Origin of the sequence: Lacisediminihabitans sp. (assembly GCF_043726815.1) — a bacterium.
Classification (GTDB): domain Bacteria; phylum Actinomycetota; class Actinomycetes; order Actinomycetales; family Microbacteriaceae; genus Lacisediminihabitans.
In genome coordinates this window covers 55,649-99,042 of record NZ_JAYSJZ010000060.1, presented here as the reverse complement: position 1 = coordinate 99,042, position 43,394 = coordinate 55,649, and the positions used below count along the sequence as shown (strand labels likewise).

The 43,394-nt window shown below is 69.0% G+C and carries 38 protein-coding genes, 1 pseudogene and 1 riboswitch (1 of these 40 cut by a window edge); of the genes and pseudogenes, 17 read left to right on the top strand and 22 right to left on the bottom strand.

What is annotated here, in order from left to right; genetic code table 11:
- Window positions 1–105 precede the first annotated feature (105 nt).
- Window positions 106–726 carry a PH domain-containing protein gene (locus ACHZD8_RS08760; protein WP_394769869.1) on the top strand — a complete coding sequence of 207 codons (621 nt, stop codon included), beginning with the start codon at window positions 106–108 and terminating at the stop codon, window positions 724–726.
- A gap of 11 nt (window positions 727–737) precedes the next feature.
- Here the strand turns inward: ACHZD8_RS08760 and ACHZD8_RS08755 are convergent, their stop codons facing one another.
- From ACHZD8_RS08755 to ACHZD8_RS08745, 3 genes are all read right to left on the bottom strand, one after another.
- Window positions 738–1,796: an ABC transporter permease gene (locus ACHZD8_RS08755; RefSeq protein WP_394769868.1), complete on the bottom strand. Its 1,059-nt coding sequence runs from the start codon at window positions 1,794–1,796 to the stop codon at window positions 738–740.
- A gap of 2 nt (window positions 1,797–1,798) precedes the next feature.
- Window positions 1,799–3,328: an ABC transporter permease gene (locus ACHZD8_RS08750; protein WP_394769867.1), complete on the bottom strand. Its 1,530-nt coding sequence runs from the start codon at window positions 3,326–3,328 to the stop codon at window positions 1,799–1,801.
- A gap of 158 nt (window positions 3,329–3,486) precedes the next feature.
- On the bottom strand, window positions 3,487–5,295 hold the full coding sequence (locus ACHZD8_RS08745) for an ABC transporter family substrate-binding protein (RefSeq protein ID WP_394769866.1): 1,809 nt from the start codon (window positions 5,293–5,295) through the stop codon (window positions 3,487–3,489).
- A 280-nt stretch (window positions 5,296–5,575) separates the two neighbouring features.
- On the opposite strand from ACHZD8_RS08745, the gene ACHZD8_RS08740 reads away from it, so the two are divergent.
- Together ACHZD8_RS08740 and ACHZD8_RS08735 are read left to right on the top strand one after the other, a co-directional pair.
- Entirely contained in the window at window positions 5,576–5,971 is a 396-nt protein-coding gene (locus ACHZD8_RS08740) for a thiol-disulfide oxidoreductase DCC family protein (protein ID WP_394769865.1), read from the top strand.
- A 1-nt stretch (window position 5,972) separates the two neighbouring features.
- Window positions 5,973–6,794 carry a CPBP family intramembrane glutamic endopeptidase gene (locus ACHZD8_RS08735; RefSeq protein ID WP_394769863.1) on the top strand — a complete coding sequence of 274 codons (822 nt, stop codon included), beginning with the start codon at window positions 5,973–5,975 and terminating at the stop codon, window positions 6,792–6,794.
- Window positions 6,795–7,125: 331 nt separating this feature from the next.
- Here the strand turns inward: ACHZD8_RS08735 and gcvP are convergent, their stop codons facing one another.
- From gcvP to gcvT, 3 genes are all read right to left on the bottom strand, one after another.
- Window positions 7,126–9,954, bottom strand: coding sequence for an aminomethyl-transferring glycine dehydrogenase (gene gcvP / locus ACHZD8_RS08730; RefSeq protein WP_394769875.1), 2,829 nt, complete (start codon window positions 9,952–9,954; stop codon window positions 7,126–7,128).
- An 86-nt stretch (window positions 9,955–10,040) separates the two neighbouring features.
- Entirely contained in the window at window positions 10,041–10,412 is a 372-nt protein-coding gene (gcvH, locus tag ACHZD8_RS08725; RefSeq protein ID WP_394769862.1) for a glycine cleavage system protein GcvH, read from the bottom strand.
- Window positions 10,413–10,414: 2 nt separating this feature from the next.
- A complete protein-coding gene (gcvT, locus tag ACHZD8_RS08720; RefSeq protein ID WP_394769860.1) occupies window positions 10,415–11,539 on the bottom strand; it encodes a glycine cleavage system aminomethyltransferase GcvT in 1,125 nt (374 codons plus the stop codon).
- A gap of 130 nt (window positions 11,540–11,669) precedes the next feature.
- A riboswitch (glycine riboswitch) is annotated at window positions 11,670–11,780 on the bottom strand.
- Between the two features lie 178 nt (window positions 11,781–11,958).
- Here gcvT and ctlX point away from each other — a divergent pair.
- On the top strand, window positions 11,959–12,870 hold the full coding sequence (gene ctlX / locus ACHZD8_RS08715) for a citrulline utilization hydrolase CtlX (RefSeq protein ID WP_394769859.1): 912 nt from the start codon (window positions 11,959–11,961) through the stop codon (window positions 12,868–12,870).
- A gap of 14 nt (window positions 12,871–12,884) precedes the next feature.
- Here ctlX and ACHZD8_RS08710 read toward each other — a convergent pair whose 3' ends face one another.
- Entirely contained in the window at window positions 12,885–13,541 is a 657-nt protein-coding gene (locus ACHZD8_RS08710; protein WP_394769858.1) for an LON peptidase substrate-binding domain-containing protein, read from the bottom strand.
- Between the two features lie 198 nt (window positions 13,542–13,739).
- On the opposite strand from ACHZD8_RS08710, the pseudogene ACHZD8_RS08705 reads away from it, so the two are divergent.
- Window positions 13,740–13,856 (top strand): annotated as a pseudogene (locus ACHZD8_RS08705) (LysR family transcriptional regulator); the annotation flags it as partial.
- Window positions 13,857–14,046: 190 nt separating this feature from the next.
- A complete protein-coding gene (locus ACHZD8_RS08700) occupies window positions 14,047–15,096 on the top strand; it encodes a hypothetical protein (protein ID WP_394769857.1) in 1,050 nt (349 codons plus the stop codon).
- 7 nt (window positions 15,097–15,103) lie between these two features.
- On the opposite strand, the gene ACHZD8_RS08695 is transcribed toward ACHZD8_RS08700, so the two are convergent.
- From ACHZD8_RS08695 to ACHZD8_RS08685, 3 genes are all read right to left on the bottom strand, one after another.
- A complete protein-coding gene (locus tag ACHZD8_RS08695; protein WP_394769856.1) occupies window positions 15,104–16,687 on the bottom strand; it encodes an ABC-F family ATP-binding cassette domain-containing protein in 1,584 nt (527 codons plus the stop codon).
- 199 nt (window positions 16,688–16,886) lie between these two features.
- Window positions 16,887–17,960 (bottom strand): redox-regulated ATPase YchF, encoded by a 1,074-nt coding sequence (ychF, locus tag ACHZD8_RS08690; RefSeq protein ID WP_394769854.1) that lies wholly within the window; start codon window positions 17,958–17,960, stop codon window positions 16,887–16,889.
- A 25-nt stretch (window positions 17,961–17,985) separates the two neighbouring features.
- A complete protein-coding gene (locus ACHZD8_RS08685) occupies window positions 17,986–18,390 on the bottom strand; it encodes an SseB family protein (protein WP_394769853.1) in 405 nt (134 codons plus the stop codon).
- Window positions 18,391–18,444: 54 nt separating this feature from the next.
- On the opposite strand from ACHZD8_RS08685, the gene ACHZD8_RS08680 reads away from it, so the two are divergent.
- The 3 genes from ACHZD8_RS08680 to ACHZD8_RS08670 all read left to right on the top strand — a co-directional run bounded on the left by ACHZD8_RS08680 (window position 18,445) and on the right by ACHZD8_RS08670 (window position 21,144).
- Window positions 18,445–19,605, top strand: coding sequence for a flavin-containing monooxygenase (locus ACHZD8_RS08680; RefSeq protein WP_394769850.1), 1,161 nt, complete (start codon window positions 18,445–18,447; stop codon window positions 19,603–19,605).
- A gap of 60 nt (window positions 19,606–19,665) precedes the next feature.
- Window positions 19,666–20,280 carry an exonuclease domain-containing protein gene (locus ACHZD8_RS08675; RefSeq protein ID WP_394769849.1) on the top strand — a complete coding sequence of 205 codons (615 nt, stop codon included), beginning with the start codon at window positions 19,666–19,668 and terminating at the stop codon, window positions 20,278–20,280.
- Window positions 20,281–20,382: 102 nt separating this feature from the next.
- The gene (locus tag ACHZD8_RS08670) at window positions 20,383–21,144 is read left to right on the top strand and encodes a GntR family transcriptional regulator (RefSeq protein ID WP_394769848.1); all 762 of its coding nucleotides are present in this window, start codon (window positions 20,383–20,385) and stop codon (window positions 21,142–21,144) included.
- Between the two features lie 4 nt (window positions 21,145–21,148).
- On the opposite strand, the gene ACHZD8_RS08665 is transcribed toward ACHZD8_RS08670, so the two are convergent.
- The 8 genes from ACHZD8_RS08665 to ACHZD8_RS08630 all read right to left on the bottom strand — a co-directional run bounded on the left by ACHZD8_RS08665 (window position 21,149) and on the right by ACHZD8_RS08630 (window position 29,606).
- The gene (locus ACHZD8_RS08665) at window positions 21,149–22,039 is read right to left on the bottom strand and encodes a TIM barrel protein (RefSeq protein ID WP_394769846.1); all 891 of its coding nucleotides are present in this window, start codon (window positions 22,037–22,039) and stop codon (window positions 21,149–21,151) included.
- Window position 22,040: 1 nt separating this feature from the next.
- Window positions 22,041–23,042 (bottom strand): Gfo/Idh/MocA family oxidoreductase, encoded by a 1,002-nt coding sequence (locus tag ACHZD8_RS08660; RefSeq protein ID WP_394769844.1) that lies wholly within the window; start codon window positions 23,040–23,042, stop codon window positions 22,041–22,043.
- Window positions 23,043–23,045: 3 nt separating this feature from the next.
- On the bottom strand, window positions 23,046–24,968 hold the full coding sequence (iolD, locus tag ACHZD8_RS08655) for a 3D-(3,5/4)-trihydroxycyclohexane-1,2-dione acylhydrolase (decyclizing) (RefSeq protein ID WP_394769842.1): 1,923 nt from the start codon (window positions 24,966–24,968) through the stop codon (window positions 23,046–23,048).
- Window positions 24,965–25,888 (bottom strand): 5-deoxy-glucuronate isomerase, encoded by a 924-nt coding sequence (iolB, locus tag ACHZD8_RS08650; protein WP_394769841.1) that lies wholly within the window; start codon window positions 25,886–25,888, stop codon window positions 24,965–24,967. The genes iolD and iolB overlap by 4 nt, the downstream gene beginning before the upstream one ends.
- 53 nt (window positions 25,889–25,941) lie before the next feature.
- Window positions 25,942–27,438: a CoA-acylating methylmalonate-semialdehyde dehydrogenase gene (locus ACHZD8_RS08645; protein WP_394769840.1), complete on the bottom strand. Its 1,497-nt coding sequence runs from the start codon at window positions 27,436–27,438 to the stop codon at window positions 25,942–25,944.
- A gap of 33 nt (window positions 27,439–27,471) precedes the next feature.
- Window positions 27,472–28,353, bottom strand: coding sequence for a deoxyribose-phosphate aldolase (locus ACHZD8_RS08640; protein WP_394769839.1), 882 nt, complete (start codon window positions 28,351–28,353; stop codon window positions 27,472–27,474).
- Window positions 28,350–29,309: a 5-dehydro-2-deoxygluconokinase gene (gene iolC / locus ACHZD8_RS08635; protein ID WP_394769838.1), complete on the bottom strand. Its 960-nt coding sequence runs from the start codon at window positions 29,307–29,309 to the stop codon at window positions 28,350–28,352. The genes ACHZD8_RS08640 and iolC overlap by 4 nt, the downstream gene beginning before the upstream one ends.
- A gap of 135 nt (window positions 29,310–29,444) precedes the next feature.
- Entirely contained in the window at window positions 29,445–29,606 is a 162-nt protein-coding gene (locus ACHZD8_RS08630) for a hypothetical protein (protein ID WP_394769837.1), read from the bottom strand.
- Window positions 29,607–29,844: 238 nt separating this feature from the next.
- Between ACHZD8_RS08630 and ACHZD8_RS08625 the strand changes: the two genes are divergently transcribed.
- Genes ACHZD8_RS08625 through ACHZD8_RS08600 form a run of 6 tightly spaced genes read left to right on the top strand, consistent with a single transcriptional unit; the run spans window position 29,845 to window position 36,733 of the window.
- Entirely contained in the window at window positions 29,845–31,590 is a 1,746-nt protein-coding gene (locus ACHZD8_RS08625) for an ABC transporter substrate-binding protein (RefSeq protein ID WP_394769836.1), read from the top strand.
- A gap of 11 nt (window positions 31,591–31,601) precedes the next feature.
- Window positions 31,602–32,612 (top strand): ABC transporter permease, encoded by a 1,011-nt coding sequence (locus ACHZD8_RS08620; protein ID WP_394769835.1) that lies wholly within the window; start codon window positions 31,602–31,604, stop codon window positions 32,610–32,612.
- Window positions 32,609–33,517, top strand: coding sequence for an ABC transporter permease (locus ACHZD8_RS08615; RefSeq protein WP_394769833.1), 909 nt, complete (start codon window positions 32,609–32,611; stop codon window positions 33,515–33,517). The genes ACHZD8_RS08620 and ACHZD8_RS08615 overlap by 4 nt, the downstream gene beginning before the upstream one ends.
- 59 nt (window positions 33,518–33,576) lie before the next feature.
- Entirely contained in the window at window positions 33,577–34,596 is a 1,020-nt protein-coding gene (locus tag ACHZD8_RS08610) for an ABC transporter ATP-binding protein (RefSeq protein WP_394769832.1), read from the top strand.
- Window positions 34,593–35,609, top strand: a complete 1,017-nt coding sequence (locus ACHZD8_RS08605) for an ABC transporter ATP-binding protein (protein ID WP_394769831.1) — start codon at window positions 34,593–34,595, stop codon at window positions 35,607–35,609. Before ACHZD8_RS08610 ends, ACHZD8_RS08605 begins: the two co-directional genes overlap by 4 nt.
- Entirely contained in the window at window positions 35,606–36,733 is a 1,128-nt protein-coding gene (locus ACHZD8_RS08600; RefSeq protein WP_394769830.1) for a serine hydrolase domain-containing protein, read from the top strand. The genes ACHZD8_RS08605 and ACHZD8_RS08600 overlap by 4 nt, the downstream gene beginning before the upstream one ends.
- On the opposite strand, the gene ACHZD8_RS08595 is transcribed toward ACHZD8_RS08600, so the two are convergent.
- The 3 genes from ACHZD8_RS08595 to ACHZD8_RS08585 form a co-directional block, all read right to left on the bottom strand.
- Window positions 36,721–37,659, bottom strand: a complete 939-nt coding sequence (locus tag ACHZD8_RS08595; protein ID WP_394769829.1) for an N-acetylmuramic acid 6-phosphate etherase — start codon at window positions 37,657–37,659, stop codon at window positions 36,721–36,723. The genes ACHZD8_RS08600 and ACHZD8_RS08595 overlap by 13 nt on opposite strands.
- Before the next feature lie 647 nt (window positions 37,660–38,306).
- Complete coding sequence (locus tag ACHZD8_RS08590) at window positions 38,307–39,212, bottom strand: MurR/RpiR family transcriptional regulator (protein ID WP_394769828.1); 906 nt, start codon at window positions 39,210–39,212, stop codon at window positions 38,307–38,309.
- Window positions 39,209–40,510: an exo-beta-N-acetylmuramidase NamZ domain-containing protein gene (locus tag ACHZD8_RS08585; protein WP_394769827.1), complete on the bottom strand. Its 1,302-nt coding sequence runs from the start codon at window positions 40,508–40,510 to the stop codon at window positions 39,209–39,211. The genes ACHZD8_RS08590 and ACHZD8_RS08585 overlap by 4 nt, the downstream gene beginning before the upstream one ends.
- Before the next feature lie 140 nt (window positions 40,511–40,650).
- Between ACHZD8_RS08585 and ACHZD8_RS08580 the strand changes: the two genes are divergently transcribed.
- Entirely contained in the window at window positions 40,651–41,259 is a 609-nt protein-coding gene (locus ACHZD8_RS08580) for a GNAT family N-acetyltransferase (RefSeq protein ID WP_394769826.1), read from the top strand.
- 20 nt (window positions 41,260–41,279) lie between these two features.
- On the opposite strand, the gene ACHZD8_RS08575 is transcribed toward ACHZD8_RS08580, so the two are convergent.
- The gene (locus ACHZD8_RS08575; protein WP_394769825.1) at window positions 41,280–42,770 is read right to left on the bottom strand and encodes a CoA-acylating methylmalonate-semialdehyde dehydrogenase; all 1,491 of its coding nucleotides are present in this window, start codon (window positions 42,768–42,770) and stop codon (window positions 41,280–41,282) included.
- A 346-nt stretch (window positions 42,771–43,116) separates the two neighbouring features.
- Between ACHZD8_RS08575 and rmuC the strand changes: the two genes are divergently transcribed.
- Window positions 43,117–43,394: the 5' end (the start) of a DNA recombination protein RmuC gene (gene rmuC / locus ACHZD8_RS08570; RefSeq protein WP_394769824.1), read on the top strand. The gene runs 1,057 nt beyond the window's last position; only the first 278 of its 1,335 coding nucleotides appear in the window; it begins with the start codon at window positions 43,117–43,119; its stop codon lies off the right edge, out of view.

Sequence of the window (43,394 nt, the reverse complement as noted above, 5' to 3'; positions counted from 1 at the left end):
CGTTCGAGTCACGGGTGTTCGTCTTGGGATTCATTTCTGCTTTCCACCTGCAATTCTGCCGAGTGCTCTTCGTGACGTCCGCGCTCCCCATGGGAGCATGGACGAATGGCTGAGACCGTTGTGCTTCGATCCACCTTTGGAAAATACCTGACGATCAGCGTGATCGTGGTCGTCGTGGCGTGCCTGGTCGCGCTCGGCGTGCAGGGCGAAGTCGCCGTCGCCGTTCGCTTCGTCGCCCCGCTCGTGACGCTCGGCTACCTCGTCTGGCTGGTCTACTGGGCGCCCGCGGTGGAGGTCAGCGACGGAGGAGTCAGGCTCGTCAACGTGTTCAGGACGATCGACCTGCCCTGGCCGGCCATCGAGCGCATCGACACCAAGTACGCGCTCACGCTCTTCACGACCTACGGGCGTTTCGTGGCCTGGGCCGCGCCGTCGGCCGGCCGGCACCGCTTCATCTCGACGCCCAGGGAGGATGCCCGCGGACTGCCCGAGAGCTTCTTCATCGCCGGCACCCTCGGCCAGGGCGATCTGCCGAACACGGAGTCCGGTGACGCCGCGGCCGTCGTACGCTCCCGCTGGGAGAGCCTGCGGGACGGCGGCCACCTGGACAGCGGCCTCCTGGACGACACGATTCGACCGGTCGCCTGGAACCCGGTCAAGATCGCGACGACCGCGGTGCTCGTTGCGGCGAGCCTCACATCGCTCCTGGCGTTCTCGGGTCGGTAGGGGCCGCGCCACTAGCGGTTTTCCGCGTTCGACGGCCGACGCCGGAACCAGCCGGCGATCACCTGGCCCATCTGGCGGTACGGCCCCGTGCCGCCCGGAATCCGCCGCTGGCGCGGGTCGAAGGCGTCGCGGAGCCCGTCGCCGATGAAGTTGATGGCGAGCGCGATGATGATGATGAACAGGCCCGGCCACCAGAACAGCCACGGCCTGGTCTGGAAGGCGCCCTGGTACTCGTTGATGAGCTGGCCGAGCGACACGTCGGGGGCGGCGATTCCGAAGCCGAGGAAGCTCAGGGCCGCCTCGGTGAGGATGGCGCCACTCATCAGCAGGGTGGAGCTCACAATGACGACGCCGACCGCGTTCGGGAGGATGTGCTTGAAGATGATCCTGCCGGTTCCGGCTCCCGCGACCCGGGCGGCGTCCACGAACTCCCGCTCGCGCAGGCTGAGGAACTCGCCGCGCACGAGTCTGGCCAGGGCGGTCCAGCCCAGGAAACCGAGTCCGATTCCCAGGGCGGCCGCACCGAGACCACCGACGGCGCGACCGAGGACCGCACCGATGATGAGGATCGGGAAGATGATGAAGAGGTCGGTGAGGCGCATAAGCCACTGGTCGACCCAGCCGCGGTAGAAGCCCGCCAAGGCCCCGATGACCACGCCGATCACGGCGGCGATGCTGCCGAACAACAGGGTGACCACGATCGACTGCTGCGCGCCGCGCATCACGCGGGCGAAGATGTCCCGCCCGATCTCGTCCTGCCCGAAGGGGTGCAGCCCGAAGTTGAACGGCAGGGTCCAGGTGGGGTTTCCGTTGTTGATGATGGTGTTCTGGGCCTCGTAGCCGAACCTCCACCAGCCGGGAATCTGCAGGCCGAACAGGTTGACGCCGATCGACGAGTAGACGAGCGCGGCCACCAGCACCAGGGCGATGATCGAGATCATCGCGCCGCGGTGGCGGAAGAACCGTCGGCGGACGATGGTGCCCTGGCTGAGTCCCTCGACCTCGCGCTGTTCGATGGTCATGCCGGCGTTGGCCGGATCTTCGGGGGTTTGGAGTAGCAGGTTTGTCATGGTCAGCTCACCCGAATTCTGGGGTCAAGTGCCGTGTAGGCGAGGTCGGCGAGAATGTTGAACACGATGGCGAAGGAGCCGACGATGAGGAAGACCGCCATCAGCACATTGAGGTCGAGCGGGTCCTTGAGCGCCCCGGTGAAGAGCGATCCCATGCCTCGCCAGGCGAAGATCGTCTCGGTGATCACCGCCCCTCCGATGAGTCCTCCCACGTCGAACGCGACGACGGTGATGATGGGGATCATCGCGTTGCGGAAGGCGTGGCGCATCACCACCGTGCGCTCGGTGAGCCCCTTGGCCCGGGCGGTGCGCACGTAGTCCTGGTTCATCACCTCGAGCAGGCTCGCGCGGGCGTAGCGGGTGTACCCGGCAAGCGAGATCAGGATGAGGGACATCGTGGGCAGCAGGAGGTGGGTGTAGCTGTCGATCATGTGCAGCCAGATCGAGCCCTCGAGGTCCGGGGTGTTCGCCCCGACGGTGGCAATCGGCCGACCGCCGACCGCCTCCACGTAGTCCGGCCAGGACCGCATCAGCCGGTCGGCCAGCACGAGCAGGCCGACCAGGAACGAGGTGATGGCCGCGGTGCGCGCCGCCGGCCAGCGGTCGTCCCTGCCCATGAAGTAGCCCACCGCCAGTCCGACGACAATCGACAGCACACCGAGCAGCCCGAGCAGCCAGAACGCCGGGAAGGCGGCGAAAACGAACTGGAGTGGATACCAGAGAGCCACGCCGATCGCGACGGTGATGAGCGCGGCGTACAGCGCGCGCCGGTTGGAGAGCCCGGTCGTGAGCGAGGTGACCATGAGCGCGGTCAGCGCCCCGAGCACGGCGATGAGCACGGGCCCGAGCTGGGGAGTCGTGAACCAGCCGGTCACGATCAGAAAGCTGAGCGTCGCCGCGGTGATGACGGTCGCCGAGCCGAAGATGATGAGGCGCGGCTTGCCCTCTCCGCCGATGATGCTCATCCAGATGAACCCGGAGACGAGGGATATCACCACTATCGACAGCGGCGATATCACCGGCGATCCGAGGAAGTTGTTGAACCCGATGGCCACGTAGAGCTTGAGCAGCACGGCCACCCAGAACGCGGGGAGCGAGAAGAACAGGAATGAGAGGAAGGTCACCGTGTAGTCGTAGCCGCTGTACTGGCGGATCGCGGTGCTCATGCCGATGGCGACACCGAAGATGACCGCAAGCAACGTTGCCGCGGTGACGAGCTGGAGGGTGTTCGCCGCTGAACTTCCGACCAGGCTGATGACGGAGTGACCGTTGACGCTGTCACCGAGGGTGAACTGACCGATGAAGACCTTGAGGATGCCACTCAGCCAGATGAAGAATCGCAGGGGCGTGGGCACATTGAGCTGGAGCTGGTCGGTGCGCGCCGCGATCAGGGCGGCCTTGTTCGGGGCCGTCGATCCGCGCAGGTCACCGAGCGGATCTCCCGCGAGGGAGGCGAGGTTGTAGATGAGGAAACTGGCGACGAGGAGCACCAGGATCGAGGCGCCTAGGCGCCGAATAATGAACGAGAGCACAGTTGCTGGTCGTCGCTTTCTGTTGCACGAGGAAGCCGGGTACGCGACGACTGGCTGTCGACACGACTCAGCTATTTGACCACATGGAAATGGAAGTCGTCTTGACTCATTAGTGGCCAGGGTGGATCAATGATCCACCCTGGCCACTTAAAAGGCGACTACTTGGCGGCCGCCTTCGACGGCGCCCACTCCCAGAAGTTCCAGAAGTACTGCGGTGCGAGGAACGCCGGCTTGACGTTCGTCACCGTGTCGCTCCAGGCGGTCACTCCGGGGAACTGGAAGATCGGAACCGACCAGGCCTGCTGGCCGATGATCTTGTCCGCCTGCACGAGCAGGTCATCCTGCTTGGCCGTGTCCGTCTCCGTCGACAGCTTGTCGTAGATCGCGGTCAGCGGCTTGTTCGACCATCCGTAGTAGTTGTTCAGACCACCCGGCGTGTAGTTCGCCTGGTTCTGCGCGACTGCCAGGCTGGTGGCCTGCCATCCGAACAGCGCGGCGTCGTAGTCGTTGGGCTTCGACGAGAGGTCTGCGCCCCACGTCTCGCTTCCACCGTCGATGACCGTGATGCCGGCGAGTGCTGCCGACTGGCGAACCAGCTCGAACTCCTGCTGGCGACGAGTGTTCGTCTTGCCGTAGAGGAATCGAACCTTCGGGCTGGTGACTCCGGCCTTCGCGAGGTCAGCCTTGGCTCCCTCGATGTCGACCTTGTCGTACTGGGCGTACGCGCCCTCCTTCTTCACCGCGTCGTATCCGGGGGTGCCGGGAACGAACTGCAGCGAGGCGCGCAGAACGGCGTCGGGCTGGAGCGGCTTGATGAGCTTGTCGACGATGTCCTGGCGGGGAACCGTCTTGAGGAAGGCCTCGCGAACGAGCTGGGCCTTGGCCGCGTCGCCGCCGTAGGTCTTCGGGTCGAAGACTCCACCGTTGGTGACCTGAAGGTCGATGTGCTCGTAGGTGGACTCGGTCGCCGCCTTGTACTTGACACCGGACAGGCCCTTGATCTGCGTGAGCAGGTCGGCTGTGGGCTGGCCCTCGGCGATCTTGACCTCACCGTTCTGGAGCGCGGTGATCTGAGCCTGCGGGTCGCCGACGACTCGTACCGTGATCTTCTGGTACTTGGGCGACGGTCCCCAGGTGAAGTTCTTGTTCGCCGTGAGGGTCACGTACTGCTGGTCCTTGAGGTCCGTGACGATGTACGGTCCGTCGGAGAGCAGCTTCTGCTTCTCCTTCGGCATGTCGAGGAACTTGTAGTCGTTGCTCCACGACTTGGCGACCGGGCTCAGGAACGTGTAGTCCTTGTCCTGGACGGCCTTGATGAACGCCTTGTTGGCCGCGTCGCCGGAGTACTTCTTGTCCGGGTAGGCGAGCTGCACGGTGCCGTGGGCCGAGACACCGATCGGGAACGAGAGCTCCCAGTCGACGAACGGCTTGTCATAGACGATCGTGACGCTGCGGTTGTTGTCGCTGATGGTCGGGGTCTTGGACACGAGGTCGAGGCCCTGGCCCTTGACGGCGCCGGCGTTGAAGAAGACACCCTTGTCGAGCGCCGCCTGATTCGTGACGTTGCCGTCCGCGTCGTACTCGGCCTCGACGTTGTTGAGGTGAGTGGTCAACGCTGCCCACGTCATCATCATGTCTGCCGCGCCGACCTGCACGCCGTCAGACCACTTGACGCCCTCTTTCACGGTGTACTTGACCGTGAGCGGGTCCTTCTTCTCGACCGTGTACGTGCCGAACTCGGTGTTCTTGACGAGCTTGTTCTTGTCGTCGTAGTAGTTGAACGGCGAGTTTGCCATGTAGGAGATGTTGTTGTTCGCCGCCGAGTTACCGGTCGCCGACAGGGTGTTGTACTCCTGCAGCGGGTCGTTCCAGGCGACGCTGATGGAAGTCCCCTTGATCACTTCCGAGGTCTTCGGCACGCTGCAGCCGGACAAGGCCAGCGCGGCGACGGCAACGACTGACGCCACTACCGCAATCCGTTTGATTTTCAATTTTCCTACTGTGCAAGATGAGCGACGGCAGCACGATTTCCTAGCGATCTGCCGCGCTAGATAGAAGAACCATAAGTAGGGCGTGGTCTCCCCGCCAAACTGTATGGGTCAACGTTACACAGTGGTAACAGTCGCAAGAGAATTTTGCGCTGGATCGAGATTTGGTGCGTCGATACCGCCGAATTCACAATATTGTTGCGATTGTACGGCGGGTCCGGGGATAAAGCAGCGGAAACATCGGGGTAGCATCGAAGTCGTGTCCCGGGCCTCATTGTCGAACTCCACCAAGAGCGCCCTGCTCATCTTCGACGGCGACTGCGGCTTCTGCACGACATCCGTTCGCTATCTCGAGCGCACGCTCCCGGCGATGCCGCCGAGCGCTCCCTACCAATGGACGGATCTCGACGCGCTCGGGTTGAGCACCGACGAGGCGGCCGCCCGGGTGTGGCTCGTGACGCCCACCCACCAGTACGGCGGACACCTCGCGTTCTCCGCGCTGCTCAGGCACCAGCCAGACCCCGGGTTGCGTTTCGTCGGCTGGCTGCTGGCCACTCCCCCCTTCTCCTGGGCCGGGGCGCTCGGGTACTCCCTGGTGGCCCGCTACCGGCACCTGCTGCCGGGTGGAACCCCCGCCTGCGCCATCAAGCGGTGACGTGAGGCCGTCCGCGCTGTCCCCCGCGCCGTTCCCGCTCCCCGGGCCCCCGGACGAGCTGCCGCCGCGGAGAAGGGTCGTCGCCGAGGTCTGGCTCGTGCTCGGGCTCTCGCTCGGGGCATCCGCCGTCTACTCGATAGTGTCGATCGCCGACAGCCTCACCCGCAGCCAGCCGCTCTCCCGGCAGGTGCGGTCCCTGAACGCGGCCCTGAGCGACCGCGCGGTGTTCGACCTCATCTACCAATTCCTGGCCATCTTCTTCGACCTGGTGCCCGTGGTCCTGGTGGGATTCCTGCTCTGGCAGGCCACCCGGCCGCACCTCGGGCGTCTCGGGGTCGATCTGCGTCGGCCGGGCCGCGACGCCCTCGTCGGGCTCGGGCTTGCCCTCGCGATCGGCGTCCCGGGAATCTTCGTGTACCTGGGCAGCAAGGCGATCGGAATCAACCTCACGGTGAGCCCATCGCCGCTCGACACCTACTGGTGGACGGTGCCCATCCTCGTGCTCAGCGCCCTGCGTGCCGGCCTGCAGGAGGAGATCATCGTGATCGGCTACCTATTTGCGAGGCTGCGCGACCTCGGCTGGCGCACGTGGCCGATTATCCTCGTGGCCGCCGCCCTCCGCGGCAGCTACCACCTCTATCAGGGCTTCGGCGCATTCGTGGGCAACTTCGCGATGGGCGTGCTGTTCGGCTGGTTGTACACCCGCTTCGGTCGCGTGCTTCCGTTGGTGATCGCCCACTTCGTGATCGACACCGCGATCTTCGTCGGGTACCCGTGGGCGGCATCCGCCTTGCCCGGCCTCTTCGGCCTGCCGGGCAAGTAGGGCGCCCTCGCCGCCGTTGCCGAGCCGCACCGCGGGCGTGCGCGGACAATCCGGGCCGACGTGCCAGCCCGGACGGTCCGCATTCGCCCGGGTTACGGGTGAGGGGCGCCCGGGTTACGGGTGAGGGGCGCCCGGGTTACGGGAGAGGGGCGCCCGGCCTCCGCGGCGCCCCGGGGAACTTTTCGCCGTGAGGTGCCCAGTTTTGTCGCCGAGATCGTGGCCGAGGCGACTGAAGTGGGCACCTCGACGTTCGTCGGGGAGGGCGCGCGCGGTGGATGGGTGGGCGACGTGCGCGCGGCGCGCGGAGGGCCGCCGCAACGATCGGCGCGGTTCAGTCGGCGAACGCCTCCGGCGGCGGGCAGGCGCAGACGAGGTTGCGGTCGCCGAACGCGTTGTCGATGCGACGCACCGGCGGCCAGTACTTGTTGCGGATGAGGGTGCGCACCGGGTACACGGCCTGCTCGCGCGAGTAGGCGTGGGTCCACTCCCCCTCGATCACGGACTGCGCCGTGTGCGGGGCGTGGTGCAGCGGGTTGTCATCGGTCGGCCATTCGCCGGCCTTCACGGCATCCGCCTCCGCCTTGATCGCGATCATCGCGTCGATGAAGCGATCGATCTCGGCCAGGTCCTCGCTCTCGGTCGGCTCCACCATGAGGGTGCCGGCGACCGGGAACGACATCGTCGGCGCGTGGAACCCGTAGTCGATGAGGCGCTTGGCCACGTCGTCCACGGTCACGCCGGTCGACTCGGTGAGCGGTCGCAGGTCGAGGATGCACTCGTGCGCGACGAGTCCGTTGTCGCCCGAGTAGAGCACCGGGTAGTGGTCGCGAAGCCGGACTGCCACGTAGTTGGCGGCGAGCACCGCGGCCCCGGTGGCCCGCTTCAGCCCGTCGGCGCCCATCATGCGCACGTAGGCCCAGCTGATCGGCAGGATGCTCGGCGAGCCGAACGGGGCGGCGCTGACGATGTTGGCGTGCTCGGGCAGCTGCTCGGCGCTCCGGCCGACGATCGTGTCGCGCTGCGCCATCGGATGCCCGGGCAGGAACGGCGCGAGGTGCGCCTTCGCCGCGACGGGTCCGACTCCCGGGCCGCCGCCACCGTGCGGGATGCAGAAGGTCTTGTGCAGGTTGAGGTGCGAGACGTCGCCGCCGAAGTCGCCGAAGCGGGCGAAGCCGAGCAGGGCGTTGAGGTTGGCGCCGTCCACGTAGACCTGGCCGCCCGCGTCGTGCACCGCCTTGCAGATGGCTCCGACCTCGTGCTCGTAGACGCCGTGCGTCGACGGGTAGGTGATCATGAGCCCGGCGAGTTCCGCCGCGTGCGCCTCGGTCTTGGCGCGCAGGTCGTCGAGGTCGACGTTGCCGAGCTCGTCGCAGGCGACGACCACCACGCGCATCCCGGCGAGCACGGCCGAGGCCGCGTTGGTGCCGTGGGCGCTCTGCGGGATGAGGCAGACCGTGCGGCCGGCGTCGCCGCGGGAGAGGTGATAGCCGCGGATCGCGAGGAGACCCGCGAGTTCGCCCTGGCTGCCCGCGTTGGGCTGCAACGACACGGAGTCGTAGCCGGTGACGTCGGCGAGCCAGGACTGGAGCTGCTCGATCAGCTGGAGGTAGCCCTCCACGTCCGCCTCGGGGGCGAAGGGGTGGAGCCCGGCGAACTCCGGCCAGCTCACCGCCTCCATCTCGGTGGCGGCGTTGAGCTTCATGGTGCAGGAACCGAGCGGGATCATGCCGCGGTCGAGCGCGTAGTCGTAGTCGGCGAGATGCTTGAGGTAGCGCATCATCGACGTCTCCGACCGGTGCGTGTTGAACACCGGATGGGTGAGGAAGTCGCTCGTTCTCCGCAGCTCCGCCGGGATCCAGGTGTCGGTCTCGAGCGGAACCGAGTCGTCCGCGAGCTCCTCGCCGAGGATCTCGGCGATCGCGCGGATGTCGTCCATGGTGGTGGTCTCGTCCACCGAGAGCTGCACGTGATCGGCGTCCGCGAGGTGGATGAGGTAGCCGGCCTCGTGCGCGCGCTCGACGAGGGCCGCGGCATCCGTCTTGGTGTGCAGTCGCAGGGTGTCGAAGTAGTTGGCCGTGACGAGGGTGTGCCCCGCCTCCGTGGCGGCGCGGGCGAGCACCCTGGCGAGCCTCGTGACACGGGTCGCGATCTGGGTGAGGCCCTGCGGGCCGTGATAGACGGCGTACATCGACGCCATCACGGCGAGCAGCACCTGGGCGGTGCAGATGTTGGAGGTGGCCTTGTCGCGGCGGATGTGCTGTTCGCGCACCTGCAGCGACAGGCGGTAGGCCGGATGCCCCGCCGCGTCCTGCGAGACGCCGACGAGCCGGCCGGGCAACTGGCGTTCGAGACCGGCGCGCACGGCCATGTAGCCCGCGTGCGGCCCGCCGAAGCCCATCGGAACGCCGAAGCGCTGGCTGGACCCGACGGCGACATCCGCCCCGAGCTCCGCGGGCGAGGCGAGCAGGGTGAGGGCGAGCAGGTCGGCGGCGACGACGGCGAGGCCGCCGCGCTCCTTGACCGTCGCGAGAACCGTCGAGGGGTCCCAGACGCGGCCGGAGGCGCCCGGGTACTGCACGAAGACCCCGAAGGTGTCCGGCAGCTCGTCCGGTTCGATCGTGGTGAGGTCCAGGTCGACGAGGGTGATCCCGACCGCCCCGGCCCGGTTGGCCAACAGTGCCCGAGTCTGCGGCAGGGTGTCCGTGTCGACGATGAACACGCGAGGCTCCACCTTGCTGGCGCGACGGGCGAGCATCATCCCCTCGACGACGGCGGTGCCCTCGTCGAGCATCGACGCGTTGGCGGTGTGCAGCCCGGTGAGGTCGGTGATCATGGTCTGGAAGTTGATCAGCGCCTCGAGGCGTCCCTGCGAGATCTCCGGCTGGTACGGCGTGTACGCCGTGTACCAGCTCGGGTTCTCGAAGACGTTGCGCTTGATCACCGCCGGGGTGATCGTGTCGTAGTAGCCGAGCCCGATCATCGACCGGTTGACGGTATTGAGCCGGGCGAGTCCGCGCAGCTCGGCGAGGGCCTCGCGTTCGGTCGCGGCCGGGGGAAGCACGCTCTCGCTCGCCGCCCGGAACCCGTCGACGTGGATCGAGGCCGGTACGGCGGCGCCCACGAGGTCGTCGACGGTGTCGTAGCCGATCGCGGCGAGCATGGTCGCCTGGGCTGCCTCGTCGGTGCCGATGTGGCGCTCGGCGAAACCGCCGGTGGGAAGGGAAACGGCGTCGTCCAGCAAGTCCACTACTCTCCCACCAGCGCCGAGTACTCGGCCGCGGTCATCAGCGCGGGCAGCTCGGTGAAGGCCACCCTGATCAGCCAGCCCTCGCCGAACGGGTCGCTGTTGACGAGCTCGGGGCTCGCCACGACGGCGTCGTTCGTCTCGGTGACCGTGCCGTTCACCGGCGCGAAGAGCTCGCCGACCGACTTGGTGGACTCGATCTCGCCCACGACCGTGCCGCTCGCGACCGGCGATCCGACCGCCGGGAGCTCGACGAAGACGACGTCGCCCAACTTCTCGGCCGCGTAGGCGGTGATGCCGACGGTGGCGATGTCGCCATCCACCCGCACCCATTCGTGCTCGGCGGTGAAACCCAGTGATTCGTGGTCAGCCATGGTTATTTGGCCTCTCTCTTGTAGAAGGGGAGTGGGACGACGGTGGCCGGGATGCGCGTCCCCCGCACGTCGATGAAGAGTGGTGTTCCCGGCTCGGTGACGCCGGGGTCGACGTAGGCCATGGCGACGGGATGGCCGAGGGTGGGGCTGAGCGCCCCGCTCGTGATCACGCCGACCTCGGTGTCCCCCGAGTAGACGAGGTAGTCGGCCCGGCCCGCCCGCTTGCCCTCCGCGCGGAGGCCCACGAGCATCCGTGCGCCCTCCGGTGGCCCGGCCTCGACGGCGGCGCGGCCCACGAAGTTACCCTCCTTCTTGAGGTTGACGACGCGGCCGAGCCCCGCCTGCACCGGATAGGTGTGCAGGGAGAGTTCGTGACCGTAGAGGGGCATGCCGGCCTCGAGCCGCAGGGTGTCCCGGCTCGCGAGCCCGGCCGGCACGAGGCCACGGTCGGCGCCGGCCGCCATGAGGTCGTTCCACAGCCGCGCCGCCCGGTCGTTGCTCACGTAGATCTCGAAGCCGTCCTCGCCCGTGTAGCCGGTGCGGCCGACCATGGCCTCCTCGCCGAGGTAGCTGCCGAGCGTGCTCCAGTAGTACTTGAGGTCGCCGGGGGCGACGGGCAGCACGAGCCCGCCGACCGCCGAGATGATGGCGAGGGCCTCCGGCCCCTGCACGGCGATGAGCGCGATCTCGTCGCTCTCGTCGACGACGGTCGCGTCGAATCCGGATGCCCGAGCGGCGAGCGCCGCGGCGGCCGGGAAGCGGTTGGAGGCATTGGCGACGACGGCGAACCGCTCGGGGTGGGTGCGGTAGACGACGACGTCGTCGACGATCCCGCCGTCCGGGGTGAGGAGAAGCGAGTACTTGGCCTGGCCGACCCCGATCGCCGAGATCTTGCCGGCGAGCGCGTAGTCGAGAGCGGCGGCGGCCCCCGGACCGGTCACGATGATCTCCGCCATGTGGGAGAGGTCGAAGAGCCCGGCCGCCGTGCGCACCGCGTGGTGTTCGGCGAGGTCGCTGGAGTAGCGCACCGGCATCTGCCAGCCGGCGAAATCGGTGAAACTCGCGCCGGCATCCACGTGGATCTGGTGGAGCGGGCTGTACTTTTCTGTCGGGGTGCTATCGGTCACAGAGTTCTCCAGCGTGGTCGGATTGCCAAGAACTCCTCCTCTGTCATAGGCCTGAGAGCTTCACCGGCCCGATGGGCCGACTTTCACCGTGGGCGAGGAGTCGACGTTGAGTCCTGCTTTTCAGAGTGGCCTGTTCGATGCGGTACACGTACCTGAGAGATTGGTGGGGAGAATTGCTCCTTCGGTGCCGGGTTCCGCAGTCAGCGTTCGACTGGTGCCCCGGCTCTCCCGCATCGCGTTGAGCGGCCCGATGTTCGATTGTGGGGCCAGCCTACCGGCTCGGCAGCCGCACGGCACACGGCCGCCGCCCAGTCTGGGGTCTACGATGCGAGAGCACCGTCGAAGGGAACCTCATCACCGCTCTGCTGGGCTCGGATCGAGTCGCTCATCCATACTCGCCGCAGGCGCCTCGCTCCGTCGTGGCGATCCGGCCGTCGTCGTTCTCGGTCAACCAGCAGACCGCGGCCGACAACGCCTTCCAGTCGGCCCGCATCGACGCGGAACCGGGCGAGATGGCCAGGGCCGCGTACGCCGAGGTCACCCGCGTGCACGACGTGCTCACCGAGCACGGCGTGGAGGTGCACCTCTTCGATGACCTGAGCACGGGGCTCACCCCGGACTCGTTGTTCCCCAACAACTGGTTCTCCACGCACGCCGGCGGACACGTGGCCGTGTACCCGATGTGGTCGCCGAACCGGCGTCTGGAGCGTCGGTGGGACATCATCGAGATGCTCAAGCGCGAGTACCGGGTACAGGACGTGATCGACTACTCGGGGCTCGAACAGGACGGGCTGTTCCTCGAGGGCACCGGGGCGATGGTGCTCGACCACCTCGACCGCGTGGCGTACGTCTGCCGGTCGAACCGGGCGGATCCCGTGGCGCTCGAGCGGTTCTGCACCCACTTCAACTTCGAGCCGATCGCCTTCGATGCAATGGATGACGCCGGCCGGCCGATCTATCACACGAACGTGCTCATGTGCATCGGAACCCGGTTCGCGATGGCCGGTTTCGACCTCGTCCTGGACGAGGTGCGCCGCGCCGAGATCGAGGACCGGCTGAGCGACTCCGGCCGCGACCTCATCCGTCTGACCAGGGACCAGGTGGGCGAGTTCGCCGGGAACGCGCTCGAGCTCGAGGGCTCGCACGGGTTGATCCTCGCGCTGTCGACCCGGGCGCTCGCGAGCCTCACGAGCCAGCAGGTGGCGGTGATCGAGCGCTCGGCGTCCATCGTGCCGCTCGATGTGCCGACCATCGAGCTCGCCGGCGGGTCCGTGCGCTGCATGCTGGCGGGCATCCACCTCGGTCGCCGCACTGCCCGCCCGCGCGACTGACACCGGGCGGAGGCTCACCCCTCCGGGTCGAGCGGCTCCTCGAGGTCCAGGGGCTCCTCCGGCCACGACGCCCGAAGCGATTCGCCGGCGGCCACCGTCAGCTCGATTATCGAGCCGAGGAGCGCCTCCGTGGTCGAGGACCTCAGCAGGGTGACCTGGTCGAGGGTACCGAGCGGTGCGATGCCCGCGAGTTGCCAGGCCCTGGCGACCGGATCGTCCGAGAGCTCGACGTTGGCGGCCCAGGCCTGGTCGGTGAACTCGCTCGCGAGCGCGAGGGTGCTGCGCACCGTGCGCTCGGCGCGGCCGAGCAGGGGGAGCAGCGAGTCGTCCCAGGCCAGGGTGTCGAGTTCGCGCACGACCGCGCGGGGATGCGGGTCCTCCGGCATCCACTCCACCACCTCGATGCGGCGATCGCCCTGGGCGACCAGCCCGATGAAGCCCTCCTCCGTCGCCTCCAACTCGGTGACCTGGGCGACAGTGCCCAAGGGGAAACGCTGCTCTCCGCCGCCGACCTCCTGGCCGCGCTCGATCAGAACGACGCCGAATTCGGCCGGCTCGTTGACGAGGATGCGGGACAGCATCACGAGGTATCGCTCCTCGAACACCCGCAGCTGCAGGGGCATATACGGGAAGAGCACGGATCCGAGCGGGAACATCGGCAGGTCGGTCATCACCCCAGCGAACCACGCCGGAGGGCCCGCGCCAAGGCCCACGCTCGGAGTTCTCGTCGGAATTGTCTCTTGCACGGTTCGGGGGTCCGAAATCGCGGAGGCGACGGCGTAGCCTGTGAGTTCGACCACGATCCTCGTGGACCGGACGAAGGGCCGCACATGACCGACGAGCCGCCGATCGATCCGGCCGACTCCCGGCCACCGAAGCCCCCCACTCCGAAGGCCGGCGGCAAGGCCAAGGCCTCCAAGGGCAAGGGGCGGGCGCCCGCCGTCAAGGGCCAGCCCCGGCCGGGCAAGCGCCGCCAGTCCCGCTAGCGGCCCGCCGCATCCGCACGGATCGGGACGCCGCACGCCGCCGCTCGGGTTCTGTCACCCGGCTGCGCGGTGAGCAGGAGGCATGGCGGTGCCTCTGAGGACACAGGACACCGGGAATTCACCCGCACGACCCCGGTTGGTCAGATTCGCCTCGTAGCGTCGTTGCCGGATCACGACGGAGGAGGATCGAATGCGCTCGATAAAGAAGACGGTGGCAGTAGCCGCGACCGCGCTGCTGCTGGCAACCGCGCTGGCCACGCCGGCACTGGCCCAGGGAACGGATGGCGGCGGAAACCGCAGCGGCGGCAAGTTCAGCTTCGGTGTGATCGGCGACGTGCCGTACGGCGCCGCGGAGATCGCGGCATTCCCCTCCTTCATCCAGGACATCAACGCCCACCGGGAGCTCAGCTTCGTGGGGCATGTCGGCGACATCAAGAACGGCTCGTCGGTGTGCTCAGACGACTATTTCGCCGCCATCCGCAAGAACTTCGACACCTTCACCCTCCCCCTCGTCTACACCCCGGGCGACAACGAGTGGACCGACTGCCACCGAACCAACAATGGGGCATACAACCCGCTCGAGCGGCTTGCCGCCGTGCGCAAGCTCTTCTTCCCGGAGCCGGGAACCACCCTCGGCGCCCCCCTGGAGGTCGAGTCCCAGGCCCGCAGCGGCCTGCCGGAGAACGTCAGCTTCCGCAGTCATGGCTTCGCCATCACGGCGGTCAACATCCCGGGCAGCGACAACTCCATGCTGCCCTGGGCCGGGCTCGGCCAGACGGCGCCCACCGCGGAGCAGCTCGCCGAGGTGCAGCAGCGCACCCAGGGCGACATCCGCGAGCTCAAGGACACCTTCCGCGAGGCGCGCGAGCACCGCGACCGGGCCGTCGTGGTGATGACCCAGGCCGACATGTTCGACCCGACGGTGGCCAGCCCGTCGCAGGCGGACTTCGGGGCCTACGCGCCGCTCGTGCAGACCCTCATCGAGCAGTCGAACGCTTTCGACGGGCCGGTGTACCTGATCAACGGCGACAGTCACGTCTTCAACGAAGACCACCCGCTGGCGGCCGGCTCCTCGTGGCTGCCGTTCTACGGCCAGGCGACCGCGGCCAAGAACCTGACCCGCGTCACCGTCGACGGCTCGTCGAACGCGCAGGACTGGCTCAAGGTGAGCGCGACGACGAAGGGCGCACCGGCACCGCTCACCTTCGAGCGGATCCCGTTCACGCATCCGGCATCCTGAGTCGGAGTCAGGCGGCCCGCACGTCGATCTCCCCCGGGGTCGCGGCGTCGAAGACCAGGTGCCGGTTGGCGATCTTGTCGGTGAAGAATCGGTCGTGGCTGACCACCACGACGGCCCCGGGGAAGTGGATCAGGGCGCGCTCCATCACCTGGGTGCTCGCGAGGTCGAGGTGGTTGGTCGGCTCGTCGAGCAGCAGCACCGAGGCGCCGGAGAGCAGGCACTGGGCCATCGCGACCCTCGCGCGCTGGCCGCCGGACAGGTCGCCGATGCGTTGCTTGAGATCCGCCTCGGAGAACTGGAACATGGCCAGGAATCGGCCGACCGACTTGCGCGTGGCCCGCAGCGCCAGGCTGTCCGGCATGGCGTTGACGGCGTGGGTGACGGTGTCCTCGAGGTCGAGCTCCTCGAGCACCCGGTTGTAGGAGACCACCTTGGCGCCCCCGGCCCAGTCGGCCCTGCCGCGATCCGCCTTCTCCTCCCCCAGAAGCACGCGCAGCAGCGTGCTCTTTCCGGAGCCGTTGGAGCCGAGCACGACGATGCGGTTGCCACGCCGAATCTCGAGCGTGAGGTCGTCGAAGAGCACGCGGTCGCCGTAGGACTTGGCGAGGCCCTCGATGCGGCAGAGCACGTCCTTCACGTGCAGGCCGCCGTAGATCTCGGTGATGATCTCATCGACCGGGCGCGGGGCGCGGGACTTCTTGATGCCGGAGAGTTGTTTGCCGAGCGACTTGCTCGCGTTCTTCGCGGCCTCCCGGCGGTCGGCGATGCCCTCCGCCTCGAACGCGAGCAGCTCGTTCTCGTGAGTGAACTGGGCCTCGAGGGTCTTCAGCCGAAACTGCTTCTGGATCACGTACTCGCCGAAGTCGCCCGGGTACTCATGCAGGTGGAAGTTCTCCAGCTCGATAATGCGAGTCACCACCACGTCGAGGAATCGCCGATCGTGCGAGACGATGATGGCCGCGCCGCGGAACGACTTGAACCACGACTCGAGCCACTCGACACCGGCCACATCGAGGTAGTTGGTGGGCTCGTCGAGCAGCAGCACGTCCGGCTCCTCGAGCAGGATCTTCGCGAGCGCGGCCCGGTTGCGCCATCCGCCGGAGAGGTCGTCGATGGCGCAGGTGCGGTGCTCCTCGGTGAACCCGAGCGTGGTCAAAGCGGTGTCGATGCGGCGCTGGTAGTCCCAGCCATCGAGGCGCTCCATCTGCTCGAACAGCTCCGACTGGCGGTGGATCGGGCCGTCCAGGTCGGCGGTCGGGTCGGCGGCGATCGTCGCGTCGATCTCCGCCAGCTCGGCGTGCACGGCATGGATCTCGACGAACAAGCCGTCGAGCACCTCGGTGATGGTCTGGGTGCCGTCGAGCTCGGAGAACTGGGAGAAGTAGCCGAGCTTCAGGCCCGACTCGATGGTGACGGTTCCGGAATCCGGATGCAGCTGCTCGAGGGCGAGCTTCAGGAGCGACGACTTGCCGGATCCATTGCGGCCGATCAGCCCGACCCGGTCGTTCGACTCGAGGCGGAAGAAGGCCTCGCGCAGCACCGGCGTCTTCTCGAAGGACAGGTTTACGTCGTTCAGTCGGATAAGGCTCATGCCAACCGTTTCTGTGGGGAGATGTGCGTGGCCAGGGTCGGCGGAACCCCACCACGTTACAGGGCGGCGGATGATGTCGCGCCGGGCGCTCTCGGCGCCGACCTCTCCCACTCATCCGTCAGTAACTGCTGGCTGGGCGGCTGAACTCAGCACTTGGTGACGGCTGAGTGGGAGGTGGCGGGAGGAACCGGGTGGGGGCCTAGTTGTTGAAGCGGAATTCCACGACGTCGCCGTCCTGCATGACGTATTCCTTGCCCTCGATGCGGGCCTTGCCCTTGGCGCGCGCCTCGGCGATCGAGCCGGTGTCGACGAGGTCCTGGAAGCCGATCACCTCCGCCTTGATGAAGCCCTTCTCGAAGTCGGTGTGGATGACGCCGGCCGCCTGCGGGGCCTTCGCGCCCTTTGGGATGGTCCAGGCCCTGGTCTCCTTGGGTCCGGCGGTGAGGTAGGTCTGCAGGCCGAGGGTGTCGAAGCCGATGCGGGCGAGCTGGTCGAGGCCGCTCTCGGTCTGGCCGGTGGAGGCGAGGAGCTCCGCGGAATCCTCCGGAGACAGGTCGATGAGCTCGGACTCGAGCTTGGCATCGAGGAAGATCGCCTTCGCCGGGGCGACGAGCGCCGCGAGGGCGGCGAGCTTGTCGGCGTCGCCGAGGATGTCCTCGTCCACGTTGAACACGTAGATGAACGGCTTGGTGGTGAGCAGGCCGAGCTCCTGGATGAGCGACACGTCGATGCTGGACGACGAGAGCGGCTTGCCGGAGTCGAGGAACTTCTGCGCCTCGATGGCGGCGGCGAGCGCCGCGGGCTCGGTGCGCTTGGTCTTGACCTCCTTCTCGTAGCGAGGCACCGCCTTCTCCAGGGTCTGCAGGTCGGCGAGGATGAGCTCGGTATTGATGGTCTCCATGTCGGATGCCGCATCGACCTTGCCGTCCACGTGCACGACATCCGGGTCGGCGAATCCCCGGATCACCTGGGCGATCGCGTCGGCCTCACGGATGTTGGCGAGGAACTTGTTGCCCAGCCCCTCCCCCACGGACGCGCCCTTGACGATCCCGGCGATGTCGACGAACGAGACGGGGGCCGGCAGGATGCGTTCGCTGCCGAAGATCTGCGCGAGCTTGTCGAGCCGGGCATCCGGAAGGTTCACCACGCCGACGTTGGGCTCGATCGTGGCGAACGGGTAGTTCGCCGCGAGCACCTGGTTCTTGGTGAGAGCGTTGAAGAGGGTGGACTTGCCGACATTGGGCAGACCGACGATTGCAATAGTGAGAGCCACGGGGGTCAAGCGTACCGGCCAGACGCTACTCCTCGGCTGCGCTCGCCTGCTCCTGGATGTCTCGCACGAACAGCCGGATCGCCTCCGGCGGCAGCTCCAGGCCGATCGACCGGCTCGGATTGAGCACCAGGCCGGCCCCCGGCGGCATCGCCACAAGCAGCAGCCGGCCGGCGATGGTGAGCGAGAAGGCCGCGAGTTCGGCGAAGTCGCCGATCTGGTCGGCATGGGTGAAGGCGGCGAGCATCGATGCGCCGTTGTTGTCGAAGAGCAGGGGCTGCAGCTGGCTGAGATTGCTGGAGACCGGCGTTCCGCTCGGGATCACCACCCGGCTGTCGGCAAAGACCCTCAGCACGGCCTCGCCCGTGGCGCGGTCGGCCTGGGCGAGCACGACCATCCGCTCGAGCTCCGTCGCCTCCCGCACCTCGTCCATCCGCCAATCCTAGGTTTCTTCCCGGCGGCTCGGAACGGCCAATAGAGTCATCGCATGTCTACGGAAGACCCGCCCGCCCGCGCCGACGCCGTCGTGATCGGTGCCGGTCCCGGCGGCCTCGCGGTGGCGGCGCAACTGCGGCGCGCCGGCTTCACGCCGGTCGTGCTCGATCGGGCGCTCGAGGTCGGCTCCAGTTGGGCCGCCCACTACGACCGGCTCCACCTGCACACCGCCCGCACGCTGAGCTCCCTGCCGGGCCTGCCGATTCCCCGCGAGTACGGGCGCTGGGTGGCCCGCGACGACTTCCGCCGCTACCTCAGCGACTATGCGGCGCACCACCGACTCGACCTGCGCCTCGGCGTGACGGTCACCGGGGTGTCCCAGGGCGACGACGGCTGGAGAGTCGGATGGCGCTCCGCGGCCTCCGCGGGCACCGTCGAGACCCCGATCGTGGTCGTGGCCACCGGCTACAATCACGAGGCACGGATGCCGAGCTGGCCGGGACTCGCGGAGTACCGCGGCCGCGTCATCCACTCGAGCGAGTACCGCAACCCCGCCGAGCTCGCGGCCCACAGCGTGCTGGTAGTGGGCCCCGGAAACAGCGGGGGCGAGATCGCCGCCGACCTCGCCGAGGCCGGCGTGCGGGTACAGCTCGCGGTGCGAACGCCGCCGAACATCGTGCGGCGGCAGGTGGCCGGCATCCCCGGCCAGGTGCTCGTGCTGTCGATCTCTCCCCTGCCGACCCCGGCGGGCGACCGGGTGGCGCGGCTGGTGCAGCGGCTGAGCGTGGGCGACCTGACCCGGTTCGGGCTTCCGCCGGCGCCGCGCGGGATCGTCACCCAGATGGAGCGCGACGACGTGACGCCGACGATCGACGTCGGGCTGCTCGCCGCCCTGCGGCGCGGGGCCGTCACCGTGGTTCCCGCGGTCGCCTCGTTCACGACGGACGCCGTGGTTCTGGTGGACGGCACAGAGGTGCGACCCGATGTGGTGATCGCCGCGACCGGGTTCGCCCGCGGTCTCGAGCCGATCGTCGGCGAGCTGCGGGTGCTTGCACCGTCCGGCCGCCCGCTGATCAACGCCGCCGCGCAGCTTGCGGGTCTCGGCGGCCTCTACTTTCTCGGTTACTCGAACCCGCTCACGGGCAACATCCGCCAGTTGGCGATCGACGCGCGGGCGATCGCCCGGCACGCCGGGCGCCGATCCGCCCGCTGACTCCGGCGACGCGCGCGGGTCGTGCGGCCCACCGTCGGTCGCGCGTGAGACTATGCCGGGATGGCACTGAACTTCACCGCGATCGACTTCGAAACCGCCAACTCGTCGAGCGCGTCAGCGTGTTCGGTGGGTCTCGTCAAGGTTCGCGACGGCGTCGTCGTGGACAAGGCCGGCTGGCTGATCAAGCCGCCGCTCGGACACGACCAGTTCAACGAGTGGAACACCCGCATCCACGGCATCATGGCTCCGGATGTGGTGGACGCCCTGCTCTGGAGCGAGCAACTCCCCGACCTGGTCGCCTTCGCGGACGGTGACCACCTCGTGGCCCACAATGCCGGCTTCGACATGGGCGTGATCGCCGGGGCATGCCGGGCGAGCTTCATCGAGGTGCCGGAGTTCCGCTACCTGTGCAGCCTGCAGGTCGCCCGCAAGACCTACAACCTGGAGTCGTACCGCCTGCCGGTGGCCGCGATGGCCGCGGGCTTCGAGGACTTCGCCCACCACGACGCCCTGGCCGACTCCGAGGCCTGCGCCGCGATCATCGTGCACGCCGCCCGCCGCCACGACGCCTTCAGCATCGAGCAGCTCGCCACGGCGACCGACTCCCGCATCGGGGCGATCGGGCCCGACGCCGCCGGCGCGGTGGCCGCTCGTCGCCCAATGGCGATCGGCTGAACGCTCCGCCGCGTCGCTGACCGGGCGGTCGATGTCCGGCCTGATAATGTCATAACAAGTTATCAAAGTTGGAGATAGGTAACCCCACCGAACGGACGACGCGTGAACCAGAAGGAACACTCCCTGCCCGCGGACCTCTTCATGGACCTCGAGCGTTCGGGCCCGATGCCGCTCTACTTCCAGATCGCGCAGCGCATCGAGAAGGCGATCATGGGCGGCGACCTCCCCGCCGGTTCCCGGCTCGAGAACGAGGTCGCCCTCGGCGAGCGCCTCGGACTGAGCCGCCCCACCATCCGCCGCGCCATCCAGGAACTCGTCGACAAGGGACTTCTCGTGCGCCGTCGCGGCATCGGCACCCAGGTGGTGCACGGCCAGGTGACGAGGCGGGTTGAACTCACGAGCCTGTACGAGGACCTCGCCGGCAGCGGCCAGAAGCCATCGACCCGGCTGCTCACGCTCGACGAGGTGCCGGCCGATGCGAACGTGGCCGAGAGACTCGCGGTCGCCGAGGGAGACCCGACCCTGCACGTGCGCCGCGTGCGCCTGGCCGACGACGTGCCGGTCGCGGTGCTCGAGAACTGGCTTCCCGCCGACTTTCTCGACGTGTCGAGCGACGAACTGACCACTCACGGACTGTACCAGGTGCTGCGCGCGCGGGGGGTCACCATGCGCGTGGCCAAGCAGCGCATCGGTGCCAGAAAGGCGACGGCCGAGGAGGCCTCGCTGCTCGAGATCGACCGCAGCTCGGCCCTGCTCACCATGGACCGCACGGCCTACGACAACTCGGGTCGCGCCGTCGAGTTCGGCCACCACTGCTACCGGCCGGACCTCTACTCCTTCGAGGTCACGCTCGTCGACAAGTAGCGCCTCAGTCGCCGCCCAGGTTCGTGATGAAGTCGAGGCTCTGCCGCACATCCTCCAGCGGCCCCCGACCCGGCGGCGGCTCCTCGGTGAGCACCGTGTCCTGCTCGAGCACGTAGTAGCCGCCGTAGCCCGCCGATTCGAGCGAGTTCACGATCGTCGCGATGTCGATGTCCCCGGCTCCCAGCGGCGTGTACAGGCCGTTGCGCACCGCCTCCATGTAGCTCAGGTCGCCGCGACGCACACTCTCCGCGATGCCGACCCGCACGTCTTTGAGGTGGACGTGGCTGACCCGAGCCCCCTGGGCGGCGGCGAGAGCGACGGGGTCCGTGCCGCCGATGAGCAGGTGGCCGGTGTCGAGGCAGAGCCCGATGTCCGAGCCCTCGAGCACGCGAGCGACGTCGTCCGCCGACTCCACCAGGGTGCCGACGTGGGGATGGATCGACGCCACGACTCCCCGCTCAGCGGCGACGGCGGTCAGACGATCGAGGTTGGCCAGCAGAACGTCCCACTGTCGCTCGGTGAGCGTCGGACGCGAGTCGTAGCCGATTCGTCCGGTGTCCGCGGAGAGCACGAGGCTCACCGCGCCGGCCGCCGCGAAGGACTCCAGCTGCGCCTCGATCCGGGGAACCGGATCGACCGCCGGGTCGTGCAGCACCACGGGAACGAACCCGCCCACCGCACGCAGGCCGAATGCGGCGAGGGTCTTCGCCTTGTCGGATGCGGCGGCGGGAAGGAATCCGTCCGGTCCGAACTCGGTGGCCGCGACGCCGAGGTCGCGCATCTCGGCGAGCACCCGTTGCGGCGCGAGCTGCACTCCCCAGCCGGGAACCTCACACACACCCCAGGAGATCGGTGCGGCGGCCAGACGATCGGTGAGGCCGTTCGGCTTCGCCATGTCAGCCCCTCACTTCGTCGAGCCGCACCGGGCGGCCCTCGGCGCGGGAGAGGGTGGCCGCCTCCGCGATGTACAGCGCCTCCAGCGCCTCCCGCGGGGTGCACGGGCTCGTCTTCTCCCCGGCGGCGACCGACACGAAGGCCGCGAGTTCCGCGGAGTACGCGTCGGCGAACCGCTCCTGGAAGTTGGGCCAGGGGGCGCCGCCGGGGAAGTCGACTCCCGGCTCGGCGCTCGTGAGCGGCACCCGGTCATCCAGTCCCACCGAGCGGTTGCCCCGCGTGCCCGCGAGCTCCATTCGCACGTCGTAGCCCGCGCCGTTGTAGCGCGAGCCCTGAAGGGTGGCCAGGGTGCCGTCGTCGAGGGTGAGCAGGGCGGCGGACTCGTCGACATCACCGGCCTCGCCGAAGAAGGCCGCTCCCCGGTTCGCGCCCGTGGCGAAGACCGAGACGACCTCGCGGCCGGTCACCCAGCGCAGGATGTCGAAGTCATGGATGTGGCAGTCCCGGTAGATGCCGCCGCTGTGGGGGATGTACTCCGCCGGCGGGGGCGTCGGGTCGCAGGTGAGCAGGTGCAGACGCCTCAGCTCACCGATCTCCCCCGCCTCGAGCGCCTGCTTCGCCGCTCGATAGCCGGCGTCGAAGCGGCGCTGGAATCCGATCTGCACCGGGACGTCGTGCCGTTCGACCTCCTCGACGACGGCGACGCTCGACGCGAGCGACTCCGCCAGCGGCTTCTCGCAGAAGGTGGGGATGCCCGCCCGCACCGCGCGGAGGATCAACTCGGCGTGCGCAGAGGTCGGAGCGGCGATCACGATGCCGTCCGGTTGGAACGAGAACGCGTCGTCGATCGTGCCGTGGCGCGCGGCACCGACCGATTCGGCGGCCGCCCTGGCCCGGGCGGGATCCAGGTCGGCGACGAGCAGTTCGCTCACCCCGGTCTGGGCCATGAGCGTGCCGACGTGGGCGATGCCTATCCTGCCGGCACCGAGAATTGCGAAGCGCATGTTCTAGCCGTTCCTTTCGACGGAGCCGGCACCGAGGTGCGGCCTCTGGCTCGTGCGGTGTTCGAGGTAGTCGGCGCGGGCCGTTCGGGTGCTCTCGAGGGTCGACTCCGCCGCCACCGGCACGTCCCACCAGCCCTCGCCGTCCGGCGAGTAGAGCAGCGGGTCGCTGGTGATGTGGATGAGGGTGGCGCGATCCGAGGCCTTGGCCGTGGCGACCGCCGCGACGAGGTCGGCGATGGCGCCCGCGCCCGGTTCGACCCGGATCACCCGGATGCCCAGGCTCTCGGCGTTGGCCGCGAGGTCGATCGGCAGGATCTCCCCCGACTCGAAGTTGTTGCCCGCCTTGTCCTGGTAGCGGTAGCGGGTGCCGAAGCGCTGCGAGCCCACGTCCTCGCTGAGGTGCCCGATCGAGGCGTAGCCGTGGTTCTGGATCAGCACGATGATCAGCTTGATTCCCTCGGCCACCGCCGACACGATTTCGGTGTGCATCATGAGGTACGAGCCGTCGCCGACCATTACGATCGCGTCGCGGGTGGCGTCTGCCCTGGCCACTCCGAGGCCGCCGGCGATCTCGTAGCCCATGCAGGAGTAGCCGTATTCCACGTGGTAGCCGAGGTCGTCGCGCACCCGCCACAGCTTGTGCAGGTCTCCCGGCAGCGAGCCGGCCGCGCAGACCACCACGTCGCGGGGGTCGGAGGCCCGCTGCACGGCGCCGATGATCTCGGTCTGGCTCGGCAGCTCGAGGCCGCGGGGCTCGAAGGCCGCGTCGACCACGTCGTCCCACGCCCTCTTCTCGCGGGAGTAGTCGGCCACGAAGGCCTCGGCGACCCGAAAGCCCTGCAGGGCGTCGGTGAGCTCGAGGATGGCCTCGCGGGCGTCGGCGACGACCGGGATGGCGCTGCCGTGCTTGAACGCGTCGAAGGAGGCGATGTTGATGTTGACGAAGCGCACGCGGGGGTTCTGGAAGGCGGTGCGGCTCGCCGTGGTGAAGTCGCTGTAGCGCGTGCCGATGCCGATGATCACGTCCGCCTGGGCCGCCGCGCGGTTGGCCGTGGTGGTTCCGGTGGAGCCCACGGCGCCGAGGAACTGCGGGTGATCCCAGGCGAGCGAGCCGACCCCGGCCTGCGAGACGCCGACGGGGAGTCCGGTGGACTCGACGAGCGCGCGGAGGGCGGCCGCGGCATCCGAGTAGATGACGCCGCCACCGGCGACGATGAGCGGGCGTTCGGCGGCGCGGATGGCCCGCACGACCTCGGCGATCACCCCGCGGTCCGGGCGCGGCCGGCGCAGGTGCCACTCGCGGTCGGCGAGGAACTCGGCGGGCACGTCGATGGCCTCGGCCTGCACGTCCTCGGGCAGCGCGATCGTGACCGCACCGGTCTCCACCGGGTCGGTGAGCACCCGCATCGCGCCGAGCGCGGCGGAGAACAGCTGCTCCGGGCGCTGCACCCGGTCGAAGAAGCGGGACAGCGGCTTGAACGCGTCGTTCACGCTCATGCTCGCGTCGTTCGGCAGCTCGAGCTGCTGCAGCACCGGGTCGGCGACTCGGGTCGCGAAGGTGTCGGAGGGCAGCAGCAGCACCGGCAGCCGGTTGATCGTGGCGAGGGCCGCGCCGGTGAGCATGTTCGAGGCGCCCGGGCCCACGGAGGCGGCGCAGGCGAAGGTGGAACGGCGACGCGTCATGCGCGAGTAGGCCACAGACTCGTGCACCATCGCCTGCTCGTTGCGGGCCTGGTGGTAGGGCATGATGGCGGGGTCCTCGGCGGAGAGTTGCTTGAGGGCCTGCCCGACCCCGGCCACGTTTCCGTGGCCGAAGATGCCGAAGGTGCCGGCGATCGTGCGCTCGCGGTAGTCGCCGTCGACTGTCCACTGGTGGGCGAGGAACTCGATAAGCGCCTGGCTGACGGTCATGCGTTTGGTGGTCATGGGGTCCCTTCGGGGCGCGTGTACGGAAGGCGCGAATCGACCGGTTGGCCGGCCCAGGTGTCTCGAATCCAGCCGTGGGCCGGGTCGTCGCTGATCAGCCACACCCTGTCCGGGTCCGGTCCGGCCATCACGTTGAGGTAGTAGAGGTCGTAGCCGGGGGCGGCCACACACGGTCCGTGCCAGCCGTGCGGCACGAGGGCGACGTCGCCGTGGCGCACCTCGGCGAGGATGTCGATCTCCCGGGCATCCGAGGCGTAGGCGCGCATGAAGCCGAACGGGTCGGCGGTGTCCGGGGCGGTGAGGCCACGCGAGACCGCGCTGTCGAAGTAGTAGATCTCCTCGAGCCGCGACTCCCCGCCGGAGACGAAGTCGTCGTGCTTGTGCGGCGGGTAGCTCGACCAGTTCTCGGCCGGAGTGATCACCTCGCAGGCGATGAGGCGGGCGGCGTCGAGCTGGGCCGGTGTGCCGAAGTTGTGCACCTGGCGGCTGGAGCGCCCGGCGCCCCGCAGCTCGACGGCGACCGCGGCGGCGGGCAGGTAGGCCACCGGAAAGCGATCCTCGGTCGGCGCCTCCGCCACCGCCACCCGGCCGACCCCGGAGATCCGCAGCGCGGTGCCCGTCGGCAGGTAGAGCGTGTCGGTGGGCCCGGAGAACACGGATGCCCGCCCGGCAAGCTCCTGCACGTGCTCGACGTCCACCCCCCGCTCGCCGGGCGGCACGTAGCTCACGGTGAACGAGCCGGAGAGCGGAATCACCAGCCGCTCGACCCGCCCGGCGGCGAGCACCCGCTCGGTGCCCTCCGCCAGCTCGGCCACCCGCAGGCCGGTGTGGTGCCAGCCGTGGATGCCCGAGTCGACCACCGTCTCCCAGCCGTCCTCGGCGAGCGTCCCGCGCGGATAGAACCAGGACTCCTGCGTCACGATATGACCTCCACGATGAGACTAATGAGTGAGTGTGTCGGGCGGGCCGGCGGTCAGTTCTGGGGGAAGCCCAGGTTGATGCCGCCGTGGCTCGGGTCGAGCCAGCGGCTCGTGATCGCCTTCTCGCGGGTGAAGAAGTGGAAGCCCTGCAGCCCGTAGGCCTTCGAGTCGCCGAACGCCGAGTCCTTGCATCCGCCGAACGAGTAGTACGCCACCGGCACGGGGATCGGCACGTTGATGCCGATCATGCCCACCTCGATCTCGTTCTGGAACCGGCGGGCCGCGCCGCCGTCGTTGGTGAAGATCGCCGTGCCGTTGCCGTACTGGCTCGCGTTGATGAGGGCCACCCCCTCGTCGTAGCTCTTCACCCGCACGATCGAGAGCACCGGCCCGAAGATCTCGTCGAGGTAGACGCGGGATGACGTGGGCACGTTGTCGATGAGGGTCGGGCCGAGCCAGAAGCCGTTGGCATCCCCGTCCACCTCGATTCCGCGGCCGTCGACGACGACGGTCGCGCCATCCTCCAGCGCGATGTCGATGTAGCTCGCGACCGTGTCGCGGTGTACCTCGGTGACGAGCGGGCCCATGTCGCAGGAGCGGCGGCCGTCGCCGACCTTCAGCGTCGCCATGCGGGCGGTGATCTTCTCGATCAGGTCGTCCGCGACGGGCTCCACGGCCACCACCACGGAGATGGCCATGCAGCGTTCGCCGGCCGAACCGAAGCCGGCGTTGATCGCGGCGTCCGCGGTGAGGTCGAGGTCGGCATCCGGAAGCACGAGCATGTGGTTCTTGGCCCCGCCGAGGGCCTGCACGCGCTTGCCGTGGCGAGCGGCGGTCTCGTAGATGTACCTGGCGATCGGGGTGGAGCCCACGAAGGAGATCGACTTGACGTCCGGGTGCTCGAGCAGGCCGTCGACCGCGACCTTGTCGCCGTGCAGCACGTTGAACACGCCGTCCGGCAGCCCGGCCTCCGTGAAGAGCGCGGCGAGCCAGTTGGCCGCGGACGGGTCCTTCTCCGAGGGCTTGAGAACCACGGTGTTGCCGGCCGCGATCGCGATCGGGAAGAACCACATCGGCACCATGGCCGGAAAGTTGAACGGGCTGATGATGCCGACGACGCCGAGCGGGGACTTCGTGGAGTACACGTCCACGCCGGTCGACACGTTCTCGGAGTGCTCGCCCTTGAGCAGGTGCGGCAGGCCGGTCGCCAGCTCCACGACCTCGAGCCCCCGGGAGATCTCGCCCAGCGCGTCGGAGACGACCTTGCCGTGCTCCGAGGTGAGGATCTCGGCGAGGTCGCCCTTGCGCTCGTTGAGAAGTTCCCGGAAGCGGAAGAGCACCTGCTGGCGCCTGGTGAGCGACAGGTCGCGCCAGGCCGGGAAGGCCGCCTTCGCGGAGGCGACCGCCGCGTCGATCTCGGCCGCGTCGGCAAGCGCCACACGCCTGGTCTCCACACCGAGCGCCGGGTCGAAGACGGGTGAGGTGCGCCCGGACGTGCTCGGGCGCTCGGCGCCGCCGATCCAGTGCGGTACTACGGAGAGGTTGGACATCGTTCTTCTTCTTTCTTCGCTTCAGGCGGGCGCTCAGGCGCCGTGGACGAGCGCGGCAGCGGTGTCGATCGCGGAGACGACGTCGCCGTCCGGCGGGTAGAGCAGGGTGCGGCCGACCACGAGTCCGCGCACGCCGGGCAGGGCGAGCGCGTTGCTCCAGTTGTCGAAGGTCTCGTCCTGGTCGCCGGTGGGGTCTCCGCCGAGCAGCAGGGTCGGCAGCGTGGTCGACGCCATGACGCGTTCCATGTCCGGCACCACGGGAAGCTTGAGCCAGGAGTACGAACTCGAGTTGCCGAGGCCGGAGGCGATCGCGATCGAGAGGATCACGGCATCCGTCGACAGGTCGTTGCGGATCTTGCCGTCCACCCACTCGCTCATGAACGGCTCGAGCATGATCGGGATGCCGGCGGCCGCCGCCTGGCTCACGGCGAGCGCCGAGGCCTCGAGAGTGTCGGCCGAACCGGAGTCCCGCAGGTTGATGCGGATGAGGTTCTTGGCGAAGTCGAGGCCGTCGCGCCGGATGCGGTCGATGTCGTAGGCGGTGTACCGGTCGTCCATCTCGAACGACGAGCCGCGCAGGCCGCCGCGGTTCATCGAGCCGACGACGATCTTCCCGTCGAGCAGGCCGAGCAGGGCGAGGTCCTCGATGACGTCCGGCGTTCCGAGCACGCCGTCCACCCCCGGCCGGGCGAGTGCGGCGGCGAGCCGCTCGAGCAGCTCGTAGCGGTTGGCCATCGCCGACTCGTTGGAGCCGACGCCGAGAGCGCCGCGGGCCGGGTGGTCGGCGGCGACGATAAACAGGCGGCCGTCGCCCGCGATCAGGTCGCGACGCCGGCGCGCGGCGAGGATCTCGGCGATCCGACCGGGGCGGGCGGCCCGGGTCTCGCGCAGCAGCTCGAAGTCGAGAGCGCTCATGCGCCGATTCCCTTCATGATGTCCTCGACCTCGGCGGTGGTCGGCATCGCCGTGGAGCACTCGCGTCGGCCGGCCACGATCGCGCCCGCGACGTTGGCGAAGCGCAGGGTGCGCTCGAGCGGCCAGCCCTGCAACAGGCCGAAGCACAGCGCGCCGCCGAAGCCGTCCCCGGCGCCGAGGCCGTTGACGACCTCCACCAGGTATGGCGCGACCTCCACCGTCTCGGTCCTCGTCTTCGCGAGCACGCCCTTCGGACCCTGCTTCACGATCGCCAGTTCGATCCCGCGCTCGAGCAGGGCGTCCGCCGCGCGGTGCGGGTCGGTCTCGCCGACGGCCACCTCGCACTCCTCGCGGTTTCCCACAGCGATGGTCACCTTACCGAGCGCGCGGTCCACCTGCTCCGTCGCCGCCGCCGACGACTCCCAGAACATCGGTCGGTAGTCGAGGTCGAGGATGGTGAGCGGCCGGCGGGCGCGGGCGTCCCAGGCCACGTGATGGGCGGTGCGGCTCGGCTCCTCGCTGAGCCCGGTGACAGTCGACCAGTAGATCCCGGCGTCCCGGATCGCGTCGAGGTCGAGTTCCTCGGGGTTGATGACGAGGTCCGGTGCCTGGGGGGCGCGATAGAAGTAGAGCGGAAAGTCGTCGGGCGGAAAGATCTCGCAGAACACCACCGGGGTGTTGAGGCCGTCGACGGGAGACACGAACTCGTCGCTGACCCCGAGACGGCGAAGCTCCTGGTGGATGTACCGGCCGAACGGGTCGTGCCCGGTGCGGGTGATCACCGCGGAGGACAGCCCGTGGCGTGCGGCGGCGACCGCCACGTTGGTGGCGCTGCCGCCGAGGTACTTACCGAAGGTCGAGACGTCTTCGAGGCCGACCCCGTCCTGCAGCGGGTAGAGATCGACACTGACACGCCCGATCGTGAGAACATCGAGTGCGGAACGAGACTGGGTCATAGTGCTCTGTTCAACTTCCCTGGTCGACGGACGAGCCGCTGTGCCCGTCCGATCGACTATATGTTAGGACATATTGACAAGTCAACTCCGGTGTTCGATCGGGCAGCGTCGGCGCGGCAGCCGCCCCACCGGTCGTCAGGCGCCGAATCCCTGGCACTGACGGCACGGCGAACGGGAGCTCGATCGCGAACCCGCCGTGGTCACCGCGTCCAGCACCGCCGCGCGCCACTCGACGCCCTCGAGCGAGCCCGGCACGGCATCCGAGTCCAACGGGTGGTCGGGCCTGGATTCGGTCACGGCTTCGCTCCTCGACTGGGTGGCCGGCCCACGACCGGGCGCCACGGCGAGGCTATCAACGACCCCGTCGCGATAATCATTTACCAAATATGTCGGGTCTATGAAACTTGTTGACATTGATCGGTTTTGTCCGCACACTCTTCACTACCGGTCGACGCACACGCGCGCCGGGCTCGCAGAAGAGACATGGAGGATCACGGTGCAGATTTCAACCCGTCGAGTCATCGCAGGAATTTCGATGGCCGTGATCGCCTCGCTCGCGCTCGTCGCGTGCGCCGACTCGTCGCCCAGCGGCTCGGGGGCCGTGTTCACGACCATCGACGAGCTGCAGGCGATCGACGTGAACGCGCCGATCAACCCGTACAACGCCAAGGCGAACGAGTTCGGCGGCTACAACAAGATGCAGCTCGCCTGGGGCAAGAATTCGCTCTCGAACCCCAACGACCTCTACCCCGGCCTCGCCGCGAAGTGGAGCCTGTCCGCGGACGGCACCGCGCTCACGGCGCACCTGCAGCCGGGCGCGAAGTGGTCGGACGGCACCCCGGTGACCTCGAAGGACGTCAAGACCTCCGTGGCCCTCGGTATCAGCCAGGGCAACAACCCGGTCACCGTCGACATCGTCGACGCGAACACCGTCACCTTCACCCAGGCGAAGGGCGCGACGAGCAACACCTTCACCACGACCATGCTCACCATCCCGATCGTGCCCGACTCCTTCTTCGGCTCACACATTCCGGCGAGCATCTGGACGGACGCCGCCACCGCGAGCGACACCTCCGCGTCCCCCGACGCGCAGGCGAAGGCCACCGCGGCCATCGCCTCCCTGGGCAAGGAGCTCGTGGGCATCGGCCCGAAGAAGGACATCTCCGCCGGCCCGTTCACCCTCACCCGCGTCAACCCGGGCGAGGCGGTGCTGGCCAAGAACCCGCACTTCTACGATGCAGGCAAGATCGACCCGACCCAGGTCGTGCTCAAGAGCTACAGCGGCAACGAGCAGATCTGGGGCTACCTCAAGGGCAACCAGCTCGACGCCGCGCCGTACACCTCCACTCCGGCAAACGTGCTCAAGAGCATCCTCGCCGTCAAGGGCATCGACTCGGTCTCCGGCCTCAGCCAGGTGAGCGCCTCCCTCGCGTTCAACCAGAAGGTGGCGCCGTTCGACAACGTGCACGTGCGACGCGGAATCGCCTACACGATCGACCGCACCACGGTCACCAAGATCGGCGAGCCGACGAGCGGCACGGCCTCCGCGAGCACCACGGGCCTCATCGGCGCCTCCGCCAAGCTCTTCCTCGGCGACACGGCGAGCGCGCTCAATCCGTACAACCCGGACGCCGCCAAGGCCAGCGCCGAGTTCACCAAGGCCGGTCTCGTGAAGAGGGACGGCAAGTGGATGCTGCCGAACGGCGATCCGTTCACCGTCAACATCCAGGTGCCCAACGGCTTCTCCGACTGGATCGCCGGCGGCAAGTCGATCACGACCCAGCTGGTCTCGGCCGGCATAACCTCGCAGCTCGAGTCCTCCGCCGACTACCCCACCTACCTCAAGGACCTCGCCGACGGAAAGTTCGCCGCGGCGTTCTGGCTCACCTCGCTCGGCCCGGGGCCGTACGCCGCCTTCCAGCGCGTGTACGGCAACGCGAACGGCTGGAACGCGTCCGGCGCCAACGTGTCGCACTCCCCCGCCGGAACCAACGGCAACTGGATCGGCTCCCCCGAGACGCAGCAGGTGAACGGCACGTCGGTCAACCCCGGCCAGCTCGCCGCCTCGCTGAGCCACGTGCCGGCGGATGAGCAGAAGAAGATCGTCGGGCAGCTCGCCGCCCTCACCAACGACCAGCTGCCGGTGATCCAGCTCTGGGACTACGTGAACGTGCAGTTCGTGAACACCAACCGGTTCACCCACTTCCCCCCGGAGAACTCGGAGGCGCTGCGCCTCTCCCCCGGCGTGTGGATGCAGCTCGGTTACATCAAGAAGAAGTAGGGCCCCGACCGATGGCGAGACTGGGATTCCTCAAGCGGGTCGCGGCCAACGTGCTGCGCGCGCTGCTCATGATCTGGATCGTGTGCACCTTCACGTTCTTCCTCGTGCGACTGATGCCGGGCAACCCGGCCCAGGCCCAGTATGAGGCGCTGCTCCAACAGGGCAGGACGCCGCTCGAGGCCGAACGGATCACGACGACCATGTTCGGGTTCCTGCCGAAGGGCTCGCTGTTCCAGCAGTACACCGACTACCTCGGCCAGCTCGCCCACTTCAACTTCGGGCGTTCGATCAGCGGCCAGGGCATCGCGGTCTCGACGGAGCTGGGGTCCGCCGTGCTCTGGACGGTGGGCCTCGTGCTCACCGGGGTGGTGCTGAGCGCCGCCCTCGGCATCGTGCTGGGCGTAATCGCGGCGATGAAGCGGGCCACGAAGGTGGGCGACGGCCTGTCTATCGTCGGATCGGTGCTGCACGGCATCCCGCAGTACGTGATGGCGCTCGTGCTCGTGACCTTCCTCACCGTGAAGTTTCCGATCTTCTCCACCGGCCCGGTCGACGGGCTGCTCGAACCGGGGTTCAACGCCCCGTACATCGCCTCGCTGGTGTCGCACGCGGTGCTGCCGGCGCTCGCCTTCGCACTGTCGAGCTTCGGCGGCTACCTGCTCACCATGAAGTCGGCCGTGGTGTCGGTGTTGGGCGACGACTTCATCCTCGCCGCCGAACTTCGCGGCCTCAGCCGGTGGATAATCTTCCGCTACGTCGCCCGCAACGCGGTGCTGCCGCTGTTCACGATCCTGGCCCTGTCCATCGGGTTCATGTTCGGCGGAGCGGTGTTCATCGAGAACGCCTTCAACTACCCGGGGATGGGAAGCCTGCTCATCAAGAGCGTCGGGGCGCGGGACTACCCGGTGATGACGGGCGCGTTCCTGCTCATCACGGTGGCCGTGATCCTCGCCAACCTCGTCTCGGACTTCATCTACACGCTGATCGACCCTCGGGTCGCCCGGGCCGGAGCAACCGCATGAGCACCACGATCGACCTGCCCCTCGCCCACACGATCCTCGACCGGCCGCGACCGCACGGATTCTGGCGCCACCTCTGGCGGGTTCTCGTGCGCAAGCCGAGCCGCATGGTGGGGGCGGCGATCGTGGTGCTGTTCGTGCTCGCCGCCTTCTTCGGCCCGCTGCTCTATCCGGGCAGGCTCGCCACCGACACCGGCCTGCTCTTCGCCGACCCGAGCTTCGCGCATCCACTCGGCACCGACTTCGAGGGCGCGGACGTGCTCGCGCTGCTCGTCACCGGCACGCAGTACGTGCTCGCCTCGGCCGCGCTCGCGTCGATCATCACCGTGCTGATCGGGGTGTCCATCGGTCTCTACTCCGGCTTCCGCCAGGGCGTGCCGGACTCGCTGCTCATGCGGCTGACGGATGTCGTGCTCACCATCCCCGGCTTCCCCCTGCTCCTGGTGCTGTCCACCGTCTGGAAGTTCGGCTCGCCGTGGGCCATGGGACTCGTGCTCGGCCTCACCGGCTGGGGCGGGCTGGCCCGGTCGGTGCGCGCCCAGACGATGTCGCTGCGCGAGCGGGGCTTCGTGGAGGCGGCCCGCGGGCTCGGATTCTCCACCTGGCACATCGTGGGCCGCGAGCTGCTGCCCAACATGGCGCCGTACGTGGCGATGAACCTGCTGATCGGCGTCACCTCGTTCATCTACTCGCAGGTGGGGCTCTTCTACCTCGGCGTGCTGCCGTTCACCTCGTCCAACTGGGGCGTGATGATCCAGCTCGCCGTAGGCAACGGGGTGACCGTCACCGGGGAGGGGCTGGCCTATCTCCTGTCGCCGCTCATCGCCATCCTCATCCTCACCCTGGGGGTCGTGCTCATCGTCGACGCCCTCGACGAGGTCTTCAACCCCCGATTGAGAGCGCAATAGTGTCGGCAACCCCGTCCCCCGCTGTCCATTCGCCCGCCGTCGAGATTCGCAGCCTCTCCGTGGCGTACCAGACCACGGCGGGCCTGCTGCCGGCGATCAGCGACGTGAGCCTGCGGCTCGAGCCGGGCACGATCACCGGCCTCGTCGGCGAGTCGGGGTCCGGCAAGTCGACGCTCGCGATGTCGATGCTCAACGGGGTGCAGCCTCCCGGGCAAATCACCGCCGGGTCGATCGAGATCGAGGGGCTCGGTGACGTGCTCGCGATGGGCGGCGAGGAACTCCGCGCCGTGCGGGCGGCCAAGGTCGGCTACGTCTTCCAGGCCGCGCAGAACAGCATGAATCCGCTCAAGAAGATCGGCAAGCAGGTGCTCGACCTCGGCCGCTCGCACGAGGTCTCCGACCTGCCCGCCCTGCTGCGCAACGTGCGCGAGTTACTCGGCCAGATGGGCCTCGACGCCGCGCGGGTGCTCGACTCCTACCAGCACGAGCTGTCGGGCGGCATGCGCCAGCGCGTCGGCATCACCTTCGCCCTCGCCCTCAACGCTCACGTGCTCGTGCTCGACGAACCGACGACGGCCCTCGACATGATCTCGCAGGCCAACATCCTCGAGATCATCACGCAGATCCACGAGGCCCGCGGACTCACGACCCTCATGGTGACCCACGACATCGGGGTGGTCGCCTCCGTTGCCGACCGCATCGCCGTGATGTACGGCGGCCGCGTGGTGGAGACCGGGCCGACCCAGGAGATCCTGCGGAACCCCGCGCATCCGTACACCCGCGCGCTCATCCGGGCCATCCCGCGCCTCACCGGCGACATCACCACGGCCCAGCCCCTCGCCGGGCGTCCGCCAACGCTGATGACCCTGGCCACGACGGGCTGCGTGTTCCGCGACCGCTGCGCCGTGTACTCGGAGCTGAAGCTGGCCCGCTGTGAGGGAGAGGATCCGCCCCTCGCCCCCGTGCAGGGCGACGACCGGCTTGTCGCCTGCCACGCCGTGGAGCACGGCGAGCCCGTCGCGGCCGGCAGTCGGACCCGTATCGAAATGACCGAGACCCTCAAGGACGTGCACGCATGATCGAGGCAACCGGCCTGGTGAAGAACTACCGCGCCAGACGCGGCAGCCTGAGCTCCACGGTGCGCGCCCTGCGCGGGGTGGATGTGACGATCCCCGACGGCGGTGCCGTGTCGATCATCGGCGAGTCCGGCTGCGGAAAGACGACGCTCGGGCGGATCCTCGCCGGGGTGGAGAGTGCGGACGGCGGCGAGATCTCGATCAACGGCGTGCGCCTGTCGAGCCTGCGCCGCAACCAGCGGCGGATCGCGCTGCAGCGCGTGCAGCTCATCCACCAGGATCCGTACTCGGCCCTCAATCCCACCCGCACGGTCGAGGCCATCCTCACCGACGCCCTGCGCCTGCGGGCGAAGCAGACGAAGCGCGACGAGCGCTGGATCCGCGAGCGGATGCACGAGCTTCTCGCCATGGTGGGTCTCGACGCGGAGTACACGCTGCCGCGCTACCCGCATCAGCTGTCCGGCGGAATGCGGCAGCGCGTCGTGATCGCGCGCGCACTCTCGGTGGACCCCGACGTGCTCGTGGCCGACGAGGCCGTGTCGATGATCGACGTGTCCCTGAGGCTCGGCATCCTCGCGCTGCTGCGCCGCCTGCGCGCCGAGCTCGGCGTGAGCGTGCTGTTCGTCACCCACGACGTGGCCACCGCTCGCTACATCGGCGAGGACAGCCAGATCTACGTGCTCTACCGCGGAACGGTGGTCGAGCAGGGGCCGGCCGACGACGTGATCATGAGCCCGGTGCATCCGTACACGCAGTCGCTCCTGTCGGCGATCCCGATCCTCAAGGGACTCGAGGCGGAGCCGGAGGTGCGCGTGGTGCCGGTCGCCCCGCTCGACGATGGCCAGTCGGATGGCGGCTGCCTGTTCGCGGCGCGTTGTCCGGTGGCCCGCGCGGAGTGCGTGACCACCCCGCCGCCGCTCATCGCCCTGACTTCGGAAGTCCAGCACCTTCACGCCTGCCTGTTTCCCGAGGTGCGCGAGGTCGTGGCACGGGAAGCGGAGCCGGCGGTCCTATGAGCGACGCGACGCTCGAGGACGCGCTGCGCTCCACGCTGTTCGACGCGATCGCTGCGGGAGTGACTCCCGGCGCCGTGGCGAGCATCTTCACCGGCGACTCCACCGCCGACTCCGGCGTGACCGTCGTTGCCGGCCGGCTCGCCAGCCACGGCGCGACGGCCGCCCTCCCCACCGCCGAACACGAACGCGTCGACGAGCACACCCGGTACGACCTCGCGTCGGTGACGAAGGTGTTCTCGGCCATCACCATCCTGAGCCTCGTCGACGACGGGTCGCTCACCCTCGACGACGACGTCGCCGAGTGGCTGCCGGGCTCCGCCGCCGCCGGACGCGGCGTCACGATCGCGCACCTGCTCAGCCACACCTCCGGCCTCCCGCCCACCTGGTCCGGCTGGCGGGCGAGCGTTCGCGACGAGTCGACGCCGCACGCGCGCTGGCTGCCGCCCGAGCGATCGGCCGTGCTCGCGAGCATCCTCTCCCTCGAGCCCAGCCGCCCGCCTGGCACCGGTTTCGAGTACTCCTGCCTCGGCTACATCACCGCCATGGCGGCCGCCGAGAGCGCGACCGGACGGCCGTGGGACGAGCTCGTGCACGACCGGGTGCTCTCCCCGCTCGGACTCACCGGCACGGCCTTCACTCCCGGCCCCGCGGGGGTGGCCCCCACCGAGAACCAGTCGGCGATCGGCCGCGGGGTGGTGCGCGGCACCGTGCACGACGAGACGGCGTTCGCGCTCGGTGGGGTCTCGGCCAATGCCGGCCTCTTCGGTCCGGTCGGCGACATCGTGGCCCTCGGCCGGGCGATGCTCGCCGGGCTGCCCGGGGTGCTGAGCGCGCAATCGTTCGACCGGTTTTGGAACGACCAGCTGCCCAGGATGCTGGGCGATCGCGCCGCGGACACCAGCCGGGAGATCGGCTACGGCCAGAGTCTCGGGCTGCGGGTGGCCCAGTCGAGCTGGATGGGCGACTCCCCCTCCGCCCGCGGCCATAACGGCTTCACGGGCACCTCCCTCTTCGTCGACCCGCAGGCCGACCGGGTGGTGGCGCTCCTCGCCAACCGCGTGCACCCCACGCGCGAGGGGCCGGATGCCCAGCCCCTGCGCTCCGCGGTCGCCTACCTGCGCTGACCCACCGTCAACAGCGCGTCCCGCACCGAGAAGTCGGCCGCCTCGAGGGCGGCCCGGGCCACGTCGGGCGCCGCGGCGCCGAGGCTGGACACGATGGCCACCCGGAGGTCGTCGCCGCAGGCGGCGAGCAGGGCCACGCTCTCCACCTCGCCGAGGCCGGTGGCCGCGACGAGGATCCCCACCGTGCGCCCGCGCAGCTTGGCGTTCGTGGCGACGACCGACACCATGAGGTTCGACCAGGTGCGACCGAGCGCCACCATGAGCGCCGTCGAGAAGCCGTTGAGCGCCATCTTCTCGGCGCTGCCCGCCTTGAGCCGGGTAGACCCCGTGACGACCTCGGCACCGGTGTCGAGCACGATGTGGCTGTCGGCCAGCGGAGCGAGGGGCGCACCGGGATTGCAGGAGATGAGCGCGGTGCTCGCGCCCAGGGCCCGGGCCGTCACGAGCGCCCCGCGCACGTACGGCGTGGTGCCGGATGCGGTGAGGCCGATGGCCAGGTCGTGCGGACCGAGGCCGCTCGCGTCGGTGCGGCCGTCGGCATCCGAGTCCTCGGAGTCCTCTACGGCGCTCAGCATCGCGGGCGGCCCTCCGGCGATGTGCGCGGTGACCACGCCGTCGTCGAGGTTGAAGGTGGGCACCAGCTCCGCCGCGTCGAGCATGCCGAGGCGGCCGGACGTGCCGGCCCCGAAGTAGTGGATGGATCCGCCGGCCCGGATGCGCTCCGCCGCGAGGTCCACGAGGGACGCGAGCTGCGGAAGAACCTCGGTCACCGCGGCGACCGCCACTGCGTCCTCGCGGTTCAGGAGCCGGAGGATGTCGATGGTGGCGAGGTCGTCCAGGCCGGTCGAGGCCTCGAGTCGACCCTCCGTGGGCGGCAGCGCCGCCGGACCGGGGCGTACTGCCTGCGTGACTGACGTCGGCTCCACTGAGGGGTCCTCTCATCGTGAGTTCGTGGCCCCAGAGGGGCACTCACCCCATAGTGTCAAGAATTTTCATAAACTGCCACAGTTCAGTCAATAGTTTACTGACGGTCGTCTCCTCCCCGGCTGACGGCCGGGCGGGCTTCGATCACGGTGCGGGTTGCGAAGGACGGTGCCACCGTCCACGGGTGCCTGCCCCGCAGACTCCCGTTGTGCAGGACGGGCCGTGCAGGACGGCAGGACGCGTTGTGCAGGACGGCAGGACGCGTTGTGCAGGACGGCAGGGCGCGTTGTGCAGGACGGCGCCGCCGTCCACGGGCGCCCGCCCCGCAGACTCCAGTTGTGCAGGACGGTTTGTGCAGGACGGGTTGTGCGGGACGGGTTGTGCAGGACGGGGTTGTGCGGATAGCGAGCACGAAGGGTGCAGAATCGTCGGGAGTGTCCTGCAGACCGGGTCCGTTCCGGTCGCCACACCCCTGCCGTGTCCTGCACACGCTGTCCTGCACAACTGGAGTCTGCGGGGTAGGCACCCCAGACTCCGGTCCCCGTGGCGCAGAACACGGCCCGACCGACGCGGGCGGCACCGCAAATGGCGGTCGGGAGGCACACCCCATCAACCAACCTGCCTGGTCAGTACATTCGGGCGGCGCGGGTCACTCCGGGGGCCGATCGACGGAGCCGGACCGGGCGCGTTTCAGCGTCCTGGTGCCCTCCCTGGTCGACTTGAGGGCCTCCACCGTCTCGCCGTAGCTGCGCTGCGCGACCCCCACGAAGATGCAGTCCACGAGGGTGAGCTGCACCGTGCGGCTCGCCATGGCCCCCGACCGGAACGTCGTCTCGCGCACGGCTGTGTAGAGCACGAGGTCGGCGGCCTCGGCGAGCGACGACCCGCGCACGTTGGTGATGCCGACGGTGAGGGCGCCGCGACTCCTGGCGAGGTGCAGCAGCTCGACCGGCTCGAGGGTGCTGCCGCTGTGCGAGAGGCCGATCGCGACGTCGCCGGGCCGCGCGAGCGATGCCATGGAGAGCGCATCGTGCGCGTCGGCGAAGGCGAACGCCATCCTGCCGATGCGCAGGAGCTTCTGCTGCAGGTCCTGGGCGACCAGGTGGCTGGCCCCCACCCCGAAGATGATGATCTTTCCGGCCGCGTCCACGGCGTCGATCACCCGGGTGAGCACGACCAGGTCGAGGTTCTCGATGGTCTCGCGGATGCCGAGGGTCTCGGCGAACGAGATCTTCTGCACCGCGTCGGCGAGGGAGTCCTCTCGACTGATGTCCGATCCATAGCGCGACTCGTTCTTGTTGGCGTCGCTCTGGAACTGTCCGGTCTCCCGGCCGAGCTCCGCGGCGAGCGCGAGCCGCAGCTCGGCGTAGCCGCTCAGGCCGATGCTGCGGCAGAACCGCACGACCGAGGTGCCGGAGGTGTCGCACAGCTCGGCGAGTTCGGTGATGGTCTTGTCCATCGCGAGCTGCGGATTCGCCATCAGCGCGTCGGCGACCCGGCGGGCCGAGGGCGACAGCGAGTCGGCGATCGCCTGGATTCTCGTCTGGATGCTCATTGGGGTTCCATTCGGCTTCGCGACACCGCGGCCGGGCTGCCGCTGGTGCCACTATTCCAGCTAACCCGGTCGTAGAGGCGCAGGTCGGCCGGCGGATTGTCGGGGGTCGGGCTGTTCGCGAGCAGGGCCGCGAAGTCTCGCGCGTCGAGGGTTCGGAGCGCGTCGCTGCCCCAGAGCAGGTCGGCGAACGGCCTGCCGCCCCCGGCCGCGGGCAGAAAGGCGAACTCCCCGGGGTACAGGTCGGCGAGCAGCAGCAGCATCGTCACCCCGGTCCCGAGCGGTTCGAAGGCCACGGGGTCGACGATGTGCAGCTGCACCCCACGCGCCCGCTTCCCGACCCCCTTGCCGAAGGTCGGCACGAAGAACAGCTCACGAAAGATCACGCCGGGCAGGTTCCGCTCCCGCAGCGCCCCGGCGAACCTGGCATCGACCCAGGCAGCGCCGACAGTCTCGAACGGACGGGTCGTGCCGCGCCCTTCCGAGACGTTGGTCCCCTCGAACAGGCAGGTGCCCGGGTAGGCGAGCACGCTCTGCCGGGTCGGCAGGTTGGGCGACGGCGGCACCCACTCCCCCTCCTGCGCCGGCGCCGGTTCGATCCCGATCACCGTGAGATCCGCGGGTCGCCCCACTCGATCCGGAATCTCGAGCGCATTGAATCGCACCGCCAGCTCCCCGATCGTCAGGGAGTGCACAATCGGGATGGACGCCCGGCCGACGAAGCTCTCGAACCCGGGAAGGATCCCCGGGCCGATCGCCGGGCGGTCGCCGAGGGGGTTGGGCCGGTCGAGCACCACCACCGGGATTCCGAGCCGGGCCGCGGAGATCATCACGTCGAACATCGACCAGAGGTAGGTGCCGAACCTCGCACCGAAGTCCCGCAGGTCGACGAGCAGTTCGTCGATGCCGGCCCCGGCGAGGAGGGCGTCGAGGGCGTCTCCGTCGAGGAGGTAGGTGTCGTGCACGATGAGGCCGGTGCGCTCGTCGACGCCGCCCGGCTCGCTCTCCCCCGCCTGCGCGCTGCCCCCCAGCCCGTGCTCGGGGCCGAAGAGACACGACAACCGGATGCCGGCCGCGAGCAGGGCGTCGATGTTGCGGGAGAGGTCGGGCATGGTGGCCGCGAAGTTGGTGAGCAGCCCGCGCCGCGTACCGGAGCGGCGACCGGAGCCGTGGCTGGGCAGGAGCGCCGGATTGGCGCACAGCCGGCTCACCCCGGTGCGGAGGCCCGTGCGGAGGCCCGTGCCGAGGTCGGCGCCGCCGCTCGCGAGGTCGGCGGTGCGGTGTGCCGTGTCGGTCGTCATCGATCCCGCTCGCTCCCCGAGCGCGTCGCGCTCAGGGCAAGGCTAGGCCCGTTGTCAATTAATGACAAGGTTGCTCACGTTTTCGAAACTTTGTGCCATTTCGCCTTGACCCCCCGCGGGCGGTGGAACAGACTCGACGGGTGAACCGGATACGACAGTACGAACCGCGGGACCTCGCCGACCTCTACGAGATCTGCGTGCGCACCGGCGCATCCGGAGGCGACGCGACCGGCCAGTACGGCTCCGACGACCTGCTCGGCGACATCTTCGCCGCCCCATACGCCACGCTCGAACCGGAGCTCGCCTTCGTGGTGGACACCGGGGACCGGGTCGCCGGCTACCTCGTGGCGACCGCGGACACGGCCGCGTTCGTGGAGCGCTACCGCGAGGAGTGGCTGCCCCGGTTCGACGCCAAGTACCCCCTCGTCCAGCCGGCGGTCACCGCCGATGAGGAGATGATCGCCCGCGGCCACAACCCGGACTCGATGCTCGCTCCGGGCACCGAGCTCTTCCCGGCGCACCTGCACATCGACCTGCTCCCCGAGCTGCAGGGGCAGGGCTTCGGGCGCGCCCTCGTGCGCACGCTGCTCGCCGCGCTGCGGGAGCGCGACGTGCCGGGGGTGCACCTGGGCGTCGGCATCCGCAATCTCGGGGCGAGGGCCTTCTACGCGCGGCTCGGCTTCCGCCCGCTTCCCGCCGACCCGACCAACGAGACCCTGCTCGGCATCCGCACCGACGCCGAGGTCTAGGGTTCCCCGTCCGTTCCCGGCTACTTGTTCTGGGGGAAGCCCAGGTTCACCCCGGCGTGGCTCGGGTCGAGCCAGCGTCGCGTGATGGCCTTCTGGCGGGTGAAGAAGTGGATGGCGTCCGGCCCGTACGCCTTCGAGTCGCCGAAGAGGGAGTCCTTCCAGCCGCCGAACGAGTAGTAGGCCACCGGAACGGGGATGGGCACGTTGATGCCGATCATCCCCACCTGCACCTCGCGCTGGAACCGCCTGGCCGCTCCGCCGTCGTTCGTGAAGATCGCCGTGCCGTTGCCGTAACGCGACGCGTTGATGAGCGCGACGCCCTCCTCGTAGGTGGCCACCCGCACCACGGACAGCACCGGGCCGAAGATCTCGTCGGTGTACACCCGGGAGGAGGTGGGCACGGCGTCGATGAGCGTCGGGCCGAGCCAGAAGCCGTCGGTCTCCCCGTCGACCGTGACCCCGCGGCCGTCAACGACGACCTTCGCGCCGTCCTCGGCCGCGATATCGATGTAGCCGGCCACCTTGTCGCGGTGCTCCCGCGTGATGAGCGGTCCCATGTCGCAGTTGCGACGGCCGTCCCCCACCCGCAGGCCCGACATGCGCGAGGCGATCTTCTCGATCAGCTCGTCGGCCACGGGCTCGACGGCCACGAGCACGCTGATCGCCATGCAGCGCTCGCCGGCCGATCCGAACCCGGCGTTGACCGCCGAGTCGGCGACCAGATCGAGGTCGGCATCCGGAAGCACCAGCATGTGGTTCTTCGCTCCGCCCAGCGCCTGCACCCGCTTGCCGTGCTTCGAGCCGTTCTCGTAGATGTACTTCGCGATGGGGGTGGAGCCCACGAACGAGATGGAGGCGACGTCCGGGTGCTCGAGCAGGGCATCCACCGAGACCTTGTCGCCGTGAACGACGTTGAACACGCCGTCGGGCAGCCCGGCCTCCTGGAACAGCTGCGCCATCCAGACGGAGGACGACGGGTCCTTCTCCGAGGGCTTCAGCACGACCGTGTTGCCCGCGGCGATCGCCAGCGGGAAGAACCAGAGCGGCACCATGGCCGGAAAGTTGAACGGGCTGATCACGCCGACCACGCCGAGCGGCTCGCGGGTGGAGTAGACGTCGACGCCGGTCGACACGTTCTCGCTGTACTCGCCCTTGACCAGGTGCGGGATGCCGGTGGCGAACTCCACGACCTCGAGGCCCCTGGCGATCTCGCCCAGGGCGTCGGAGATCACCTTGCCGTGCTCGGCGGTGAGGATCTCGGCGAGCTCGAGCTTGCGGGTGTTGAGCAGCTCGCGGAAGGTGAAGATCACCGACTGGCGCTTGGCCAGCGAGGTGTCAGCCCAGGCCGGGAAGGCCGCCTTGGCCGCGGCGACAGCGACGTCGACGTCGCCCGTCGTGGCCAGCCGGACCTCGCGGGCGACCCGGCCGAGGGCGGGGTCGAAAATCGGTCCGGTTCGCGTCGATTCGCCCTCGAATGCCGCGCCGTTGATCCAGTGGTTCACGATGTCCATGCCGCCATGCTAGCCGCGGGATCGGCCCGAAATTGGTCGTTTATTGTTCTCGAAATGTTTGCGGCTCGAGGCGGATGTCCGGGCGTTCGACGAGGCAGCAGGCGCCGTGGCAGGGTGGGCAGATGCGAATCCAGCGGATCGGCTTCACCCCGCTCAAGGGCGGCCGTCATCGGGAGCACTGCGCGCCGCCTCGATCGACTTCGGCGCCTATGCCGAGGTGGTGGTTCCCGGGCGCGTGGTCCGCGGGGACGCCGTCAGCCTCGAGCCGGCCTGACCCTCCGCGGGGATCCGCGCATCGCGGGCGGTGCTTGCCGGCATTGTCGGAGCCCGCTGTCACACTGGATTCATGGACCCGCTTCTCGCCCTCATCATCGGCCTCGTCATCGGGGTGCTGCTCGGCGCAGTCATCGGGCTCCTTCTTGCCCGCGCCCGGCGCGCCGGCACGCCGGCGACGGCCGACCCCGCCCTCATCGCCTCCCAGCACGAGATCGCCCTCGCGGCCGTGCGGGCCGACGGACTCGCCGAACAGTCCCGGCTGAGCGCGGAGCTCGCCGCCGTGCAGGCCACCGCGTTCGCCCTCAAGGAGCAGGTCGCCGGTCAGCAGGCCCAGTATCGCGAGCTCGT

Bases quoted from the DNA above. Each gene is read 5' to 3' on its own strand.
- ACHZD8_RS08590 (WP_394769828.1), bottom strand. From the start codon at position 39,212: ATGAGCATCCAGACGAGAATCCAGGCGATCGCCGACTCGCTGTCGCCC.
- iolD (WP_394769842.1), bottom strand. From the start codon at position 24,968: ATGACCACCAAACGCATGACCGTCAGCCAGGCGCTTATCGAGTTCCTC.
- ACHZD8_RS08665 (WP_394769846.1), bottom strand. From the start codon at position 22,039: ATGGCGAAGCCGAACGGCCTCACCGATCGTCTGGCCGCCGCACCGATC.
- ACHZD8_RS08760 (WP_394769869.1), top strand. From the start codon at position 106: ATGGCTGAGACCGTTGTGCTTCGATCCACCTTTGGAAAATACCTGACG.
- ACHZD8_RS08685 (WP_394769853.1), bottom strand. From the start codon at position 18,390: ATGGACGAGGTGCGGGAGGCGACGGAGCTCGAGCGGATGGTCGTGCTC.
- ACHZD8_RS08675 (WP_394769849.1), top strand. From the start codon at position 19,666: ATGGCACTGAACTTCACCGCGATCGACTTCGAAACCGCCAACTCGTCG.
- ACHZD8_RS08620 (WP_394769835.1), top strand. From the start codon at position 31,602: ATGGCGAGACTGGGATTCCTCAAGCGGGTCGCGGCCAACGTGCTGCGC.
- ACHZD8_RS08710 (WP_394769858.1), bottom strand. From the start codon at position 13,541: ATGACCGACCTGCCGATGTTCCCGCTCGGATCCGTGCTCTTCCCGTAT.
- ACHZD8_RS08695 (WP_394769856.1), bottom strand. From the start codon at position 16,687: ATGAGCCTTATCCGACTGAACGACGTAAACCTGTCCTTCGAGAAGACG.
- iolC (WP_394769838.1), bottom strand. From the start codon at position 29,309: ATGACCCAGTCTCGTTCCGCACTCGATGTTCTCACGATCGGGCGTGTC.
- ACHZD8_RS08660 (WP_394769844.1), bottom strand. From the start codon at position 23,042: ATGCGCTTCGCAATTCTCGGTGCCGGCAGGATAGGCATCGCCCACGTC.
- ACHZD8_RS08625 (WP_394769836.1), top strand. From the start codon at position 29,845: ATGGCCGTGATCGCCTCGCTCGCGCTCGTCGCGTGCGCCGACTCGTCG.
- ACHZD8_RS08700 (WP_394769857.1), top strand. From the start codon at position 14,047: ATGCGCTCGATAAAGAAGACGGTGGCAGTAGCCGCGACCGCGCTGCTG.
- gcvH (WP_394769862.1), bottom strand. From the start codon at position 10,412: ATGGCTGACCACGAATCACTGGGTTTCACCGCCGAGCACGAATGGGTG.
- gcvP (WP_394769875.1), bottom strand. From the start codon at position 9,954: ATGCTCGCCGCGATCGGCTACGACACCGTCGACGACCTCGTGGGCGCC.
- ACHZD8_RS08755 (WP_394769868.1), bottom strand. From the start codon at position 1,796: ATGACAAACCTGCTACTCCAAACCCCCGAAGATCCGGCCAACGCCGGC.
- ACHZD8_RS08605 (WP_394769831.1), top strand. From the start codon at position 34,593: ATGATCGAGGCAACCGGCCTGGTGAAGAACTACCGCGCCAGACGCGGC.
- ACHZD8_RS08645 (WP_394769840.1), bottom strand. From the start codon at position 27,438: ATGTCCAACCTCTCCGTAGTACCGCACTGGATCGGCGGCGCCGAGCGC.
- ACHZD8_RS08575 (WP_394769825.1), bottom strand. From the start codon at position 42,770: ATGGACATCGTGAACCACTGGATCAACGGCGCGGCATTCGAGGGCGAA.
- ACHZD8_RS08615 (WP_394769833.1), top strand. From the start codon at position 32,609: ATGAGCACCACGATCGACCTGCCCCTCGCCCACACGATCCTCGACCGG.
- ACHZD8_RS08680 (WP_394769850.1), top strand. From the start codon at position 18,445: ATGTCTACGGAAGACCCGCCCGCCCGCGCCGACGCCGTCGTGATCGGT.
- ACHZD8_RS08640 (WP_394769839.1), bottom strand. From the start codon at position 28,353: ATGAGCGCTCTCGACTTCGAGCTGCTGCGCGAGACCCGGGCCGCCCGC.
- ACHZD8_RS08600 (WP_394769830.1), top strand. From the start codon at position 35,606: ATGAGCGACGCGACGCTCGAGGACGCGCTGCGCTCCACGCTGTTCGAC.
- ACHZD8_RS08585 (WP_394769827.1), bottom strand. From the start codon at position 40,510: ATGACGACCGACACGGCACACCGCACCGCCGACCTCGCGAGCGGCGGC.